This is a genomic window from Chryseobacterium sp. BLS98, assembly GCF_001045445.1.
Taxonomy (GTDB): Bacteria; Bacteroidota; Bacteroidia; order Flavobacteriales; family Weeksellaceae; genus Chryseobacterium.
This window is the reverse complement of sequence record NZ_LFNF01000001.1, coordinates 115343-173013: the sequence shown is the minus strand read 5'-3', so window position 1 is coordinate 173013 and position 57671 is coordinate 115343. Positions and strand designations below refer to the sequence as shown.

53 protein-coding genes (2 of these 53 running past the window's edge) are annotated in these 57671 nt (G+C 38.3%); 23 read left to right on the top strand and 30 right to left on the bottom strand.

Features of this window, described 5'->3' with window-relative positions; all coding sequences use genetic code 11:
* Positions 1-467, top strand: the 3' portion of a protein-coding gene (locus tag ACM40_RS00755) for a prolyl oligopeptidase family serine peptidase (RefSeq protein ID WP_048500967.1). The gene continues 1642 nt to the left of window position 1, outside the view; only the last 467 of its 2109 coding nucleotides appear in the window; its start codon lies off the left edge, out of view; its stop codon occupies positions 465-467.
* A 60-nt stretch (positions 468-527) separates the two neighbouring features.
* Here the strand turns inward: ACM40_RS00755 and ACM40_RS00750 are convergent, their stop codons facing one another.
* The 5 genes from ACM40_RS00750 to ACM40_RS00730 form a co-directional block, all read right to left on the bottom strand.
* Positions 528-1439: a hypothetical protein gene (locus tag ACM40_RS00750; protein WP_131705316.1), complete on the bottom strand. Its 912-nt coding sequence runs from the start codon at positions 1437-1439 to the stop codon at positions 528-530.
* 188 nt (positions 1440-1627) lie between these two features.
* Positions 1628-1963 (bottom strand): hypothetical protein, encoded by a 336-nt coding sequence (locus ACM40_RS00745; protein ID WP_048501675.1) that lies wholly within the window; start codon positions 1961-1963, stop codon positions 1628-1630.
* Positions 1939-2364 (bottom strand): helix-turn-helix domain-containing protein, encoded by a 426-nt coding sequence (locus tag ACM40_RS00740; RefSeq protein ID WP_048500965.1) that lies wholly within the window; start codon positions 2362-2364, stop codon positions 1939-1941. Before ACM40_RS00740 ends, ACM40_RS00745 begins: the two co-directional genes overlap by 25 nt.
* A gap of 102 nt (positions 2365-2466) precedes the next feature.
* Positions 2467-3966, bottom strand: a complete 1500-nt coding sequence (locus ACM40_RS00735; RefSeq protein WP_048500964.1) for a hypothetical protein — start codon at positions 3964-3966, stop codon at positions 2467-2469.
* Between the two features lie 143 nt (positions 3967-4109).
* A complete protein-coding gene (locus ACM40_RS00730; RefSeq protein ID WP_048500963.1) occupies positions 4110-5702 on the bottom strand; it encodes an AraC family transcriptional regulator in 1593 nt (530 codons plus the stop codon).
* A 420-nt stretch (positions 5703-6122) separates the two neighbouring features.
* On the opposite strand from ACM40_RS00730, the gene ACM40_RS00725 reads away from it, so the two are divergent.
* From ACM40_RS00725 to ACM40_RS00675, 11 genes are all read left to right on the top strand, one after another.
* A complete protein-coding gene (locus ACM40_RS00725; protein WP_048500962.1) occupies positions 6123-9197 on the top strand; it encodes a reprolysin-like metallopeptidase in 3075 nt (1024 codons plus the stop codon).
* 201 nt (positions 9198-9398) lie between these two features.
* On the top strand, positions 9399-12356 hold the full coding sequence (locus ACM40_RS00720) for a reprolysin-like metallopeptidase (protein ID WP_048500961.1): 2958 nt from the start codon (positions 9399-9401) through the stop codon (positions 12354-12356).
* A 138-nt stretch (positions 12357-12494) separates the two neighbouring features.
* Positions 12495-14612 (top strand): methylmalonyl-CoA mutase, encoded by a 2118-nt coding sequence (gene scpA / locus ACM40_RS00715; RefSeq protein WP_048500960.1) that lies wholly within the window; start codon positions 12495-12497, stop codon positions 14610-14612.
* Positions 14613-14669: 57 nt separating this feature from the next.
* Complete coding sequence (locus tag ACM40_RS00710) at positions 14670-15170, top strand: hypothetical protein (protein ID WP_131705315.1); 501 nt, start codon at positions 14670-14672, stop codon at positions 15168-15170.
* A 457-nt stretch (positions 15171-15627) separates the two neighbouring features.
* Positions 15628-17019, top strand: a complete 1392-nt coding sequence (locus ACM40_RS00705; RefSeq protein ID WP_048500958.1) for an RtcB family protein — start codon at positions 15628-15630, stop codon at positions 17017-17019.
* Positions 17020-17102: 83 nt separating this feature from the next.
* Entirely contained in the window at positions 17103-17654 is a 552-nt protein-coding gene (locus tag ACM40_RS00700; protein WP_048500957.1) for a nucleotidyltransferase domain-containing protein, read from the top strand.
* A gap of 3 nt (positions 17655-17657) precedes the next feature.
* Entirely contained in the window at positions 17658-18356 is a 699-nt protein-coding gene (gene prfH, locus ACM40_RS00695; RefSeq protein ID WP_048500956.1) for a peptide chain release factor H, read from the top strand.
* Positions 18343-18852, top strand: a complete 510-nt coding sequence (locus ACM40_RS00690) for a tetratricopeptide repeat protein (RefSeq protein ID WP_048500955.1) — start codon at positions 18343-18345, stop codon at positions 18850-18852. Before prfH ends, ACM40_RS00690 begins: the two co-directional genes overlap by 14 nt.
* Before the next feature lie 81 nt (positions 18853-18933).
* Positions 18934-21525 carry a T9SS-dependent M36 family metallopeptidase gene (locus ACM40_RS00685; RefSeq protein WP_048500954.1) on the top strand — a complete coding sequence of 864 codons (2592 nt, stop codon included), beginning with the start codon at positions 18934-18936 and terminating at the stop codon, positions 21523-21525.
* Between the two features lie 63 nt (positions 21526-21588).
* Positions 21589-22194 carry a hypothetical protein gene (locus ACM40_RS00680; protein WP_048500953.1) on the top strand — a complete coding sequence of 202 codons (606 nt, stop codon included), beginning with the start codon at positions 21589-21591 and terminating at the stop codon, positions 22192-22194.
* Between the two features lies 1 nt (position 22195).
* Complete coding sequence (locus ACM40_RS00675) at positions 22196-23188, top strand: enolase C-terminal domain-like protein (RefSeq protein ID WP_048500952.1); 993 nt, start codon at positions 22196-22198, stop codon at positions 23186-23188.
* A gap of 76 nt (positions 23189-23264) precedes the next feature.
* On the opposite strand, the gene ACM40_RS00670 is transcribed toward ACM40_RS00675, so the two are convergent.
* On the bottom strand, positions 23265-23552 hold the full coding sequence (locus tag ACM40_RS00670; RefSeq protein ID WP_048501674.1) for a c-type cytochrome: 288 nt from the start codon (positions 23550-23552) through the stop codon (positions 23265-23267).
* 21 nt (positions 23553-23573) lie between these two features.
* The gene (locus tag ACM40_RS00665) at positions 23574-23864 is read right to left on the bottom strand and encodes a c-type cytochrome (RefSeq protein ID WP_053077080.1); all 291 of its coding nucleotides are present in this window, start codon (positions 23862-23864) and stop codon (positions 23574-23576) included.
* Between the two features lie 141 nt (positions 23865-24005).
* Between ACM40_RS00665 and meaB the strand changes: the two genes are divergently transcribed.
* Entirely contained in the window at positions 24006-24989 is a 984-nt protein-coding gene (meaB, locus tag ACM40_RS00660; RefSeq protein WP_048500951.1) for a methylmalonyl Co-A mutase-associated GTPase MeaB, read from the top strand.
* Here meaB and ACM40_RS00655 read toward each other — a convergent pair.
* Positions 24986-25534 carry a DUF4251 domain-containing protein gene (locus tag ACM40_RS00655; RefSeq protein WP_048500950.1) on the bottom strand — a complete coding sequence of 183 codons (549 nt, stop codon included), beginning with the start codon at positions 25532-25534 and terminating at the stop codon, positions 24986-24988. The genes meaB and ACM40_RS00655 overlap by 4 nt on opposite strands.
* 109 nt (positions 25535-25643) lie before the next feature.
* On the opposite strand from ACM40_RS00655, the gene ACM40_RS00650 reads away from it, so the two are divergent.
* Together ACM40_RS00650 and ACM40_RS00645 are read left to right on the top strand one after the other, a co-directional pair.
* On the top strand, positions 25644-26450 hold the full coding sequence (locus ACM40_RS00650; protein ID WP_048500949.1) for a M48 family metallopeptidase: 807 nt from the start codon (positions 25644-25646) through the stop codon (positions 26448-26450).
* Positions 26451-26544: 94 nt separating this feature from the next.
* Complete coding sequence (locus ACM40_RS00645) at positions 26545-26853, top strand: hypothetical protein (RefSeq protein WP_048500948.1); 309 nt, start codon at positions 26545-26547, stop codon at positions 26851-26853.
* Between the two features lie 35 nt (positions 26854-26888).
* Here ACM40_RS00645 and ACM40_RS00640 read toward each other — a convergent pair whose 3' ends face one another.
* From ACM40_RS00640 to ACM40_RS00600, 9 genes are all read right to left on the bottom strand, one after another.
* Positions 26889-27503, bottom strand: a complete 615-nt coding sequence (locus ACM40_RS00640; protein ID WP_048500947.1) for an outer membrane beta-barrel protein — start codon at positions 27501-27503, stop codon at positions 26889-26891.
* Positions 27487-28302 carry an ABC transporter ATP-binding protein gene (locus ACM40_RS00635; RefSeq protein WP_040999527.1) on the bottom strand — a complete coding sequence of 272 codons (816 nt, stop codon included), beginning with the start codon at positions 28300-28302 and terminating at the stop codon, positions 27487-27489. The genes ACM40_RS00640 and ACM40_RS00635 overlap by 17 nt, the downstream gene beginning before the upstream one ends.
* Complete coding sequence (locus ACM40_RS00630) at positions 28302-29054, bottom strand: MlaE family ABC transporter permease (RefSeq protein WP_048500946.1); 753 nt, start codon at positions 29052-29054, stop codon at positions 28302-28304. Before ACM40_RS00630 ends, ACM40_RS00635 begins: the two co-directional genes overlap by 1 nt.
* 119 nt (positions 29055-29173) lie before the next feature.
* Positions 29174-30544, bottom strand: coding sequence for an exopolysaccharide biosynthesis polyprenyl glycosylphosphotransferase (locus ACM40_RS00625; RefSeq protein WP_048500945.1), 1371 nt, complete (start codon positions 30542-30544; stop codon positions 29174-29176).
* 173 nt (positions 30545-30717) lie between these two features.
* Positions 30718-31347: a 7-carboxy-7-deazaguanine synthase QueE gene (locus ACM40_RS00620; protein WP_048500944.1), complete on the bottom strand. Its 630-nt coding sequence runs from the start codon at positions 31345-31347 to the stop codon at positions 30718-30720.
* Between the two features lie 7 nt (positions 31348-31354).
* Complete coding sequence (locus tag ACM40_RS00615; RefSeq protein WP_048500943.1) at positions 31355-32239, bottom strand: bifunctional 5,10-methylenetetrahydrofolate dehydrogenase/5,10-methenyltetrahydrofolate cyclohydrolase; 885 nt, start codon at positions 32237-32239, stop codon at positions 31355-31357.
* A gap of 20 nt (positions 32240-32259) precedes the next feature.
* Complete coding sequence (locus ACM40_RS20125; protein ID WP_053077079.1) at positions 32260-33084, bottom strand: class I SAM-dependent methyltransferase; 825 nt, start codon at positions 33082-33084, stop codon at positions 32260-32262.
* 3 nt (positions 33085-33087) lie between these two features.
* On the bottom strand, positions 33088-34728 hold the full coding sequence (gene pgi, locus ACM40_RS00605) for a glucose-6-phosphate isomerase (protein WP_048500942.1): 1641 nt from the start codon (positions 34726-34728) through the stop codon (positions 33088-33090).
* Between the two features lie 337 nt (positions 34729-35065).
* Positions 35066-35977 carry a DUF4349 domain-containing protein gene (locus ACM40_RS00600; RefSeq protein WP_048500941.1) on the bottom strand — a complete coding sequence of 304 codons (912 nt, stop codon included), beginning with the start codon at positions 35975-35977 and terminating at the stop codon, positions 35066-35068.
* Positions 35978-36185: 208 nt separating this feature from the next.
* Here ACM40_RS00600 and ACM40_RS00590 point away from each other — a divergent pair, with 208 nt between their 5' ends.
* Positions 36186-37544, top strand: a complete 1359-nt coding sequence (locus ACM40_RS00590; protein ID WP_048500939.1) for an acyl-CoA dehydrogenase family protein — start codon at positions 36186-36188, stop codon at positions 37542-37544.
* 92 nt (positions 37545-37636) lie between these two features.
* Here ACM40_RS00590 and ACM40_RS00585 read toward each other — a convergent pair whose 3' ends face one another.
* The 3 genes from ACM40_RS00585 to lon all read right to left on the bottom strand — a co-directional run bounded on the left by ACM40_RS00585 (position 37637) and on the right by lon (position 41999).
* Positions 37637-38014 (bottom strand): DoxX family protein, encoded by a 378-nt coding sequence (locus ACM40_RS00585; protein WP_048500938.1) that lies wholly within the window; start codon positions 38012-38014, stop codon positions 37637-37639.
* 241 nt (positions 38015-38255) lie between these two features.
* Positions 38256-39368 carry an AI-2E family transporter gene (locus ACM40_RS00580; protein ID WP_048500937.1) on the bottom strand — a complete coding sequence of 371 codons (1113 nt, stop codon included), beginning with the start codon at positions 39366-39368 and terminating at the stop codon, positions 38256-38258.
* A gap of 225 nt (positions 39369-39593) precedes the next feature.
* A complete protein-coding gene (gene lon, locus ACM40_RS00575) occupies positions 39594-41999 on the bottom strand; it encodes an endopeptidase La (RefSeq protein WP_048500936.1) in 2406 nt (801 codons plus the stop codon).
* A 261-nt stretch (positions 42000-42260) separates the two neighbouring features.
* Between lon and ACM40_RS00570 the strand changes: the two genes are divergently transcribed.
* From ACM40_RS00570 to ACM40_RS00550, 5 genes are all read left to right on the top strand, one after another.
* A complete protein-coding gene (locus ACM40_RS00570) occupies positions 42261-44414 on the top strand; it encodes a SurA N-terminal domain-containing protein (protein ID WP_048500935.1) in 2154 nt (717 codons plus the stop codon).
* 126 nt (positions 44415-44540) lie between these two features.
* Entirely contained in the window at positions 44541-45491 is a 951-nt protein-coding gene (locus tag ACM40_RS00565) for an MlaD family protein (protein WP_048500934.1), read from the top strand.
* Between the two features lie 7 nt (positions 45492-45498).
* Positions 45499-46842, top strand: a complete 1344-nt coding sequence (locus tag ACM40_RS00560) for a (Fe-S)-binding protein (protein WP_048500933.1) — start codon at positions 45499-45501, stop codon at positions 46840-46842.
* A gap of 86 nt (positions 46843-46928) precedes the next feature.
* Positions 46929-47714, top strand: coding sequence for a (Fe-S)-binding protein (locus ACM40_RS00555; protein WP_048500932.1), 786 nt, complete (start codon positions 46929-46931; stop codon positions 47712-47714).
* Between the two features lie 103 nt (positions 47715-47817).
* Positions 47818-48306: a hypothetical protein gene (locus ACM40_RS00550; RefSeq protein ID WP_048500931.1), complete on the top strand. Its 489-nt coding sequence runs from the start codon at positions 47818-47820 to the stop codon at positions 48304-48306.
* A gap of 21 nt (positions 48307-48327) precedes the next feature.
* Here the strand turns inward: ACM40_RS00550 and ACM40_RS20120 are convergent, their stop codons facing one another.
* Entirely contained in the window at positions 48328-48936 is a 609-nt protein-coding gene (locus tag ACM40_RS20120) for an acyltransferase (protein WP_053077078.1), read from the bottom strand.
* Positions 48923-50155 (bottom strand): oligosaccharide flippase family protein, encoded by a 1233-nt coding sequence (locus ACM40_RS00540; RefSeq protein WP_048500930.1) that lies wholly within the window; start codon positions 50153-50155, stop codon positions 48923-48925. Before ACM40_RS00540 ends, ACM40_RS20120 begins: the two co-directional genes overlap by 14 nt.
* Positions 50156-50226: 71 nt before the next feature.
* Between ACM40_RS00540 and ACM40_RS00535 the strand changes: the two genes are divergently transcribed.
* A complete protein-coding gene (locus tag ACM40_RS00535) occupies positions 50227-50751 on the top strand; it encodes a hypothetical protein (protein WP_048500929.1) in 525 nt (174 codons plus the stop codon).
* A gap of 66 nt (positions 50752-50817) precedes the next feature.
* On the top strand, positions 50818-52086 hold the full coding sequence (gene serS / locus ACM40_RS00530; RefSeq protein WP_048500928.1) for a serine--tRNA ligase: 1269 nt from the start codon (positions 50818-50820) through the stop codon (positions 52084-52086).
* Positions 52087-52157: 71 nt separating this feature from the next.
* Here serS and ACM40_RS00525 read toward each other — a convergent pair whose 3' ends face one another.
* The 8 genes from ACM40_RS00525 to ccoN form a co-directional block, all read right to left on the bottom strand.
* Entirely contained in the window at positions 52158-52934 is a 777-nt protein-coding gene (locus tag ACM40_RS00525; RefSeq protein WP_048500927.1) for a hypothetical protein, read from the bottom strand.
* Positions 52935-53012: 78 nt separating this feature from the next.
* Positions 53013-53753, bottom strand: coding sequence for a hypothetical protein (locus tag ACM40_RS00520; RefSeq protein WP_048500926.1), 741 nt, complete (start codon positions 53751-53753; stop codon positions 53013-53015).
* 12 nt (positions 53754-53765) lie between these two features.
* The gene (locus tag ACM40_RS00515) at positions 53766-54521 is read right to left on the bottom strand and encodes a sulfite exporter TauE/SafE family protein (RefSeq protein ID WP_048500925.1); all 756 of its coding nucleotides are present in this window, start codon (positions 54519-54521) and stop codon (positions 53766-53768) included.
* Entirely contained in the window at positions 54512-54964 is a 453-nt protein-coding gene (locus tag ACM40_RS00510) for a FixH family protein (protein WP_048500924.1), read from the bottom strand. Before ACM40_RS00510 ends, ACM40_RS00515 begins: the two co-directional genes overlap by 10 nt.
* A 12-nt stretch (positions 54965-54976) precedes the next feature.
* The gene (ccoG, locus tag ACM40_RS00505) at positions 54977-56431 is read right to left on the bottom strand and encodes a cytochrome c oxidase accessory protein CcoG (protein ID WP_048500923.1); all 1455 of its coding nucleotides are present in this window, start codon (positions 56429-56431) and stop codon (positions 54977-54979) included.
* A gap of 96 nt (positions 56432-56527) precedes the next feature.
* Positions 56528-57409, bottom strand: coding sequence for a cbb3-type cytochrome c oxidase N-terminal domain-containing protein (locus ACM40_RS00500; protein ID WP_048500922.1), 882 nt, complete (start codon positions 57407-57409; stop codon positions 56528-56530).
* A gap of 10 nt (positions 57410-57419) precedes the next feature.
* Positions 57420-57620: a cbb3-type cytochrome c oxidase subunit 3 gene (locus ACM40_RS00495; protein ID WP_048500921.1), complete on the bottom strand. Its 201-nt coding sequence runs from the start codon at positions 57618-57620 to the stop codon at positions 57420-57422.
* Positions 57621-57636: 16 nt separating this feature from the next.
* Positions 57637-57671, bottom strand: partial view of a cytochrome-c oxidase, cbb3-type subunit I gene (ccoN, locus tag ACM40_RS00490; RefSeq protein ID WP_048500920.1) — the final stretch only. It continues 2227 nt past the right edge of the window; the window shows 35 of its 2262 coding nt (coding positions 2228-2262); the start codon falls outside the window, past its right edge; its stop codon occupies positions 57637-57639.

Here is a 57671-nt window from a genome sequence, read left to right as displayed (position 1 = left end):
CATTATCCGGAAGATCGAACGGCGGACTTCTTGTAGGAGCCACCATGACCATGCGTCCTGACCTTGCAAGAGTAGCTTTCCCGGGTGTAGGAGTTCTGGATATGCTGAGATACAATAAATTTACAGCGGGAGCAGGATGGTCATATGACTACGGAACAGCAGAAGACAGTAAAGAAATGTTTGAATACCTTAAATCCTATTCCCCGGTCCACAATGTGAAAAAAGGAACATGTTACCCTTCCACAATGATCATTACAAGTGATCATGATGACAGAGTGGTTCCTGCACATTCTTTCAAATTCGGGGCAGAGCTTCAGGATAAGCAAAGCTGTAAAAACCCGATTTTACTGAGAATTGAGAAAAATGCCGGCCATGGAGCAGGAAGAGCAACCGATCAGGTGATCAGTGAAAATGCAGATCTTATTTCTTTTGCCCTTTATGAAATGGGAATAACAAAACTGAAATAATTGAATGTTAAATAAAAGTTCCGGCCGCTCGAAGAGCGGCCGGAACTTTTATAATATATTTTACTTTGTGTTTTTAGTGTTCTTTTGGATCAGTTTACTTTTGATCTCTTTCATTTGTTTTTGCATTTCTTCAATCTGCTTTTTCTGTTCTTCAATCATTTTGTTGGGATCTGCTGATGTATTTGTATTTCCGGCAGCCATTCTTGAAGTAGTAGAATAAGTTGTAGGATTATATGGGTCTACCATGCAGTCAGAATCAGGGGTTGTTCCCAGAACTCCGGCATCGGTTACGGTTATCTTATAACAATTTCCTCCGGGAGATTTCAGAACAATAAGATCTGCAACATCCCTCCATACGAGATCATTGACCAGTCCGCCATTTCCGGCAGCACTTGGCTTTCCATGAGTTACTAGCACCTGCCCTCTTAATCCGTAATTTCTTGGAAGAAAATAATTACCGGTAATTGTTCCTGTAGTATCACTGTATATAAAATAAGGCCCCATAGAGGTAGTATTGGGAACAGTAAAAGAGGTAGACGTTCCTGTTGAGGTATCCTGTGAGCTCATGCTAAAGCCACTCGGATCTGCTAATATACTTGAATTCGCATTTCCACTTGAACTTGTAAGCATGGCTATGTTAAATCCTGGCATACTCATTGAGCCAAAACCTGATGAACCGTCTGAGGTAGCCGTACTAAAAGAGGAAATATTTTTAGTCTGTATAAATAAGCTCCCTGTTCCATCTGTAGGATTGAGATTTCCCGCAAGATTGTATCCCGGATATAATGTACTGTTGGTCTCCAGTAAATATTGAGTGTTGGTGGAAGAATCCGTTTTTGAAGATCTGAAATCTCCGTTTACGTCCAATGTTTTTTCAGGAGTTGCAGTATTGATTCCTACATTTCCAGTGCCTACTTGTGCAGACATATCAGCCATAAATAGAATAAGGCAAGGTAAAAAATATTTTCTCATCTGTCTCTGTTTTTTTGGCAAAAATAGTTGGTTATTAAGCTGAAAAAAAGATTACTATCTGTAAAATTCGGAATTTCACATGATGGAAATGTGAGTTAATTTACTGATAATAAGCTTGTTGTTATTTTGTTTTTGAGTTGATGATCTGTTTCCATTATTTTGCAAAACAATTAAAAATAGCTCTGCCTCTATTTGATATTATATGTTTCTTTCCATTTTTTTATAGTATTTCTGCTTACATTATAATGGCGGGATAACTCTGTATTATTGATCCCATTTCTTTTCTGGTGCTCAAGGATAGATGTTATGGTGGAAAGATCATAAGAACGATATTTTTGATTAGCGGGAGCTTTACCAAAAATAATTTCATTCAGTTTAATAACATCTATAGAGGTCAGATTTTTTTTGGAAAGAAAATACTGACAATCCTTCATCTTGTTAGGATGCTTCATCATGATAAGATCAGCATATATTTTGATGTAATTTGGAAGCTCCGTCCTTATGGTTGATATTTTTTTATCCATTTATATAATGTGGTTTTAGGAATTTTGTATTCTTCGATAATTTGTTTTTTGCTTTTTTCTCCTGAAGCAACAAGTTCCAGGATGAAATCTATAAGTTCCTTAGTATAAAGGCTTTTTCTGAATTGCATCGAATGGGGTTTTATATTATTCTTCGGATAAACTTTTTGACTCTTTAAAGAAGAATATAAAAGCAAATGTTGGGAATATATTCTGAAAAAATCATATTTCAATAATTTACTCCATTTCAATAAAAATTCAGTATTAATGCTTCCGGAAAGGTAGATTGCTTCTATTTCTTTTTCGGACAGCTTGAAAAAGTTACAGATCCGAGACATTTCTAATCCGCAATCTGCAACTTGTTTATGAATCAGGGATCCAATATGTATATTTTTAAAATTCATTGTCGATTTAATTTTGAAGAATTGAAATTTACTTTAAGGAAAAAGTGCCACATAAAATCTTATGTGGCAATAGTACTTATCATGTGTTTTTATAATCATTGTTTATGGGGCACATGGGGTAGTGCTTCTGAATAGATTTCCTTCAGAATCCAGGCATGCATAGGCATTTCCTGTACCTTTCAATTGATTTATCTGTACTTTTCCGTCTTTATATATCGTTAATGCATTTTTCTTGGAGGTAACGCCGTTCCCAATACCCACTTGCAGAATAGGATCTGTTCCTATCCAGCTTATGGGGTTAGAGGTAGAGGTAATTTCGTTCCATCGTCCAAAAACAATTTCCGAAAAAGAATTAGCCGTTAAATCTGCACCTATTGTTGTGGAAACATGCCCTTTAGAAGTATTTCTAGTCCCGATAGAAGTAGCATAATTGCTGGTACCACTTCCGCCAATAGTATTATTAAGCCCAAAAACGGTAGCGTATGATGCGTCGGCGCTTACTATATTATCCGCTCCGGAAACAAAAGAGGTAGGAGAACTCACCTGATTTCTTGCACCGCTAATGAATGTATAATTTGCATTAGCTACAGTGTTATTATTCCCAAATAAGCCTATGTACGAAGAGTTGGTTGCTACATTCTGATATCCGAGAGCGAAAACGTTTGAGGAAGTTTGATCTGTTGAATTTGTACCTCCGTTAACGATGCTATAATCTCCGTACACTTTATTTTGAGATCCGTTTACTATTGAATAATCATTCTGAATCTCGTTTGCATTTCCTCCTACTATATTTCCGACAGAATTTGTTATTCCGGCAATCGGTGATATGATATTTTTAAGTCCTGAAATAAAGTTAAATGAAGTAGCACTTCCGGATATGATATTTTGATACCCACCTATCAAATTGCGGCTTCCGGCAATATCATTTTGCATACCAAAAACAGCATTATAATCGGATGTAACTATATTTGAATTACCTGTTGCAATAGAATTGATCCCGGTTATACTATTATTATCACCGAAAGCAGCACTTCTTCCTCCTGATACCTTATTATTATTCCCTACGATAATAGAATTACTTCCAATAGGAGAAGTCCCGCTTATTTCTTCTGCATTGGGTATTCCTCCGCGAATAGAACCGCGTACATCTAACTTGGTAATGGGTAGGCTTGTTCCTATTCCTATTTTACCCATCTGGTAAATATCCTGTGTGTTTTTGGTAGCAGGTTTATTAGTAGCTACATCATACCATGGTTCTATATAATTTCCACTCTCATTGGACGTTTCTGCCAATCCTATCCATACAGTGCCTGTAAAATAATAATATCCTGCTGTTATTACGTTAACCGTTTTGGGCGTACTGGGACTGGCCGGAGCTGTGGCATAAATAATAGCTCCTGTTTGTCCAGCAGTATATAGGGCATCTTTTGCTTTGAGCTCATTACCGGTAAGGCGTGGAGCAATTAGACCATCAGTTTTGGTATTATCCGAAGGTACCCCTGTAATGTCAAAAGTCGCTTTGGGGGCACTTGTATTTATTCCAACTTGGGCATTGAAAAAAGTGAAATTTAAAATTCCGATTAGAAATAATGTTTTTTTCATAAATGTTTTTTTAAGATAATTTTCGAGACAAAAATATCCTTATTACTTATGAAAGCACACCAATACTTCTAACATATTCGGAATTTTACAGATTGAATTTTATACTTAAGTTATTTATTTTCAGTCTGTTATTTTAGGTTTTGTTATGCTGTGTTTTTATTTTCATTGTTAGCATTTTCAATGAAAACAGAAGGAGAAATCCCGGTTGTTTTTTTAAAAATCTTAGAAAAGTTTTCAGCAGATGAAAATCCTGAAATTGACGCCAATGCACTTATTTTATACTTCCGAAATTTAGGATCTTCCAGAATGCTTTTGCAGATATATTCTATTCTCAAATCATTAACATAAGTATTGAAATTCTTACCTTTATGACGACTGATAATTTCTGATAGATAGCGTGTGTTTGTTTTAAGATCAGACGCTAATGAAGACAAGCTGAGATTTGGGTTAAGATATCTGGCAGAATTTTCAAACTTATCAAGTTTTATAACAATTTGTTTTTCAGTTTCTTCAGTAATTTCCATGGAAGAGTTGGTCTTTTTAATAACTTTTTCTTCCTCCATTTTCACTTGTAGGTTTTTTTCTTCAAGGGTTTTAATATAATTCTGGTAAAATAACTTCTCTTTCTTTCTCTTTTTCTGAAAATAAAAAACAAACGAAACGAAAGCAACAAGGCAAGCTAAAAGAATGAAAAGAAGTATTTTGAGGCTGGATTCATTTTCTTTGGATTCATTACGGCTATCGTTTTCCAGAATCTGTAGAGTTTTATTAAGTACTTTTTTTTCTTCTCCTGAAAGAGAATCTTTAACGGCAAGGTAAAGATCATTGTACTTTTGATAGTTTTTTAAATTATCTGTAGCCTTGTAATTTTGTGCGAGGTAGCTATATAGCTGAGCTTTTAATGGAGCTTCATTGCCTTTTATAACTCTTTCGGCACTTTTCAAGGTATCAATGGCTCTTTGATATTGTTTTCTTTGATGATAAACCAACGCAAGGTTCAGTTTGGCGTTTTTTAAAATTTCATCCTTATTTAAAGGGGTGGTTTTGGCAATTTCTATTGCTTTGAGTGAATAATATTCTGAAGAATCTGGATTTTTCTTTTGAAAATAGCTGGTAGCCAGGTCAGTGTAAGCTATATTATAATACATTCTTACCCATTCGTCACTTTTACTCGCTTTTGAAAGAGGTAGCAAAGCCTTATGAAAATAAAAAACAGATGAGTCAAGTTTACTCTCCTGTCTCATGAATACCCCGTATTGCCATAGAAATGCCGATTGTATGGTGCTTTTAGTACTTAGTTTTGTATCCTCAGGCATGCTTTTAAGATAAATCAATCCTTCCTTGATTTCCTTTTTAGCCTTTGTAAGAATATTATTTTCACCATACTGATATGCTAATAAAAGAGTGGATCTGGCTTTAAGTTCTTCATTATTAGTTAGCAATGCAGCTTCTTTTGCTTTTAATGTATTGGAAAAAGCCTGCTCTTTTTTACCCAGCAAAGTATAGCATTGGGCCATTTCGATATAAAGATTCGATCTTGTTCTTGGATCATTTTTTAAGGAAGGAAGTAGTTTTTGAGCCAAAACCAGGGCAGAATCCGGATTGATAGCTTCAGCATTTTGTATGGGACGGATTTTTAAATGATTTTTTATACGGTCCTTCTCCGAAACTTGCGAATAGAGATGAATGCTAATAAAAAATAAGGTTGGGATTAATATTTTATAAATATTATTCATTAAAGGTGTTTTTATACAAAAGTATTAAAAAAAGAACCACTGAAAGATATTAAAATAACCCGTTTATCATTGAATTAAAAAATGATCAGTTTAAAAAATAAAGTGCTGGTTGTCAGAGCTTTTTTTCCTGATTATCACTGCGGTTTATTCATTTTTTAAGAGAAATTTCTTCGGGAATTGCCCAATTTTATTAAAATTGGAAAAAATGAAGTCAATTAAACAAATAGCCTAAAAAATATGAATCTTCTACTGTTTTCTTTATATGAAATGAGAATAAATAAAAAGTGAATTAATAATAAAAAATAAAAAAAAGAGTTGATATCATTGAAATTAGTTATTTTTTTTAATGGCGTTATGTGTTAAATTGTTATTTTTGCTATGGATATTTAAAATTTATTAATTCTATTCTTGTAGATCATTATGAAAAAAAGAATTTTACTAGTTTGTGCATTAGCTGCTGGTGTTGCCAGTTTTAATGCACAGAGATGGGAGCCTGCATCGCAGAGAACATCCCAAATCAGAAAAGAAGTGGATGTAAAATACTCTTACCGGGTAGATCTGGCATCACTTAGAAGCATTTTAAAAGATGCAGTAGAAACCGGGAAAGATGCCAAACCTGTTATTATTTCTCTTCCTACAGTAGAAGGGAAAATTGAAAAATTTGCGGTATACAGCAATCCGGTGATGGAAAAGTCTATGGCAGACAGATATCAGCTAGGATCATATGTAGGAGTAGGTGTGGACGACCCTTCTAAATATTTAAGATTCAGTACATCTCCTACAGAAATGCAGTCTATGATCATCAAGGACGGAGTATTCCAGTTCATCGAGCCGATCACTACAGATAAGCAGACTTACGGAGTGTTCTATAAGACAAAAAGAACAAGCAGCGAGCAGGGATTCGAGTGCGGAACCAACGAAAAGAATAGCAAAGATATCCAGTTCCTTAAAGAGAACGGTAAAAAAAAGCTTTCTAATGTAGGAATTACAAGCAGACCTGCAAGTACAAAATACAGAACCTATAAATTGGCGATGTCTGTTACAGCAGAATACACACAATATTTCATGGCTCAAGCCGGAGTACCTGCTACAGCAACGGATGCTCAGAAAAAAGCTCCTGCAATAATAGCAATGAATAATACAATGACTCGTGTAAATGGAGTCTTCGAAAAAGATTTCGGGATTAAACTTCTTGTTCAGGATTATCAGAATGTTATTTATATCGATGCTGCTACGGATCCTTATTCAGACTCAGATGTGGGTGTAGGTGACGGAGCATGGAATGCAGAATTGATGAATACTCTTCATAATAACGTAGGAGAAGCCAATTTTGATATCGGACATTTATTTGGTGCCGATGGAGGAGGTGGTAACGCCGGATGTATCGGATGTATCTGTAGTGATGATATGACATTGAATCAGGGATCTCCGGTAGCTTACAAAGGTTCTGGATTTACTTCTCCTGCCAATGGAATTCCATCAGGAGACTCTTTTGATATCGATTATGTGGCCCACGAATTAGGACACCAGTTAGGAGGGAACCATACATTCTCTAACAACACAGAAGGTTCAGGTGTAAACATAGAGCCGGGAGGAGGTACTACAATTATGGGGTATGCCGGAATTACAGGAGATAATGTACAGATGAGCTCTGATGCTTATTTTCATTATGCTTCTGTTAACCAGATTCTTAATAACCTTGATGCGAAGACAACTTGTGGTGTTTCGCAAAACATTACAACCAATACAGCACCTGTTATTTCTCCGCTTACAGCATACAGCATTCCTAAAGGAACAGCCTATTATTTAGAGGCTACAGCAACAGATACCGATCCTGTAAAATATACATGGGAACAGTATGACAGTGTAGACGATGATGCTACCATTTCCGGAGATGCGGGATGGGGCTACAATACACAGGGAGCATTAACAAGATCTTATTTCGGAACCACAAGCGGAAGAAGATACTTCCCAAGTTTACCTTTGGTTATGGACGGAATTCTGACCAATAAAGCAAGCCTTCCAAATAACACAAAACCTAGCTGGGAAACTGTTTCTTATGTTCCAAGATTATTGCATTATGCAGTAACCGTAAGAGATGAAAACGCACAGAGACCAATGCTTTCATCTTTGGAAACAACAGTAAATGTAGGAAATGACGGACCATTTAAATTTAACGGTCTTACGGCTTCTACAACTTTATATAACAATGCATCCAACACAATTAAGTGGGCCGTAGCCAATACAAATACAGCTCCTTATAATGTTGCGAACGTAAAAATAGACTATACAGCTGACAACGGGACGACCTGGACAGAATTGGTAGCTTCTACGCCAAACACAGGTACCTATACTGCACAGATGCCGGGAAGCTTAACGGGGACTGTTAAATTAAGAATATCTGCTATCAACAATATATTCTATGCAGTATCTCCTGCAGTAACAATAGGAGCTGCACCTACTTCTACTACAGCAGCACCAACAGGAGTATCTACTACAGCAGCAGATGTACTTAAAAATTCTGCAATTGTATCGTGGAACAGTGTGCCGGGAGCAGCTTCTTATTCTGTAAATTACAGAAAAACAGGAACTTCTACATGGACTAATGCGACAAGTACAACCAATTCAATCTTATTAAGCAGTCTTGAAGACGAAATGCCTTACGATGTACAGGTAGCAGCTGTTGTAAACAGCGTACCGGGAGCTTTCTCTTCCAACTATGTTTTCAAAACAAAACCACTGGCAACAGGAGTTAATTACTGTATCTTAAATACAGGTTACAATGGAGTAGGAAACATTGCAAGAGTACAGCTTTCCAATGTGAATCATATCGATACAAATATCAGATCATACAAAGATGTAAGTGAAGACCCGGCAAAAGTGATTAACCTTATCAGAGGAAACTCTTATCCTATCACTATTTTCGGACTTTATACCCAGGGAGCTCCTATGACTTATAATGTGTGGATTGATTATAACAGAAACGGAGTATATGAATCAACAGAAAAAGTATACACAAGCCCTGCAACCAACTACAGCCAGGTTTCAGGTGGTGTAGGAGTAGGAAATGTGGCAGGTAACTTTACGGTTCCGGCTTCAGCTGTCGTTGGAAACAGAGTGGTTGGTATGAGAGTGGCATCTAACTATTCTACAGCATTAAATAATGCTTGCGGTACTAATGGAACTATCCCGAGTGGCGCAGGAAGCGTAATGGATTTCTCTGTGAAAATTTTCGGAAGCGCGCTTGCGGTAGAAGAAACTAAAGCGACAAAATCTGAAGTTGAGATTTATCCAAATCCTGCCGATACTTTTGTAGGCGTTAGAAACCTTAAAGGAAAAGCAGATTACAAAATCTACAGCGCAGACGGAAGATTGGTTCAAAGTGGAGATCTTAATGATCAGATCATTAACGTAGCTAGCTTGAATAAAGGAGTCTATGTGATCACTATTAAAGATGATAATAATACATACAATACTAAGCTTATCAAAAAATAATAAGTAAGTATTGCCATAAATGAGACCGGGTATTTGCCCGGTCTTTTTTATTTAATATCCTCCTGTGTACCGTCCATATTTTATATATTCCAATTTTAATTTGATATTTTAACATCAAATAAACTTTTTTAATGTTAATATTTGTGTTTTAATTTCTATTTTTGTAAAAATGCTTAATAATCTTTCGAAATCACTGTAATTATGAAAAAGAAAATTTTACTGGTTTGTGCACTTTCTGCCGGTCTGGCGTCTGTTTATGCACAAAGGTGGGAACCTGCATCCCAGAAAACTTCCCAAATCAGGAAAGAAGTTGAAGTTCAGTACTCTTATAGAGTAGATTTGGCATCACTTAGAAATATTCTAAAAGATGCGGTAGAAACAGGTAAAGATGCAAAACCTGTAATTATTTCTCTTCCTACAGCAGAAGGAAAAATTGAAAAATTTGCTGTATACAGCGATCCTGTTGTAGAAAAATCTATGGCAGACCGTTATCAGCTAGGATCATATGTAGGGGTGGGGATTGATGACCCTTCCAAATATGTAAGATTCAGTACTGCTCCTACCGAAATACAGTCCATGATCATCAAAAACGGAGTATTTCAGTTCATAGAGCCGATCACTACAGACAAACAGACCTATGGAGTTTTCTATAAAACCAAAAGAACAGCAAGCGATAATGGCTTTGAGTGTACTACGGAAGAGAAGAATGCTAAAGATATTAAATCACTGGAAATCCATGGGAGAAATAATCTTTCTAACGTAGGAATTACCAGCAGGCCTTCCATTACAAAATACAGAACATACAGGCTTGCCCTTTCCACCACAGGAGAATACACCAAAAAATTCGATCCGGCCGGAGGAACTACCAATACAGTAATCCAGATGAATGCCACCATGACCCGTGTGAACGGTGTATTTGAAAAGGAGTTCGGGATTAAAGCCATTATTCAGGATATCCCGGCGATCATATATACAGATCCTACCTCAGATCCTTACACTGGAAACCTGAACCTTAATCTGCAGCAGACCCTGACCTCTGTGGTTGGGAATGCCAATTACGATATGGGACACGTATTTAATGCAGCTGGAGGAAACGGAAATGCCGGTTCTATCGGATCTACATGTAAGGATCCTACAAGTTCTACCAACCTGGCAAAAGGATCAGCATTCACCCAAAATACCAATCCGGTAGGAGACTTGTTTGATATTGATTATGTAGCCCACGAAATGGGACACCAGCTTGGTGGAAACCATACATTCTCCCATTCATCAGAAAATTCCGGAGTAAATATAGAACCCGGAGGAGGAACTACCATCATGGCATATGCAGGAATTACGGGAGATAATGTACAGATGAATTCTGATGCCTACTTCCACTATTCCTCAATCAATCAGATATTAACAAGTCTTGATTCAAAAACAACCTGCGGAACATCTGCAGATATTACAACCAATACAGCCCCGGTAATTTCACCGCTTACCTCAAGAAATATCCCGAAAGGAACAGCTTATTATCTGGATGCTTCTGCAACAGATGCACAGGGAGATCCGTTTACCTATACTTGGGAGCAGTATGACAGTGTTGGAGCCAACAATACCATTTCAGGAGACAGCGGCTGGGGATACAATACCGAAGGAAGCATAGCAAGATCATATTTTGGAACAGTGGGTGGAAGAAGATATTTCCCAAGCTTTGCTGCAGTAATGGACGGAAAACTTACCGATAAAACAAACTGGGAAACTGTAAGTTATATCCCAAGAACTTTAAAATATGCAGTAACATTAAGAGATGCAAACCCTTTAAGACCAATGGTTTCCTCCCTGGAAACTACAGTAGTGGTAGGAAATGACGGTCCGTTTAAATTTAACGGTCTTACCACTTCCTCGGTTTTATATAACAATGCCTCAAACACAATACAGTGGGATGTAGCCAATACTACAGCCGCTCCTTACAATGTGGCTAATGTTAAAATAGATTATACCACAGATAACGGAGTTACCTGGACAGATCTGGCTGCTTCAGTACCAAATACGGGGAGCTACACAGGTCAGCTGCCGGCAAGTTTAACAGGAGCTGTTAAATTAAGAATATCAGCAATCGGGAATATATTCTACGCTGTTTCTCCGGCACTTAATGTAGGGGCTGCGCCAACATCTACATCAGCAGCACCAACAGGAGTTTCCGCGATAGATACGGAAGTCTTCAAAACCACTGCAAGAGTTTCCTGGAACAGTGTTCCGGGAGCTGCTACCTATTCTGTAAATTATAGAAAAGTAGGCGATACCAACTGGTCCAATACAACAAGTATGGTGAATTCTGTAGTTCTGACTGGTTTGGAAGACGAAACCAATTTTGAAGTACAGGTTGCAGCGGTTGTAAACAGTGTACCGGGAGCTTTCTCCACCAATTATACCTTTAAAACAAAAGGATTAAAAACCGGGATAGATTATTGCTTGCTGACTACAGGAATCAATCAGTTAGGAACTATTGCACGTGTTCAGCTTTCCAATGTTAACTATACCGACGGAACTTTCAGATCATACAAGGATGTGAGTGAGAACCCGGCACAGGTTGTGAACCTTACAAAAGGAACTCAATATACCATTTCTGTATTGGCAGGAAGCTCTTCCAGCTATGCTCAGTATCCGTTTACCGTAAATGCCTGGATCGATTATAACAGAAACGGGATTTTTGAAGCAACAGAAAAAGTAATGACTTCTGCCTCTGCAACAGGAACTAGAACGGAGACAGCAACATTTACCGTTCCCACAACAGCATACAGCGGAGATAAACTTCTGAGAATGAGAGTGGCCGGAAACTTCAATGGCGCATTAAATAATGCTTGCGGAAATACCAACCAGGCAGGAAGCGTCATGGACCTTTCTGTGAAAATCACAAGCGGATTGGCGGTAAATGATGTAAACACGGTAAAAACATCAGAAATATCTATTTATCCAAATCCTGCAGATACTTTCGTAGAAATTAAAAACCTGAAAGGAAAAGCAGATTACAGCATTTACAGTGCAGACGGTAGAATCGTTCAGCAAGGTCAGATTGATGGTCAGAGAATTAATGTGGCACAGCTGGTAAAAGGAGTGTACGTCATCACAATTAAAGATGACAAAAACACTTACAATACTAAACTTATCAAAAAATAAGAAATAAGTATATCAATAAAAAAGACCGGGCAATTGTCCGGTCTTTTTTATACGTTAAAATTCAGTAAAACTGTGAATTAACATAAGTTTCATGTTTCGTTCAAAAAAATTAACTTTACGCAGACAAAAAATATTGGAATGCGAAAGACAATTTCTGTGAAAAAACCGGATTTTAATGTAGAGCCTCAGGAAAGAGAAGTCTATAATTTTGAAAAAGACGGTCTGGAGTTAAAATCATCTTATACCCCAAAAGATGTTAAGAATGAATCCTTAACACAGACTTCTCCGGGAATTGCTCCTTACCTCAGAGGGCCGTATTCCACCATGTATGTACAAAAACCGTGGACGATTAGGCAATATGCCGGATTCTCCACAGCAGAAGAATCCAATGCATTTTACAGGAGAAACCTTGCCGCAGGACAGAAAGGACTTTCCGTAGCTTTCGATCTTGCTACCCACAGAGGATATGATTCCGATCATTCGAGAGTAGTTGGAGACGTTGGTAAAGCAGGGGTAGCTATTGATTCTGTGGAAGACATGAAAATCCTCTTCAATGAGATTCCATTGGACCAGATCTCGGTATCCATGACCATGAATGGTGCCGTACTTCCTATTTTGTCTTTTTATATCGTTGCCGCAGAAGAGCAGGGCGTAAAGCAGGAGCTTCTTTCCGGAACCATTCAGAATGATATTTTGAAGGAATTTATGGTAAGGAATACCTACATTTATCCGCCGGCTCCTTCCATGAAAATCATTGCAGACATCTTTGAATATACAGCCCAGAACATCCCGAAATTCAACTCAATTTCTATTTCAGGATACCACATGCAGGAAGCCGGAGCCACTCCGGTGCTGGAAATGGCTTATACCCTTGCAGACGGTCTGGAATATGTAAGAACAGGAATTAAAGCAGGAATGAATGTTGATGATTTTGCCCCGAGGCTATCATTTTTCTGGGCCATCGGAATGAATCACTTTATGGAAATTGCAAAAATGCGTGCCGCGAGATACATTTGGGCAACCCTTTTACAGCAGTTCAATCCGCAAAACCAGAAATCTTTAGCCTTAAGAACCCATTCACAGACCTCAGGATGGTCCCTTACAGAACAGGAGCCTTTTAACAATATTACAAGAACGGCCATCGAAGCCCTTTCTTCTGCTTTAGGTGGAACCCAGTCGATGCATACCAATGCCCTTGATGAGGCCATTGCCCTTCCGACTGATTATTCAGCAAAAATTGCAAGAAATACCCAAATTATTCTTCAGCAGGAAAGTGGGATTTGCGATGTAGTAGATGCTATGGGCGGAAGTAACCTTGTAGAAAGCCTTACCCAGCAGATGATCGAAGAAGCCATGAAATACATCGATGAGGTTGAACAGGAAGGAGGAATGACCAAAGCCATCGAAGCCGGAATTCCAAAAATGAGGATCGAAGAAGCGGCTGCTAAAAAGCAGGCTAAAATTGATAGTGGGGAAGAGTTTATCATCGGAGTCAACTCATTCAGAACAGCATTGAAACAGGATGGTATTGAAATCCTGGATATTGATAACACAGAAGTTCGCAGAAAGCAGATTGAAAGACTGGAAAAAATAAAAGCAGAAAGAAATCCTGAAGCTGTTACACAAATTCTGAATGATATCCGCGAAAGTGCAAAAACCGGAAAAGGAAACCTTCTTGCATTATGCATAGAAGCAGCCAGAAGAAGAGTTACTCTTGGTGAAATGAGCGATGCCATGGAAGAAACCTTCGGAAGATATAAAGCCAATATTAAAACCATCTCTGGAGTATATGCCATGAACGCAGGGAAAAACGAATATTTTGAAAAAGCCCTTCACCTTACTCAGAAATTTGAAGAAGAAGAAGGCCGCCGCCCAAGACTTATGGTTGCTAAAATGGGCCAGGACGGGCATGACAGAGGAGCAAAAGTGGTAGCTACTGCATTTGCGGATATGGGATTTGATGTTGATGTGGCCCCATTATTCCAAACACCGGAAGAAGTAGCCAAACAGGCTGTAGAAAACGATATCCACATCCTTGGAGTATCTTCTCTTGCAGCAGGACATAAAACACTTGTTCCACAGGTCGTGGAAGAACTGAAGAAGCTCGGAGCAGATGATGTAACGATCGTGGTAGGAGGTGTTATTCCTCAGCAGGATTATGAATTCCTTTATGCCAATGGTGCAGATTTTATCTTCGGCCCGGGAACCAATCTTCCTAAATGTGCCGTGGAAATTCTGGAAAAATTTCTAAATTAACATTTTTATAAAGGATAAATTGCATGGCTTTTGTATAGTCTAATGAAAAATTTCATTATGGCTTATACAGTAGTTTCAGTATTTCCGGTGACTGTAGATACAGAGGAAATTAAAAAAGATTTAAAAGAAAAAGGCTTTAACGAGGCAGATATTATTATCTCAAAGTCAAAAGTAGAAAGCGGAATGTCGACTGATCACTATCAGGAAGACGAGCAGACAAAAGGATTTTTCGACTATGTGTTTGCTCACGATGCAGAAATGTTGGAGGCCTATCGCAAACACAGTATAGGAAGAAGCAACGTTATTGTGTACACAGATGACCTCGAGCGGGCAAAAGTGGCCAAAGCTGTTTTAAATGAAAACGGTGCGTTGGAAGTCTATCGCAGACCATCAAAACCTCGCGATACAATTCCTGAAGGGATGACAGAACAGGAATATAACGGAATCATCGCCAAAGCAAGACATAACATTTACTTTCTCGGATCAGAAAGAGTATATCACTCTAATGAAGTTAAGGGAATGGATGATGAAATGGACAGCTTAGGATCAAAAGATTAATCTCTCAAAAATATAAAGCCTGGATAAAATAATCCGGGCTTTTTTGTTAAAAAATTTGGATATTCAGAAAAATTAATATATTTGCACCTGAAAATCAAGTTTAACTCATTAAAAAACAACGAAGCAATGTTCAAAACGAATCAGAATTCTACAGCTGGAGTACCGCTTATAGTGGTAAGGCTTCGTGGTTTGGTATACTCTTAGAATAATAGTACAACGAAATATCAAAACCCGGAGTCGTAAAGATTTCGGGTTTTTATTGCGCAATATTTAAACTTCAGTTTCCCCGAAATTTTTTTCAATATCAGGAAGAACAGGATCATTGAATCTTTTTAAGATTCCAATGTGTTGTTCCTCATTACAAATAGCTCAACTAATATTTTAGTTGATAAAATAACATGCACAGATCAAAATCTTGGATCTTGTGTCTGGCATCTTATGTCTTAAAAATAAAACAATGGGAAATTTAAAACTAAAAGGAAAAGATATATTAAAACTCGGTTATCCGAATAATCAAAGTGTCAATGTGGCTTTGGAGGTGATGAAAAGAAATTTTGCAACGAAGAATATTCATCATGTAAAATCTATTTTAAAAGAAATCCTCCTGAACCCTGAAAACTTTGAAAAGGATCTGACTTTCGGACAGATTGCAGAATCACTGCTATCATCCAGAAAAACAGAAAAAAGAATGCTCAATACCCAGCGTGCTGATTTCCGGATCTTTGGAAACAATATCTCTGAAGAAGCAAAAAACCAGCTGTACACGGCTTTAAAACTGCCGATTTCAATGCAAGGGGCTTTAATGCCGGATGCCCACAGCGGTTACGGACTTCCGATAGGAGGGGTTCTCGCAGTAGAAAATGCAGTGATCCCTTATGGAGTGGGAATGGATATCGGCTGCAGGATGAGCCTCAGTATTCTGGATATACCGGTTTCATATCTTGACGGCGCAAGGGACAAATACGAAAAAGCCCTTGCAGAACATACCAAATTCGGGATGTACGAAACTCATAAATCTCATATAGATCACGAGATCTTTGAGAGGGATACCTTCGATATGATTCCGGTTTTGAGAAGATTAAAAGGAAAAGCCATTAAACAGATGGGGTCTTCCGGAGGCGGAAATCATTTCGTAGAATTTGGCGAGGTGGAAATCACAGAAGAAGAAGATCAGATTGGGTTACCGAAAGGAAAATATCTGGGAATCCTTTCACACAGCGGTTCCAGAGGATTAGGGGCAGAAATTGCTCAATATTACTCAAGAGTAGCTGCAGACCAGTGTCCGCTGCCAAAAGAAGCCCAGCAGTTTGCCTGGCTGGATCTCAGTACCCATCTCGGGCTGGAATACTGGACCGCCATGAATCTTGCCGGAGACTACGCTTCTGCCTGTCACGATGACATTCACAGAAGACTAGTAAAAGCTGTTGGCGGAAGGGTAAAAGCAAGGATTGAAAACCATCACAATTTTGCATGGAAGGAGACTCATCACGGAAAGGAAGTAATCGTCCACAGGAAAGGAGCTACACCGGCTAATGTAAACGAGCTGGGAATGATTCCTGGTTCCATGACGGCCAAAGGCTTTATTGTTCGTGGAAAAGGAAATCCGGATTCACTGAATTCAGCATCACACGGAGCGGGAAGAGCCCATTCAAGAGGAGAATGCAGAAGCCTTTTTACTCAGAATGACATCAAAAAAGAGCTGAAGCTGAAGAAAGTTACTCTGATGGGAGGAAATACGGAAGAAGCGCCAATGGCTTACAAAGATATTCATGAAGTAATGAATGCCCAAAGCGAATTGGTGGATATTCTTGGAACATTTCAGCCCAGAATTGTGAGAATGGACAAATAAATAAGAGTTGCCGGTGCCTGGTTATGAGTTGAAAATTTAACTGATAACCAGCAACAGGCAACGAAAGAACAAAAAACAAAAAAATGGGAGCACCTCATAACATAAAAAGATACGGAGAAGTCTGGCCAGAATTCAGAATCCTGCACGGACTTGACATTTTAAATAAATTGAAAAAGAAAGTCATTATATCAGGTGGCTGGGCCTGGCATTTTATGTCAGAAGATGGGCATACAGAATATAAGCATGCCCATGATCACAAGGATATTGATGTCTTTGTAAAAAAAGAAAATGCAGCAGAAGCTGTGATGATCCTTCAGCAGGAGGGGTTTCAGAAGGTATGGACCCGGTATGATCATCTGCAGAGTGACGAAAACTTCCGCAGATACGAAAAAACAATAGAACCGGAAAACGGAAGATCTTACAGGATTACCATAGACTTTTTTGAAAGAAATGATCTGGAAACTATTGAGATCAATGGCTTTACTGTAGTTAAGCCGGAACTTTTGCTGACATTTTACAGAAACATCCATTCCAGTGATAAATGCTGGGCTGTCATGGCTGCCAAAGAATTATTACAAAAAGGGATTGATCCCGTAGGACATCCTGCATTAAGTGCAATGCCAAAATTAAATTAAAAAATGGAAAAACTCATACAAATAACTTCAGGAAGAGGACCTTTGGAATGCCAGTGGGTGACTGCAAAAGTTCTTAAGGTCTTCCTTGAAGAGATAAAAAATAATAAAATAGATTACGAAATCATCCACAGGGAAAATGGTGATGAAAACCTGACCCTGAAATCCGTAACCATTCTTTTAAAAGCAAAAGATTTGACGGAGTTTTTAAAAACTTGGTTGGGAAGCATCTGCTGGACCGGCAAAAGTACATTCAGGAAGCTGTACAAAAGAAGCAACTGGTTTATCGGTGTTTTTGAACTGGAAGAGCTTGACCAGATCCATTTCAACGAGAAGGATATTCAGTTTCAGACTACAAGAAGCCAGGGAAGCGGAGGCCAGAATGTGAATAAAGTAAATACAGCTGTTCGCGCGGTTCACGTACCCACCGGGGAAAGCGTATTTGCACAGGATTCACGTTCGCAGCTGGAGAATAAGAAGCTGGCTGTTATGAGACTGAAAGAAAAAGTGACCGGACTTTATATCAAACAGCTTGAAAAAAGAATGCAGGATACCTGGAATAACCACCTGCAGGTACAGAGGGGAAACCCGGTCCGTACATTTTTCGGGACAGATTTTAAAAAAAACCATCAGGATAAATCATTCAAAAAGCAAAGAAATGTCCTGAAAAAAGAACTCAAAAACAATAGACATGACCTTAACTAAAAGTAAATATTATTTTGAAGCACTGGACAATTATCCATACAATCTTCCAGACTGCCTGGAAGAATTGAACTATGCCCTTTCCTATGACCCTGAAGATGCAGACAGCCTTTGCCTGATGGGTAGAATTTACAGCGAAATGCTCGCCGATTACGAAAAAGCAAAAATCTATTTCGAAGAAGCAATGCAGTGCAATGTTACCAATCTCAATACACCACAGCATTATATAAAATGTCTTTTGGATAATGAAGATCTGAACGAAGCTGAAAAACTGATCGGTTATGCATTAAAAATAAAAGGAATAGACAAAGCAAGAATATTGATACAAAAATCGCTTTTGTATGAAATCAGGTTAGACTATAAAAAAGCGCTGGAACCATTAAAAGATGCAAAAAAGTATAGTTATAACCAGGCAATGTTAGATTTTTTGAAAAACAGAGCCAAGTTTATAAAGAATAAAATGGAAAAAAAGACTGGAAAAAAGATAAAAAATAATTAAATGCTATTTTTATTAAAAACGGGAAGGAATATATATATTATCATAAAAAAATCATAACTTTAGTATGGAAAAAACAGCGTTATGGATAAAAAATTATTTTTATGGCCGGTGTCGATGGCCGTATTCTTTGCTTTTGGCAAAATGAATGCACAAAATTCGGACCGGCTTATTCAGGATTATTATCAGAAAAGCGGGCAGTTAACCCAGAAAAATGGGACCAGCAGTAAGGCGGGTGTTATTATTCTGAATGAAGACCCTTCTAAAAGCCTGGGCGTAAATATCGTAAATGTTCAGCAGACCTTTGACGGGCTCAGAGTGTATAATGCTTTGGGAAAAGTGATGATCAAAGAAAATAAGGTGATCTCGGAAAAAAATGATTTTAAAAAGAACATTTCTGTTGCCAGTCAGGGAAAAGCTAAAGAACGCTTCACAGAAGATCTTCTTAAGCAAAAACTGAATCTGGATGAAATTTCCAAGGTAGATTATCTTCCCAATGTCTATTTTGAAAAAAACGGAGTATATATTTTAGCTAAAGAATTGTTTGTTTCAGATAAGAAATCATCCGATGTTTGGCATGTCATTGCTGATGCAGTGACAGGTGAAATTCTTACAAAAGACAATTTAACCCTGGACTGTAATTTTACTCATACAGACAGTCTTGATCATGGATCAGAAGTAAATGCAGAGCAATATTTGGTATCAGAAGAATCGGTTACAGGGGCAATGAATCAGCCTTTGGCAAGTAATCTTTTGGTACCCAGCAATGCTTCTTATAATGTTTTTCCACTGCCTGTAGAAGCACCTACATTTGGGCCACGTGCAATTATTAATAATCCATGGGATATAACGGTATCTCCGCAGGGGTGGCATTCTGACGGAACCAATAATTACACCAATACCAGAGGAAATAATGTTTATGCCTATTCGGATCAGACAAATTCCAACACTGCAGGCTATTCACCAAGTGGCGGAGCTACTTTAAATTTCGATTTCCCATATGCAGAAGGAAGATATATTAATCCTTTTACTCATAGAGATGCTGCCATCACCAATTTGTTCTATATGAATAATAAGATGCATGATGTCTTTTATAAATTCGGGTTTACAGAGTCGGCAAGAAATTATCAGACCAACAATTTCGGAAACGGAGGGATGGGTAATGATGCTGTAAATGCTGAAGCTTTTGACGGAAGCGGCTTGAATAACGCCAATTTCAGTTCAGGATATGAAACGATAATATCGGGTGTAATTTATCTACAGGCTCCAAGGATGCAAATGTATCTTTGGGACAGGGCACAAACTGCAGCAGATCCAATCTCCAGATATCAGTACAATTCCCCTTCAACAGCAGTAAGCAGGCCAAAGGTAATGACCGGAAGCGCATCTTTTGGAACTCTTTTGTTTGATGGGCAGACTGTAACAGGGGACCTTGCTGTTTCGGTACCGGCTGATGCCTGTACACCGCCTGCAGCCGGAAGCCTTACCGGTAAAATTGCAGTGATAACAAGTGTAACCTGTGAATACGGACTTAAAGTATTAAATGCACAGAATGCAGGGGCAATAGGCGCCATCGTTTACAGACCTTCTACGGATACCCCTGTCAGCATGGGAGGCGGAACCTCAGGAAGCCAGGTAAACATCCCTGCTATCAACATCGGAAAAACAGAAGGATTGTATATGGTAACGGAGCTGGGAAATGGAAACACAATCAATTTGACATTAGGAAATGATTTCAATGGATTCAAACATTCCAGCCTTGATAATGGTATCATAGCCCATGAATATGGGCACGGTATCTCAAACCGCTTAACAGGGCAGGGATACAGCTGTCTTTCCGCAACCAACAGCGCAGAACAGATGGGTGAGGGATGGTCCGATTTCTTTGCATTAATGCTTACGACAAGACCTGGTGATACTTCAGCTTTGGCCAGAGGAATGTCAACATATTCGGCAGACCAGCCAACAACGGGAGTAGGAATCAGGCTTGCCAAATATTCTCCTGATTTTGGTATAAATAATTATACCTATGCAAGGACAAACACCGTTTCCGGATCTCATGCCATAGGATTTATCTGGGCAACCATGCTTTGGGATCTAACGTGGAAATACATAGAGAAATACGGATATAACAGTGATGTACTGGCAAGTACCACTTCCGGAAATGCAAAAGTTCTGCAGCTGGTTGTAGACGGGCTTAAACTTCAGGCCTGCAGCCCTACATTCATTGATGGAAGAGATGCCATACTTCAAGCAGATGCTGTAGGAAACGGCGGACTTGACAAATGTATGATCTGGAAAGCATTTGCGAAAAGAGGATTGGGCGTTAATGCTTCAGCCGGAGTAAAGACAGTAGCTAATGATCAGGTAGAAGACTTTACTGTTCCTGCAGAATGTAATGCAGCGTTATCTACTCAGGATCTGAAAGCAGCAGATAATAAATTTATTGTATTCCCCAACCCTACTTATGATGAATTCTTTGTTGGTAATTTAGATGGCTCTTCCCAGGATGTACAGATAAAAATGTTTGATATGTCCGGAAAATTAGTCTTTTCAGATGCCAGAGACCCTCAATCCAAAAAAGCGGTTTCTACCAAAGGATTCCAGAAAGGGGTGTATATGGTTCACATTAAACAGGGTGAAAAAATTCAGACTGAAAAACTGATTGTAAGATAAATTGATGAAACATAAAATCATGGAAGAGGCCATTTTTGGTCTCTTTTTTTGTAGCTTTAACTCATGAAGCCTTATATTATCTTCTTTCTGCTGATCATTATTTCATGCAAAAAAAATGATTCAAAACTGACGGTTATTCCAAAAGATCAAGACCTGAATTTAAGATATGAAGTTTTAAATCAATTAATTGATAACGATAGTATATCATTTGAAAAGAACTCTTACCTCCTTATTAGTACATTAAGAACAGTTTATCTTAATAAGGATGAAAATAATGATGAGCCCAGACCATTGGGATTTGTTCTGGAATATGACTCGGTTTTTTCGAAAAATGATTCTGCCTACTATAAAAATCAGGAAAAAATAGTATCTGATTTTAGACTTGATAAAACTAAAATTCACGAAAAACAGCGGTATGTAACTAATGAAGAACTTCATAAACTAGATGAAAATAGAAAAAGTGATTTTTGGACTGAGTTTAATAAAAAATTTGGAAGTACCTGCATTCGAAGTTTCTCAGTGCCTTTCTTTAATAAAGATAAAACAATGTGTATTGTACAAAGCTCAATTTCCTGTGGCTATTTAAATGGAAGCGGATATACGGCAGTTTATAAAAAGATCAATGGGAAATGGGTTGAAGTTAAAGCACTTCAGAATTGGATTAGCTGATATGAAAATAAATTATACTATAAAAACACTTCGGTTAAAAGAAACTTTCTCGATTGCTTATGGAAATTATGACACGAGAGAAGTTTTGATGATAGAATTATCTTATTTAAACTGCAAAGGATATGGCGAATGCATAGCTATAGATTATTATCAGATTGATCTGAAGAGTTTTATCGTCAGATTAAAAGAAATACAGCCTTTACTTGAAAAACAGTCTGTCGTTCATCCGGAAGATTTTTTCCGTTTTCTCTCTGGTCTGGATCTGCATCCGTTCCTAGTTTCTGCCTTAGATTGTGCCTATTGGGACTTATTTGGAAAGCTTGAGAACAAGAGCTTTACTGAACTGAATAACATTCCTGTGGAAAACCTTGCTCAAAGCTCCATTACCATATCAGTTGGAAATGTAGACGAACAGATCAAAAAAATTGAAAAAAGCAAATGGAATAAGTTTAAGGTAAAATGCAAAGGATTAAACAAACAGGATATCAGCAGGCTTTTGCAGTTGAATAGAAATTTAGCGTTGGATTCCAACGCCAGTTTTACAGACGAAGATTGTATCTGGCTTCAGGAAAACAGTGAAGTTCAAAAATTTTCATACCTGGAACAGCCGCGGCCAGTGGACCGATATAAAATTTTAAAAAAAGAGCGTTTTGCCAACTGGATGGCAGATGAAGACTGCCAGAATATAGATTCCCTGGAAGAATTAATCCCTTATTATAAAAGTGTCAATATAAAGCTCATGAAATGTGGTGGGTTAACTCCTGCATTGGCAATGATCAAAAAAGCAAAAGAATGGAAATATAAAATCATGATTGGCTGTATGACCGAATCTACGGTCGGAATCTCCGCTGCCTGCCTGCTCGCAGGATTTACTGACTTCGCCGATCTGGACGGAGCCAACCTGATCTCCAATGATTATGCCTCAGGAAATTTTGTAGAGAACGGAAAAATAATCCTGTCCGGGAAACCAGGATTGGGGATTGTTTTAAAATAAACTAGAGAAATTCAAGAGTATAAGCTTTTTATGCACTTATACCCTAAAACTCTTCTAGTTTGCAATGCTGAAACTCCTACTTTTTATTTACAGAAATAAGGTAATCATACACCATCTGATGCTGATCAGTGCTTAATTTAGCTTTAGGGGCCATTCTGCTTAAAGTTTTAATCCATCCCTGGTCGTCATGCTTGGCAGGATCCGGAAGTTTGTGGCATTTGGCACACGAATTTTCAAAAATAGTTTTACCCTGAACCAGCTTTTCAGATGCAGTGTACTTTGGTCCTGTTACAGCGGTACTTTTAGGTCCGCAGGATACCATGAATGCGGCACCTGCGATGATGCTTACAATTACTTTTTTCATATCCATATCTTGATTGTTTGGTTATTTTTTAGCAGAAACAATATAGTCATATACCCATTGATGCTGCTCGTCCGTAAGTTTTGCCTTAGGTGCCATTGAATTCATAATTCCTACCCACTGTACGGATGTGTGTGATGCAGGATCAGGAAGTTTATGGCATCTTCCGCAGGAATTTTCAAAAATTGTTTTTCCCTGCGCTATCTGCTCGGCAGTAGATACGGCTGGTCCTGCAGGTCCTGCTGTAGAGGCTTTTGGGGTACAGGAAGCCAGTAAAATGCAGGTAAACAAGGCAGCAGCGGATATTTTTTTCATGTTTCTTCAATTTTGATTTATAACAAATGTAGGAATTTCCCCCTCCTGTTGATAAAACAGGCTTTAGTTTTAATTTAGAAGAAATAAAATTAATACCCGTTTGTAGAGGAGTTTGAAGGTTATTTTTATATTTTTGAATCAATGAAATTTTCTACAGAAGAACTCATCGATGGAATACAGTCAGGCAATAAGCGTCTGATAGGAAAAGCTATTACCTTAGTTGAAAGCAAAAAAGCCGAGCACAGAACCCAGGCAGAAGAGCTTCTGAAGAAAATAATGCCCCTTACGGGAAATTCGGTAAGGATAGGAATCACCGGGGTTCCCGGTGCTGGAAAGTCCACTTTCATTGAAAATTTCGGAAGACTTGCTATTGCTAACGGTAAAAAGGTAGCCGTTCTTGCTATTGATCCAAGTTCCTCGATCAACAAAGGAAGCATTTTGGGTGATAAAACCAGGATGGAGGAACTTGCCAGAGAAGAAAACGCCTTTATCCGTCCTTCCCCCAGCTCAGGTTTTCTGGGGGGGGTGGCCAATACTACTTTTGAAACCATGATGATCTGCGAAGCTGCAGGCTACGATTATATCCTGATCGAAACAGTGGGAGTAGGGCAATCCGAAGTTCTGGTGGCCGATATTACCGATGTGTTTTTATTTCTGAAAATTATTGGCGGTGGAGACGAGCTGCAGGGTATTAAACGCGGAATTATGGAGATGGTGGACCTTATCTTCATCAATAAAGTGGATCAGGACAACTTGCAGAAAGCAAAAAATACAAGACTGGAGCTGAAACGGGCGCTGGATTTCATCCCTCCCAAAGAAAAAGGTTGGAAAATTCCGGTATTATTAGGTTCTGCGCTTCATAATGAAGGATTGAGAGAAATTTACAGCACCATTGACGAGTTTATAGACCTTAAAAAGGAGACAGGCCGTTTTAACGAGGTGCGTATCCGGCAGGCTGAAAAGCGGTTTGAATATTGGGTTCAGGAGTATATTCTCGCCATGATGAAAAGAAGTGATTCCGTGGAAGCAGCTTTTATACAGCACAAAAAAAATGCTTCAGAAATGGTTTCTAATCCCAGCACTGAAGCAAAACTGTTCGTTGAAAAATTTTTGTCTAAAGACTAAAGTTTTTCCTTATCTTGGGATTCTTCATTCTTTGAGATATATCCGTCATAGGTAATAGGCTGCCTGTCGTTGCTTCTCATAGAAACAAATGCTTTCCCACTTTTAAAAACTTCTACAATAATTTCATCAACGTTTCGCTTATCATTAGGTTTGATCCTTAAAACCCAGTTTCCTTTTTTGTTCTGGGATTTGCTGACTGTGAAATCTTTCGAGGTAAAACGGTAGCTGTTATCAGCGGTATTGTATGAAGGATTGAACTGTCTTCCAAAATAGGGAAGAACCACTTCCATCATATTTTTTTTAAGCTCTATAGTATAGTTTTCGCCATCAAGCTGAAGCATTCTTGTAGACGGTGCATTCTGGATAGATCCCATCACATTAATTACTTCATAGTTCATAGGATTTGCATGTTGTGCATGAAAAGTAAATTCTTCAGAACCAACAAGGGTATCAACTGTTTTGGAATCTAATGAAGCCTGTGAGGAACAGCTTTGAAATAAAAAAAGAAATCCAAAAATAAATATAAGTGAAATATACTTTTTCATAACCGTAATAATTGTTAAATTTAAATAGCAAATTGTATGCAAATATATTCCTTCTGAACCATTTTGGAATAAAAATTGTAAATGTTGAATTATTAACACTCAAACAACTATGAAATTTACACATCTATTAGGAATAGGAGCAGTTGCCCTGTCAACTGTAGCTTGTACTACCAATCCGATTACGGGCAGATCTTCATTACAGATTGCCAATAATTCGGAAATTTTAACGATGTCTGCTCAGGAATATAAAACGACATTGTCTAAATCTAAGATCATCACAGGAACTGCAGATGCAAAAAGAGTAACGAGTGTAGGAAGCAGAATAAAAAGTGCAGCAGAAAGATATTACCAGAGCATAGGAAGATCCGCAGATCTTGCCAATTATAACTGGGAGTTTAATCTTATACAAAGCAGTGAGCTGAATGCCTGGTGTATGCCTGGTGGGAAAGTGGCTGTTTATACAGGAATTCTTCCGGTTACAAAAAATGATAACGGTCTTGCGGTAGTAATGGGGCATGAGGTGTCTCATGCTTTGGCCGGACACGGGAATGAAAGAATTTCACAGGCTATGGTAGCACAATATGGTGGCTCTATTTTGGGCGGAACTATTTCCAATTCACAGTGGGCCGGTATTTTCGAACAGGTATACCCAATCGGATCACAGGTTGCCCTGTTGAAGTATGGAAGAAATCAGGAGTCGGAAGCAGATCAGATGGGGCTTTATCTTATGTCTATGGCAGGATACGATCCTAGAGAAGCAATCCCTTTCTGGAACAGAATGGAAGCGGCATCATCTGGAGCAAGACAGCCTGAATTCCTTTCTACCCACCCGAATCCGGAAACAAGGATATCAGATATCAATAAAAACCTTCCGAAAGCTTTGGAATATTATAAAGCTGCAGGAGGGAAGATATAATTATTCAGAAATTTAATCTTGTATAAAGCCTTATTTAATTTTTCACTAAATTGGGTAAGGCTTTTTTCAATATAACCACTTAAACACAATATTTATGAAAAGTTTATCAATTACCGGACTTATACTGCTTGCTGTTTCGGCATTGCTTTTTTATCTGACCACTGATTTTACGGTAGGAGGAATTACCATCTCACATATGATGGGAGTAATGGCCGGAGTGGGAATTGGTCTTATTATTGGCGGAATGGTAGGGTATGTAAGTAAGGGGAGTGCCATCAAGGCTGAAGAGAAAAAAAGAGAATTTAAAAGGCTGCAGCAAGAAAAAGAAGAGCTTGAAAAACAGGCGGCGGAAATTGCCAGACGCGAAGCAGAACTTCAAAAAAATCAAAACCCTCAAATTTAGAATTTTGAGGGTTTTTTTATAGTGTTATTTTCAAATTATTTAAACTTATAGCCTACTCCTACTAAAAATAGGTTAGGTCTGTTGTCATATCTGATTTCTGAACCGGAAACCTTATTGATGAAATTTCTTTCGTCTTTACTGAACGCACCTTCATATCGGGCATTGATGATCAGTTTTTTAATTTCAAGCTGAGCACCAAACTGGTATCCTACTGTGAAATCATTTTTAACATTTTCCTTGAAGTCGTTGTAAGTATTGTCCTTGCTCAGATTATAGCTGGCAACAGGTCCTACAAAAACACCAAGCATGTCTCCTAAAAGATTATAGCCTAACAAAACAGGCATATCAAGACGGTTGCTTTTTACATCAAAGGTAGTATTTTCCGTAGTGAATTCATTTTTGAAATGCGTGTAGTACAATTCAGGCATTACGTATAATGAACCTGGAAGACCCACTTTTAGTGAAAGCCCTACATTAAAACCTGCATTGTTCTTTCCTGTTCCTTCAATCGCTTCATTTACCGTTCCTTTAATGTTTTTCCAGGAAGGAGAGCCTGTCGGGAATATTAGGTTAGCTTTTCCTGCCAGAGAAATCTGTGCGGAAGCGAACATTGAAAACCCGATTAATGCTATACTAAGTACCTTTTTCATTATCATCTATTTTAGTGATTGTATTTTCAATCGTTTTATTATTTTCAAGTAAATATTCTCTCAGTTCTTTAAACAATTCTGAAGAATAAACGAAGTCAATAAGATTTTTATTGCCTGCAGTGATCAGAATATCCTTATTTCCTTCCCATTCTTTAATTCCTAACCTCAGGTATACAATTTTCTCACCAATGGTCATCACGGAATTCATATCGTGGGTGTTGATGATGGTTGTTGTGTTGTATTCTTTGGTGATTTCAAGAAGAAGATCATCAATTACATTGGAAGTATAAGGATCCAGACCGGAATTCGGTTCATCACAGAAAAGATACTTCGGATTATTCACGATAGCTCTTGCAATGGCAACACGTTTCTGCATTCCCCCAGAAATCTCGGAAGGAAATTTTCTGCCTGCTTTATCAAGATGTACCCTGCCTATTACCTCAAATACCCTTTTCTTTTTCTCTCTGAAAGTAAGGTTGGTAAACATATCCAGCGGGAACATAATATTTTCTTCCACCGTAAGGGAATCAAAAAGCGCGCTTCCCTGGAATACCGTCCCGATCTCAGAACGGAGGTGCTGTTTTTCGTCCCTGGTCATTGTATTAATATCCCTTCCGTCAAAAAGGATCTCTCCTGATGAAGGCTGATACACATTCAGTAAACTTTTCAGGAAAACCGTTTTTCCGGATCCACTCTGCCCAATGATCAGGTTTACCTTTCCCTTATCAAATGAGGTTGAAATTCCCTTAAGTACTTCAACTTCATCAAAACTCTTCTTAAGATCTTTTACCTCAATCATCAGCTTAATATTAATTGGGTTAAAATTAATTCCGAAATGATAATAAATACCATAGTCCACACTACGGCCTGTGTACTGGCTCTACCCACTTCCAGCGATCCTCCTTTTACGTTATATCCGAAATAAGAAGGAACTGTGGCAATAATGAAAGCAAATACTGTAGTTTTTATAAATGCGTAATACACAAATAAATTCGGCATATACATCTGAATACCTACAATATAATCATTTTCTGTCCAGTTGCCCGTGAGGATACCCGCCAGGTATCCGCCGCCAATACCGAATACGATACTGATGGCAATAAGCAGGGGATTGAAAATGACACAGGCAAAAATTTTTGGCAATATCAGGAAATTCGGAGAGTTTACCCCCATAATGTCTAATGCGTCGATTTGTTCGGAAACCCTCATAGTTCCTATACTTGATGCAATATATGATCCTACTTTACCTGCCAGGATAAGGCTGATGATGGTTGGCGAGAATTCCAGAACCAAAACCGCTTTTGTAGCATATCCCACAAAAGAAGGCGGAATAGGAAAAGAGGAAGAATCAAAGTTATTGAACATCTGGATCGCCACTACAGCTCCCACAAATATGGAAGTAAAGATCACCAACCCAAAAGAATTGACACCAAGATCATTGATTTCTCTCATGAACAGCTTCCAAAAAACCCTCATTTTCTGGGGCTTCTGCAAGGATTTACCTAGAAGGATAATGTATTCTCCTACTGCTGTGAAAAACTTTTTTAACATGCTGCTAAATTAGACTTTTTTTATTTAATTAAGGTTAAGGCTCAGTGGAATGCCCGATGTTTCTTTAACCTTAGAAGCAAATATGATTCCTCAATCATCTTCTTTACCTTTTGTTTGCTTTATTTTGCATTTTTATCGCCGCCGACAACAAGGAAAAAGGTTTTTAAAATAATAACCAGATCCAGAACAAAGCTCCAGTTTCTTACATAGAATGTGTCTGCCAGGATACGTTTTTTCATTTCTACCTCTACATCTCCATAATCCCCGCGAAGTCCGCTTACCTGAGCAAGTCCAGTGATTCCGGGTGATACCATGCTTCTTAAACTGTATCTTCCTATTTTAGGCTTATAAAAATTGTCGACGGCCAGCATATGCGGCCGGGGACCTACGATAGACATTTCGCCTTTCAGAACATTAATGAATTGGGGAAGCTCATCGAGGCTGGTTTTTCTTAGGAATTTTCCAACTTTTGTGATCCGGGCATCATTTTCCGCTGTAGTTTTTGTTGCCGATTCATTATTAACGATCATCGTTCTGAATTTCAGGCATGAAAATACTTCTTCATGGAAGCCGTATCTCTTTTGAACAAAGAAAACGGGTCCTTTCGAAGTTGTTTTTATTAACAAGGCAATAAGGGGAAACAGCCACGAGCATACTAAAACCAATATGGTGATAGAAAAAACGATATCAAAGCTTCTCTTTACCAGAAAATTGGAGTAATAATCCAGAGGATATTTTGCCTGGCTGAGAACCGGCTGTGTCTGAATGTACCCCAGATCATACAGAAAAAAGTCGCTTTGTGTAATGCTGGGAATCAATGAGACATGAACTTTATTGTCTTCGGCAAGACGGAAGATCTCAGTTTCTATACTTTCAGTAAAATGGTTTTCTGTGGATAAAAACAGGGTGTGAATCCCGTTTTTCTTCCAAAAGCCAACCAGCTCATTCGGGTTGATCTCGGATTTATCATACTCAAATATTTTGTATCCGTAATCCTTCCTGTCTTTGAATATAGTCTTTAGAATCTCTGTAGATCCCGTTTCTCCCAGAAACATTACATTTCTATAATTGATCCCCAGTGAACGGAAATATTTTATGGTAAAATAAATAACTGATTTGGAAAGGAAAATAAAGAAAAAAAGGTAAAACGAAAGCCAATAAATATCTGAATTGAAAAATACATTTTTACTCACTTTCCCAATAAGCAGAACGCCAAATATAAAAGTGAGGAAATGAATGAGGAGGCGTTCCAGAAACAGGGTATAGGTAAGATTCCTCTGAACATTATAAATTTTTGTCCTGCCACTCAGCAGCATCCAGAACAAAAACAGCAATATCAGGGAAAAAATATTCTGATACCAGGTTTCTTCATGGTATTTTAAATGTTCGTTCCGGCTTATAAAAAAGAATATAAAAATAGATGCAATAACCAAAAGGTCAAGCAAAATAATAATCGATTTCAGGTATCTAGAGTATCGAATTCTCTGCATCTATCAGTGTTATAACGGATACGAAGAGCTAATGTACATAATTTTTGCGGTATATTCCGGGATTCTATGAATATTATAAACTTTTGCCCTGCTACCTAAATATTTGGAGCAAAAAAATGATCATATGAATAAAAAATATACTGATCCGGCATTTCTGTGAACTTAAAAATGATCTATGGGATATTCAGGTATTTATGGGTCTGAACTGAAGCCTGCCATTCCGGATGGGCCAAAATAAAATCAGTGATTTTTGGATACATTTCATCACGCTTGCTCCATTCGCTCTGCATATACAGTTTACAGCTTGCAGAAACTTTTGCCGCCTGCTCCTGTGCAAAGGTAAAATCATGCTGATTGAATATGATCACTTTAAGCTCGCTTGCTTTCTGATAGATTTCTTCTTTCGGAAGTCCTGTTTTTTTAGGTGATAGGGTAATCCAGTCGATCTGTCCGCTCATCGGATAGGCTCCTGAGGTTTCAATATGGATCGTGCATCCCAGTTCTTTTAATTTTCCTGTCAGGATATCAAGATTCCACATCAATGGTTCTCCTCCTGTTAAAACAATCGTCTTACAGTGTTTTGCTGCAGTTTCGGCAATTTCCTCTGCATTCATCAGCGGATGTAGGTTGGGATCCCAGCTTTCTTTTACATCGCACCAGTGGCAGCCCACATCGCAGCCTCCCAATCTGATGAAATAGGATGCTTTTCCGGTGTGTGCGCCTTCTCCCTGTAAAGTGTAAAAATGCTCCATCACAGGGAGCATTTTACCTTCTTTTAATAAAATATCTTCTTCTTTGTTCATTTTAAAATTAGTCGTTATAGACCGAAGTTTTGTATGCGATGATGGTGTTTTTCATCAGCATGGCTCTGGTCATTGGGCCTACTCCTCCGGGTACCGGTGTAATCCAGCTTGCTTTGGCTGCACAGCTGTCAAAATCCACATCGCCGGCAAGGTAATAGCCTTTTGGTGAGTCATCATCTACTCTTGTAATTCCTACATCTACGATTACTGCTCCGTCTTTGATCATATCTCCTTTTAAGAAGTGTGGATCACCTAAAGCTGTAATAACGATATCTGCTTTTTTAGTATATTCTTCGATATCTTTGGTGTAAGAGTGTGTCAAAGTTACGGTAGAGTTCCCCGGGAAGTCTTTTCTTCCCATCAGGATGCTCATAGGTCTTCCTACGATCTTGCTTCTTCCGATAATCACACAGTCTTTTCCTTTGGTTTCAATATTGTATCTTTCCAGCAGGGTCAAAATTCCGAAAGGAGTAGCTGGAAGGAAAGTATCCATTTCCAAAGCCATTTTTCCGAAATTTTCGGGATGGAAACCATCTACATCTTTTCTTGGATCAATAGCCATAATGATTTTTTCCTGATCGATCTGATCCGGTAAAGGAAGCTGAACGATGAAACCGTCTACTTCTTTGGATTTGTTCAGTTCGTCAATTTTTTCCAGCAGTTCAGATTCGGAAACAGTGCTTGGGAATTTTAAAAGGGAAGAACGGAATCCTACTTCTTCACAGTCTTTTACTTTGCTGTTCACATAGGCTTTGCTTGCTCCGTTGTTTCCTACAAGAATAGCTACCAGATGCGGTGCTCTTTTCTTGCCTTCAAGGATTTTTTCCACTTCAGCCTTGATCTCTGCTTTTATTTCTTTGGACACTTTAAGCCCGTCAAGAATTTCTGCCATTTTTACTTTTTTACTTTTATTTAGATTTTATTGAATACAACAATATCCTGAAATTCATCTGCGCCCTCCTTTTCTACATCGGTTCTCCAGAATCCTCCTTTTATGGTGGTTACTTTTAATCCGGCTTCGGCTGCCATCTGATTCAGCAAAGGAATACTTACGGCAATATTGGCTGCGGTCACCTTATCGTCCATCAGCCTGTAGCCTTCGTACTGATGGGGAAACGGCATGGTGCCGAATTCCCTCCTGGTTTCATCATACAGAAAAAATGTTGCCAGGCACTGGCCGTCACTTTTTAAAACCCTGCTGATTTCGCCAAGGTATCTTTTGATCTCAGGTATCTGCATATGAGTAAACACCGAGAACAGAAATACTTTATCAAATTTTGCATCCTCATACGGAAATGTAAAATCCTCTGCTTTCTGGCTGAACGTATTGTACAGGTCATTGTAAATCGGGGTGAATTTGAATTTAAAATTCGGGTATTTTTTGCCGATGTGTTTATTGCACCAGTTAATCCCTTTTTCCACCGCATCAAAACCGTCATAGGTCCCTTTGTCCAGAACTTCTGTAAGAGCTATTGCCGTTCTTCCAATCCCGCATCCCACATCCAGAACATGATCTGTATTTTGTAGTCCGATATATTTTTTTAGGGCATTTACCTGCTGGATACCATGAGGAATAAAATCGCTGCCGCCTACATAAATATCTCCTTTTTTAGGCTCGTTTTTGGATCTTTTTCCGGTAAGCCCGTCGTAGAGGTCTATCGGGAAATAATAGATCTTTCTCCCTAAAAGCCTCAGGCTGGGAGGAAGTTTATAATAATATGACCTTAATGCGGACATCTGCTATTTATTTCCTTTATAATAATTGATCAATCCGTTCGTAGAGCTGTCGTGAGAACTGATGGTCTCACCGTTTTCAAGTTCCGGAAGGATTTTATTGGCTAAAACTTTTCCCAATTCCACTCCGAACTGGTCGAAGCTGAAAATATTCCAGATCACTCCCTGAACGAAGATTTTGTGTTCGTATAATGCAATTAACTGTCCTAATGAAAAAGGAGTTAATTCATTGAATAATATAGAGTTGGTAGGCGTGTTCCCGTGAAAGACTTTATAATTTAACAGTCTGTCGATCTCTTCATCGCTTTTTCCTTCATTTCTTAATTCCTGCTCTACTTCTTCTTCAGATTTTCCGAAGGCAAGTGCTTCAGTCTGGGCAAAAAAGTTAGCTAAAAGTTTCGGTTGGTGATCAGAAACTGCATTGCTGCTTTTTACATAAGCGATAAAATCTGCAGGAATAAGTTCTGTACCCTGGTGGATAAGCTGGTAGAATGCATGCTGCCCGTTTGTTCCCGGCTCACCCCAGATGATAGGCCCTGTTTCATATTCTACGAATTCACCGTTTCTGTCAACGCATTTTCCGTTACTTTCCATGTCTCCCTGCTGAAGATAGGCTGCAAACCTGTCCAGGTATTGTGAATAAGGAAGGATTGCATAGGTGGTTGCAGCATAGAAATTCCGGTACCAGATTCCTAAAAGTCCCATTAAAACCGGAACGTTTTCAGAAAAGTCTGCCGTCTGGAAATGCTGGTCGGTATCATGGGCACCTTTTAAAAGCTGTTCGAAATTCTCATAGCCTACTGCCAGAACAATGCTCAGGCCGATAGCGCTCCAGAGTGAGTATCTTCCTCCAACCCAGTCCCAGAATTCAAAGATATTTTCTTCTGCAATACCGAATTGTTTAACTGCTGCAACGTTAGTGGATAAAGCTACGAAATGTTTGGCAACATCTTCTTCTTTTCCTGCTTTCAGGAACCAGTCTTTTGCCGAATTGGCATTGGTCATGGTTTCCTGGGTGGTAAAGGTTTTGGAAGCAATGATGAATAATGTGGTTTCAGGATTAAGGGTTTTAACCGTTTCAGCAATGTGATTACCATCAACATTTGAAACGAAATGAACGTTTAATCTTGTTTTAAAATGCTTTAAAGCTGAGCAAACCATCACCGGTCCAAGATCTGATCCTCCGATCCCGATGTTGACCACATCGGTAATTTCTTTTCCGCTGAAGCCTTTGTGTTCTCCTGAAATAATTTTTTCAGAGAAAGCTTTCATATGGTCAAGAACTCTTTTGATCTGGGGCTTTATATTTTCACCGTCCACGATGATCTCTTTATCCGAAAAATCCCTTAAAGCTGTATGTAAAACTGCTCTTCCTTCTGTTTCATTGATTTTATCACCGGAAAACATTTTAGAGATAGCCTCTTTCAGCTGGCACTCATTGGCCAGATTAAGCAACAGCTCTTTTGTTCTGGAATCGATCAGATTTTTAGAATAATCAAAAAGGAAGTTGTCTTTCTGTAGAGAAAATTCATTAAAACGATTCGGATTGTACTGGAAAAGACTTCTCATATCAAAGTCGTTGCCTGCAAAATGTTCGTCAAGAGCTTTCCAGCTGCTGGTATGTATAGGATTTATTTTTGATAGCATATTTTTAGAATTATATTGATTCAGAAGATGACAGCGGATCAGAAAAATTCAAAATCCATATCATTTTATTTCTGATCTGCAAATTTAAGGAAAAATAAAACCTCAGATAAATTTGAACGCGATAAATAACAATTTTTTAAAAAAGAAACCTCAGATCAGGTCTGAGGTTTAATGGGTTTTATTTTGGGAAAACGGTTGAGAACATTATTCATCTGTTTCATTCAGGATATTTTCAAGGTGTTTTGCGTTTCTTCCGTACATATATAAAACCTCCTAAAAAAGGAGGTCTGTAAAATCTAAAATTATGATGATAACCAATTGGTTAGGAATTTTTTTGTTATTCTGAAATTTTTGTATGTTCCGGTTTTGCCGGTTTTCTTTTTCTTAAAAAATATATGATGACCATTAAAATTAGTAGAAGTGGCCATATGGTAATCAGTCCTATACCCATCTTCTGGATCAGGTAAAATCCTTCTACAAAAGCATTTTTGGCATCATAGATAAAATTGAATTTATATTTATGATCAATATTCCGGGTATTGGTTACTGCAATTTCTGCAATACGAAGCTTAGGCTCCTTGATGTAAATATCTACGGTACTGTATTTTATATTGTCAGTAGTATCTATGTTGGCAAGTTGCTGCAAATTGCCTTCTGCCATATTATCATTGTCAAGCTTTACTTTGTCCTTATTGGTTTTCAGCTGGCTGATATTTTCACTGGTCTTTTGTATTCTTTTTCCTTCCATTTCTGCATACTTGATGTTTGAGGTTACATCTTCAGCATTGATATTCCTGAAATTCAGAAAAAGCTTTTTATCATTGATCAGGGTAAGGAGTTCCCCTAATTTTTCTGTTGGAACCCGTACCTGCATTGCGTTTTCAGTCTGGTATTTTTTAATCAGCATCGCGTCATCACCGGAAGTATTGTAAGTGTCCTCCGAAATTACATTGCTATGGAGATTGCTGTGCGTTACAAATCCTCCCAGATCCTGAACCGTTTTTTCAATAGAAACCGTTGCTTCGTAAACATCTTTTACCTCCATGTTCACATCAGCCGTTTTTATGAACTGTTTGTCTTTTACGGTCATACTGGCTGCGGATGATACACTGTCTGAGATAGCAACAGCTGCAGAATCCGTACTACCGTAATCTGCCCTTTCGGTAGTAGCTATCTCACCTTTTTTACATGAATAGATTCCTAATAAAAGAACTGCTGACAGGGATAGTTTAATGTAAGTCGTTTTCATAGTGTAGATTTTTTGTGGGTTTCTTTAAGCCAAAGTTCCGGCAGGATCTTTTGTAACATTTGAAAATCAGGGGTAAAAAGTTTGTAAAGAAATATTTCAGTTTTAATAATCTGTAAATGTGTGTTTTGTAAAATAGATAGGGATGGGATGACTTGTTTTCGGAGCAATTTTTGCTTAACTTTTACAAACCAATCCCACAAACATTACTATGTCAAATACCTTTTCCAAAATCAGAAACGCAATAGAATTATTCAGATCCATAGATTTTGATCAGCTGAGTGCTATTTCTCAAAAAGTTGATCTGCCGAAACTGATGCAGAATTTTTCCAAGCTTGATGACAGGCAGCTGAACGGAATGATGAAAATGCTTGACCCCAATAAGAAAAAGCGGGAACTTCCTCCTATTGATGGTGATTTTTATGATATCTACCATACTTTGACTCCGGAACAGCGTGAAATACAGCTGAAGGTGAGAGCTTTTATGGAAAAAGAAGTAAAACCTTTGGTGAATCATTACTGGCTCAGAGATGAATTTCCTTTTGAACTGATTCCGAAATTCCAGAAACTGGATATCTGTGGAGTAACTTATGAAGGATATGGCTGTCCCGGTATGCCTTTTCTGATGGAAGGAGTCATTGCTATGGAAATGGCACGAATTGATGCATCTATAGCTACATTTTTCGGAGTACAATCCGGTCTTGCCATGGGATCTATCCATATCTGCGGGTCAGAAGAGCAGAAGCAAAAATGGCTTCCCCAGATGCAGAAATTTGAAAAGATCGGAGCTTTCGGGCTTACAGAGCCTGAAGTTGGATCCGGAGCGGCAGGCGGCTTAACCGTAACCTGTAAGAAAACACCGGAAGGCTGGATCCTGAACGGACAGAAAAAATGGATCGGGAACGCAACATTTGCCGACCTGGTTATTATCTGGGCCAGAGACCTGGATAGCGGAGAAGTAAAAGGATTTATTGTAGAAAAAGATAATCCCGGTTATTCCGTTGAAAAAATCAAAGGAAAAATGGCATTGAGAATCGTTCAGAACGGACTGATCACGCTAAAAGACTGTCTGGTGACCGAAGAAAACCGTTTGCAGAATGCCAATTCCTTTAAAGATACCGGAAAAGTTTTGCGTATGACCAGGGCAGGAGTGGCCTGGATGGCTACAGGCTGTGCAAGAGGAGCTTATGAGAGTGCTTTACAATATACAAGAACCAGAGAACAGTTTGGAAAACCTATTGCCTCTTTCCAGATGATTCAGGGGCATCTGGTGGAAATGCTTTCCAACCTTACTGCTATGCAGACGATGGTCTTCCGGCTTTCGGAGATGCAGGATGAAGGAATTTTGAAAGATGAGCATGCTTCGCTGGCCAAGGTTTTCTGTACCTTGAGAACCCGTGATATTGTATCCAGAGCCAGAGAGGTAATGGGTGGCAATGGTATTCTGCTTGAATATGATGTGGCAAGATTTGTAGCTGATGCCGAAGCCATTTACTCATACGAAGGCACAAAAGAGATCAATTCCCTGATTGTGGGAAGATCCATAACGGGATTCAGTGCATTTGTATAACGTTTAATGAATGGTGAATGGTCAATAGTCAATCTTAAAATCATATAAAAATTGACGGCGAAGCTAATTGACCATTCACTATTCACTATAATTTAACTGATTAAAGCTTTGTACTTTTCCCGATTGTCAATAATCATCCAAAGATTAATCAGAAACAGAGCTCCTGCGATGGACATTCCCATGGTGGATTTATCTATTGTGAACACATGAAGTACAATTCCCACCATTACAGGTAAAATAACAATGGCTCCTAATGCTCTTGTTTTTGGGAAAATAAATAATAACCCGCCAACAACCTCTACGATTCCAACCAGGGGCATCAGCCAGTGAATTTCTCCAAACGCTGCAAAAAGTTTCATTTGCTCAGGCGTTGGCTTTTCCATTGGCATATAATTAAAAAATTTATTTAATCCGGCATTGATAAACATAAGACCGAAAAGCAGGGCAAAGATAAATTTAACGATTTTCATAATTGTTGATTTTACATCAAATGTACTATAAAAATAGTAATGATTGAATTATTTGTAAATAATTTTGTTGATGTTTTTGGTTATTATATGATTCATAGGTTATTCTGTTATGAATTACATAATGTATTTTGCTGAAAATCTTCAAAAATTGAATCGTGAAAGTTTAAGGTGATAATGGTAACTGATAAAAATTATTCAAATGTATTTCATTACTAATTGCTTATTACCTATTACTGACTGATCAGTCCATTTCCTTAATGGTAATATTCTTAGAAATTTTATAGCTTTTCTTCTTTTTATCAGGCTTTTCCTCTTCACCGAGCAGTTTACCCCATGGTTTTAAACCATCTACTCTTTCAAAAATAATTTTAATGATGGCAATAGCCGGAATACAGAGAAACATACCTGCAATTCCCCAAAGATGTTCCCCTAAAATAATACCGATAAAAGAAAATAAAGCATTGATCTTTACTTTTGAGCCTACAACAAACGGCAGCACAATATTTCCGTCAATAATATGTACACCAATATACCCGATAGCTACATAGATGCAGGTGGAAGGCGTACCGGTTGCAAAAGCAATGAAACATGATATCAGAAGGGAAATACAGATTCCCAGGTAAGGAATTACATTCAGTAAACCTGTAAGAACAGCCAGAAGTATGGCGTATTTTACCCCAAGAACGGTAAGGAGTATGGAGCAAAGAACGGATACAATCAGAACCTGCAGGCAAAGTCCGAAAATATATTTCTTCGTCATCACCCGGATTTCGGTAACCACTTCCTGTACACTTGCTTTATGTTTTTCATTAAAAACAGTTACAATGAAGTTATTGAGAACTCTTCTGTAGTTCAGGATAAAAATAAAAAACAGCGTAAAAAATACAATGAAGCCAAAACCGCTCGAAAATATTCCGAAAGTAAAGCCAAGGATTACTCCTGAAGAGGATAGTAATTTATTGAGCCCCTGATTGATATAATCAAGCTGCTCATCTATTTTCACATTGAAAGTTTTCGAGATCCAATGCTGCAGATTGCTGAAAACAGTGGTCATCTGTTCCCTGAGATGGGGAAGATCTTTACTGAAATCGGAAAGCTGTGACCCGAAAAAATAGATAAGCCCCGATAAAATGGCCAGCATGATGAATACTGAAGTCATTGTAGATATAGACCTTGGAAATCTCAGCCTTCTTTCCATAAAAGTGGCAGCAGGCAGAAACAGCATTGCCATTAAAAAGGCCAGAAAAAAAGGGGCTAAGATACTCTGTCCAAGCGCCAGAAGATATCCCAAGCCAATGATGGAAATTACTACAAGCGTTAGATTAACAAGAAAAGGGAGCCTAAGAAAATTCATATTTTTTTCAAATCTGTTGTATAAAAATAAGAAAACCCTTCCATTTGAAAGGCCTTTTTGGTTTAATTAACATAATTCTTTTAACAAAACAAATGCCGTAACCCAGCGGTGTGGTATATGTTTCTTAATAATTGCAATTATTGAAACCTATAGATTGAAATTGAATATAAAAAACGCGTCCCAAAAAATCTGAGACGCGTTTCCTTATTGAGAGTTGATATGTTATTATTTTTCAATGGCAAAGTTGATGACCTCTTCCATTCTGTTTACATAATGTACCGTCAGGTTTTTCAGATAATCCTTTTTAATCTCCTCCACATCTTTTCTGTTAGCTTCGCATAGAATTACTTCTTTGATTCCTGCTCTGGTAGCAGCTAGAAGCTTTTCTTTGATCCCGCCTACAGGAAGTACTTTTCCTCTTAAAGTTATTTCTCCCGTCATCGCAAGATGAGGTTTTACTTTTTTATTCTTAAATGATGAAACCATTGAGGTCAGCATGGCAATACCGGCCGACGGTCCATCTTTTGGTGTTGCCCCTTCCGGAACGTGGACGTGGATGTTTTTCTTTTCAATATCTTCCTGGCTGATCCCCAGTTCATCATGTTTTGCTTTAATATATTCTAATGCAATGGTGGCAGATTCTTTCATTACAGTCCCCAGGTTTCCGGTCATCGTAAGGCTTCCTTTTCCGTTGCTTAAGATGCTTTCAATGTATAAAATATCTCCACCCACGCTGGTCCAGGCCAACCCTGTTACAACACCGGGAACTCCGGTAATTTCAGATAGGCTTTTCGGTCTTGGAACGCCAAGAATCTCATCTATTTTTTCAACGGTGATTTTTGGATCGTATTCTTTCATTAAAGCAGTCTGAAGAGCAACCCATCTTGCAATGGAAGCAATCCTTTTTTCCAACGTTCTTACTCCGCTTTCTGAAGTGTGTGCTTCAATAATATGTTTAAGCTCAGGATTTCCAAGTTTGAATGATTTTGCATCCAGACCGTTTTCTTCCTGCTGTTTTTTAATAAGGTGCCTTTTTGCGATTTCCGTTTTTTCCTCCATGGTATATCCGGCAATCTGAATGATCTCCGTTCTGTCCAGAAGAGGAGTCTGGATCGTGGAAAGTGAATTGGCGGTTGCAATAAACATCACTTTAGACAAGTCATAACCCATTTCCAGGAAATTGTCATAAAAAGCTTTATTCTGTTCAGGATCAAGAACTTCCAAAAGAGCGGAGCTTGGATCACCATGAAGTCCTTGCCCGATCTTGTCGATTTCATCAAGAACGATCACAGGATTGGAAGTGCCGGACTTCTTAATAGACTGCAGGATTCTCCCGGCCATTGCGCCAATATACGTTTTTCTGTGCCCGCGGATTTCACTTTCGTCATGAAGTCCGCCAAGGGATAATCTTACATATTTTCTTCCCAGTGCATCAGCTACAGATTTTCCTAAAGAAGTTTTTCCTACTCCCGGAGGCCCTACAAGCAATAGAATAGGGGATTTCATGTTGTTTTTTAATTTTAAAACAGCCATGTGTTCCAGAATTCTTTTTTTGATGTCTTCAAGTCCGAAATGCGCCTTATCTAATATTTTTTCAGCTTTGGCAATATCAAAGACATCTTTTGTATAGGTTTCCCATGGAAGATCTGTAAAGAAATCGAGATAATTTCTCTGAACATTGTAATCCGGAGCATTGGGATTCTGGCGCTGCAGTCTGTTGATCTCTTTCTGGAAATGGTCTTCCACTTCCTGGCTCCATTTTTTCGTTTTTGCTTTATTGATAAGATCTTCCACATCACTTTCCGGACCGCCTCCAAGCTCATCCTGGATGGTTCTGATCTGCTGGTTCAGGAAGTATTCTCTCTGCTGCTTATCAAGGTCTTTTGAAGTTTTCTGATGAATCTGGTTTCTTAATTCCAGTTTTCTGAAATCTTCATGCATCATTTCATAGCACTTGTTGGCCCGTTCCATAAGGCTCTTCTCTTCAAGCAGCTTTTGCTTTGCCGGCGAAGGGAAGCTGGCATTGGTACAGATGAAATTCAAAAGATCATCATTATTGTTGATATTCTTGATCGCAAAATTTGCTGCATTGGGAATATTAGGGTCAAGCTCAATGATTTTCAAAGCTAATTCTTTGATATTTTCAAGCAAAGCTTCATATTCTTCCTTATTTTTTGGCTGCGAATCTTTTAGTTTGCTGATCTCCGCTTTAAAATAAGGCTGGTTTTCTACGATCTTTTTTATTTTGAATCTGTGGAAACCTTTGGTAATAGCAGTAATATTGCCTTCAGGAAGCTTAATGATCTTGATGATCTTGGCAAGCGTACCAGTCTGGTACATATCTTTCTCGCCCGGCTGTTCCAGATCTGAATTTTTCTGGCTTACGATTCCTATGAAATCGCCATTTTTCTGTGCCTCTTCAAGAAGCTGTATCGATGTTTTTCTTCCGGCAGTAATAGGAATTACCACGTTGGGAAACATGACCATATTTCTTACAGGAAGTATAGGGAATATTCTCTGTTCGGAATTCTTATCAGTTTCCGAAAAGTCTGAAAGATTGATCTCTTCCGCTACAATGTCAAATCCATCGCCGATCATTTCCTCTAAACTCATATCTTCAAATTCTGTCATACTTATATAAAATGACAAATTGTCATTTTCGTTTTAAATCGTTAAAATGAAATCTTACAATATGCGCTGAAAACGTGTGGCATATTATAGTTCTCTAAATGGCACAATACCTATGCCATTTGTTTTTTGCTAAAAAATATGGCCAAAATTTCCTTTTTTTAATAATCTTTCATTTTAAAAATTAAAATAAAGAACTTCCGCTTCTCTAATTTCTTAAAAATGTGTATTTTCGCAAACTGATAAAAAACTATAATATATAAAATGGCAATTTTAGGACAGATTAGGAGTAAGCCTTGGCTTTTGATGGGAGTGATTGCATTGGCGCTTTTAGCGTTTTTGGTAAACCCCGATAGTATCGACAAGGTTTTTGGAAAAAATCCTGATGTTTTAGGAAAAGTAAATGGTGAGAAAATCACCCGCGAAGAGTACAATGATCAGCTTTTCGTACTGCAACAGCAGGCTGAACAGCAAGGCCGTCCAAAAACGGGACTTGAAGAGCAGGCTTGGCAGTTACTTGTACAATCTAAACTTATCAAGCAGCAGTTTGAAAAATTAGGCTTTGAAATGACAGATGATTATTTCTGGAGTCAAATCCAGTATGATCAGATGTTTGCCCAGAACAAACAGTTCTTTGATGAGAAAGGAAATTTTAAAACTCAAGAGCTTAAAAAAGAAATTGAAACATTAAAGAGCACCAACCCTGAAGGGTACAACCAGTGGTTGAAAACCAGAAAAACTGTAGAGTACAGATTGATGGCAAGACAGGTGTTCACTAATATTTCTGCAGGAATCACTACCGGTAAGAAAGAAGCTGAAGAGCTGATGAAGCAGAGAGACCAGTTAGCCGATATCGATTTTGTAAAGATCGATTATGCAGCTTACCTTCAGAAAACGAAGATTAATGTGACAACGGCAGACCTTGAAAATTATATCAAGCAACATCCTGTGATGTTTAAAGCTGAACCTAGCAGAAACATCGGAATTGTATATTTCCCTTCTACACCTAGCCCTGCAGATGATGCAGCAACTCAGAAGGAGATCAATAAACTTTTCTCAGCAGGTACGGATGCAAGCGGAGGTACAGAAAACTTCCAGAACACAAAGAACGACTCCATGTTCGTAATGGCCAATTCTGATATGCCGTTTAACAATCAGTATTTATCACCTGCCCAATTGCCTCAGACTATTAAAGGACAGATTACTACTGCAGCTATAGGACAGACTTTCGGACCTTACAAAGAGCAGAATTTCTATGTGGTTTCAAAACTTTTAGATAAAAAGACTTCAGATTCTACATTATCAAGACATATCCTGATTGCTTTCAAAGGAAGCCCTGCAGGAGAAGGAGTGAGAAGATCCAAGGAACAGGCTAAAAAACTGGCAGATTCTATCGGTGCTATTGTAAAAGCTACCCCTGCAAGGTTTACAGAGTTCCTGAAACTTTCTAATGACCCTAATTCTGCAGCACAAGGTGGAAGCTTAGGATGGACTACTCCGGAAACACCTTTCGTTCCTGAGTTCCTTACCTATCTTGCAAATAATCCTAAGGGAGCTACAGGAGTGGTAGAGACACAGTTCGGATACCATATCATCAATATTGAAGATAAAAAAGCCGGAGCTATGAGCTATAAGGTAGCTAACCTTGTAAAAGAAGTGAAACCTTCAGATGCTACAGAAGCTGAATCTGATAAAAAAGCAAGAAGATTCATCCAGCAGGTTCAGGGGAAATCTTTCAACGATTTCGTGAACATTGCTAAAAAAGGAAACTATCAATTCTCCAATCCTAAAACAGCCAAAAGATTCGACGGTCAGCTTCAGGGACTTGGTACAGATAAAGACGCAGAAATCCTGGCTTGGGCTTTCGATAAGAAAAGATCAAAAGGAGATACTGAATTCTTTACCGTAGAAGGGACAGGAGATAAAATTGTAGCTTATCTTAACGGAAAACAGGAAGCAGGACTTGCAGATCCTGAATCTGTAAGAGATCAGATTGAAGTGATTGTTAAAAATAAACTGGCAGCAAAACAGATCTCTGATAAAATTGCCGGTGCTAAAGCTTCAAGTTTAGACCAGATTGCTAAAATGTTTGCTTCAACAAAACAGGCTGCTCAGGTTAATATGCTTAATCCTTCAGTAGCAGGGGCTATGGAACCTAAAGTTGCAGGAGCTGCTTTTGGTGTTGCCAAAGGAAAGCTTTCCAACCCTATCGAAGGAGGTACAGGAGTTTATGTTTTAATCAAAAAATCAGAAACTGTCAACAAGCAGCCGGGTGACCTTAAGCAGTTTACAGAATCTATTACCCAGAGAAATGCAGGAATGTTCGGGCAGGCTTGGATGAAGAGTCTTCAGGACAATGCAGATATCAAAGATTACAGAATCGAGATCTGGAACAAGCTGGGAAATCAGCAACAATAAGAAATTAATTTTTACAGATATAAAAGCGGCAGAATTTTCTGCCGCTTTTTGTATTTAACGCAGAACAATAAAGAAAAAGATTAATTTAAAATGTGTTATATTTGCTCATTAGAAAAAATTTAGCAAGTGAAGTTGAGTAAAGAATTAAAAGCTGGTGTGATTGCACTTTTAGCTATTGTAGGCTTTGTCCTGTTGTTTCAATTCATGAAAGGCAGAAGTCTTTTTACTACTGATAATATATTTTATGCAAAATACGATAATGTGGAGGGGCTCGCGCAGTCATCCGCAGTTTCCATCAATGGTCTGAAAGTAGGGCAGGTTGATAAGATCATTCCCAAAACAGCCAAAGACGGAAAGATCAGTTTTGTGGTAAAAATTACAGTGGACGACAAATTTGAGTTTTCCAAAAATTCAACCCTTGAAATCTTTGAACCTGGCCTGATGTCAGGAAAAGAAATGAGAGTAAACCTTATGTATGGAGGTCCTACTGCAAAAGATGGAGATACATTACAGGGCGCTTTCAAACTGGGGACTTTGGGAAGCCTTTCTTCTCAGGTAGGTCCGGTTAAAGATCAGCTGCAAACTGTTTTACACCGTGTAGACTCACTGATGGCCAATGCCAATCAATTGGTGGATGGGCAAAACAGAGCAGAAATCAAAGCATTATTAGCCAATCTTAACAAAACAGTAGGTGCTTTACAAACGACAGCAGGAAGCGTAAATACCCTTGTAGGACATAACGATCCTAAATTACAAAAAGTACTTGATGATGCCAGTCTTACCATGCAGAGCGGAAAAGTAACATTAGATAAATACGGTAACCTTGCTGAAAGCATTGATACTAAAAAACTTAATGCAACCATCGCAAGTTTAGACGCTACGGTAGGAAAACTTAACCAGGTAATAGCAGGAGTAGACAACGGACAGGGAAGTTTAGGAAAACTAATGAAGGACGAGCAGCTTTACAACAACCTGAATTCTGCTTCCACTAATCTGAATTCATTGATTGAAGACATGAAAGCAAACCCAAAGAGATACATCAATTTCTCTGTTTTCGGTAAGAACAATAAAGACTAATCACCTTATGCAATACATCGATAACATTATTTTTCTGATCTTATTAATTGCAGGATTCGGGCTGTTTGCAAAAAGCCTGCAAAAGATCTACAGAAATATCAGGTTAGGAAGAGAAATCAACAGAAGCGACAGGAAAGCCGAGCGCTGGGAAACCATGGCCACAGTGGCAATGGGTCAGAGCAAAATGGGAAAACGTCCTGTAGCAGGTATTCTTCACCTTTTTGTATACGTAGGTTTTGTTATTATCAATATTGAACTGATAGAAATTATTGTTGACGGAATTTTTGGAACCCACAGATTCCTGGCTTCCATTTTCGGAGATACTTTCTACAGTTTCTTTACGGCAACATTGGAAGTACTGGCTCTTTTAGTAATTATTGGAGTGGTTATTTTCTTTATCAGAAGAAATTTCTATGGCGTAAAAAGACTTAATATGAAAGAACTTTTTGGCTGGCCTAAAAACGATGCCAACTGGATTCTGATCATAGAATTTGCCCTGATGGTAGCGTTCTTTAGCATGAATGCTTCAGAATCTGTTTTACAGGCAAGAAATGCAGAAGGTTTTCATCATATAGGTTCTTTTCCAATTAGCCAGATGCTTTTTGTTCCATTCCTGGAAGTATTCAGTTTTGACAATGGCTTTCTGATTTTTGTTGAAAGAAGTGCATGGTGGTTCCACTTTGTAGGAATTCTTTTCTTCATGAATTATCTTTATTACTCAAAACATTTGCACATCATCCTTGCATTTCCAAGTACCTGGTATGCAAACCTGGATAAAAAAGGAAAATTCAATAACCTTGAATCTGTAACTAAAGAGATCAAACTGATGATGGATCCCAATGCTGACCCTTATGCGGCGCCGGCTGAAGGAGCTGAAGCAGATGTTCCTTCTAAATTTGGTGCAGAAGATATATTCGATCTTAATCAGGTACAGTTACTTAATGCTTATTCCTGTACAGAGTGTGGAAGATGTACTTCGGTATGCCCTGCCAATATCACAGGCAAAAAACTCTCTCCGAGACTCATCCTGATGAAAACAAGAGACAGGCTGGAAGAAGTAGGAAGAAATATCGACAAAAACGGAAAATTCGTAGATGACGGTAAAAAACTTCTGAACGATTATATTACCAAAGAAGAACTTTGGGCGTGTACTACATGTAATGCATGTACAGAAGCATGTCCGGTATTGCTTGATCCCCTCTCTATTATTTTCGAAATGAGAAGATTCCTCGTAATGGAACAGTCTGCTGCGCCTCAGGAACTGAATCTTATGATGACGAATGTGGAAAACAATGCTGCTCCGTGGCAGTATAACCAGGCAGACCGTCTGAATTGGGCCAATGAAAATTAGATAATTAATCAATTTGAGAATTTGAAAATTTATACTTTTAATTCATTTTCAAATTTCCAAATTCTCACATTTTCAAATTGAAAAGAATGGATTTCAATATAAAAACAATGGCAGAATATGCTGCCGAAGGAAAAGCCCCGGAAGTTTTATTTTGGGTTGGATGTGCCGGAAGTTTTGACGACCGCGCCAAAAAAATTACAAAAGCATTTTGCAAGATATTAAATAAGATAGGAGTTGAATTTGCCGTTCTGGGACAGGAAGAAAGCTGTACCGGGGACCCTGCAAAAAGAGCCGGGAACGAATTTGTTTTTCAGATGATGGCTCTTACCAATATTGAGGTCCTGAATGCTTACGAAGTGAAAAAGATCGTTACTGCATGTCCTCACTGTTTTAATACCCTTAAAAATGAATATCCTAGTTTAGGAGGACATTTTGATGTGGTACATCATACCCAGTTCCTTAAATCCTTAATGGAAGAAGGAAGATTGAAGATAGAGGGTGGTGCTTTCAGAGGAAAAAAGATCACTTTCCATGATCCTTGCTACCTAGGAAGAGCCAACGACGAATATGAAGCTCCAAGAATGCTTCTTGAAAAACTGGATGCAGAACTTGTGGAAATGAAACGCTGCAAAACCAATGGTTTATGCTGTGGAGCAGGAGGTGCACAGATGTTTAAAGAACCGGAGAAAGGAAATAAAGACATCAATATCGAAAGAACAGAAGAAGCATTATCTTTTGAGCCTAAAGTGATCGCTACAGGATGTCCTTTCTGTAATACGATGATGACGGATGGTGTAAAACACTTTAATAAGAACACAGAAGTAGCCGTAAAAGATATTGTAGAACTTCTTGCCGAAGCAGAAGATTTGTAAAATCTACATTAAAAATAAAGAAAAACTCAGGCTTTGGTCTGGGTTTTTCTTTATCATAAACTCAGGAATATTTCTTAATTTTATACTTTAAAACCGACAGGATATGAAAATTGAAGAATCCAATATAGTAGAAACCAGCGACTACAGAGTCATTATATACCCGGCATCCAGACCTTTTGAAACCAAAGAGGCCAAACTGATCACCGAAAAACTGTTTGATTTCCTTGCAACCTGGGCTGCCCATGGCAAGCCACTCGATTCATCCTTTAAAATTGAAAAAAATCAGTTTATCATAGTATGTGTGGATGAAGAAAAAGAAATGGCATCAGGATGCAGCATAGATGCTTTAGGAAAAGTAATGCGTGAGATTGACGAAGAATATCAGCTTGGACTTTTCGACAGGATGAAAGCCAGCTTTGTGCAGGACGGACAGGTAAAAACACTGAAACTTCAGGAATTTAAATCTCAACTGAGAAACGGTGAGCTTCCAAAAGATATTCAGGTCTTTGACTTTTCTAAAAATACTTACCTGGACTTTTTAAGTCACTTTTTACTTCCTTTAGAAAAAAGCTGGGCTGCAGGAATAGCTTAAACTGGTATAAAAAACAACCAATCAGAACTTTAGATTGAAGCCTTCAGGCAGTTTTCTGTTGAAAACAGTCTTTGTAAAGTCTTCAATGTAAGGTTCTTTTTGTTTGATAACTTTACAAGGATTTCCCACGGCAATTGAGTTGGACGGGATATCTTTAGCCACAATAGAACCTGCCCCGATGACCACATTGTCTCCTATTTTTACTCCGGGAAGGATTACCGAATTAGTTCCTACAAAAACATTGTTTCCAATAACGATCGGGCCGCATTCATCATGGATACTGTGATCGTTGTGATTATGGTTGGCAGAAATCAGCGAAGTTCCTGCCCCGAAACCTACATTATTTCCGATAATGATGCCATTATTAGCCTGGATATAAATATTGGGATTATCCCCGGGATCACAAAGAATCCCCTTTTGAATTTTCGGGTGATTTCTGATCACTGAGGTAAAGTGAACAGGCCACGGAACTTTCCCGTTGATCCTTAAAATTTTTTGAGGAACCAGATAATGGAAAAAGAGGACATGAGGAAGCATATAGTCATATTTCTGACGGTAATATTCGGGATAGAAAAAATTATTAATTCTATGGAAAATCTGGTATTCAATAAATTTTTTAATAGGATTCATTTTTCTTCAGAATAAACATGATGTAAAAATACAAAAATCCATAACCGATAAACAAGAAACCCGAAAAAATCCCCACCAGATAGCTGATTCCCATTTCTTTTCCAATGAAAATCGCGGCAATATTAGCCAGGAAAAGATAAATATTGAAAACCAGGGCTACATTATTACGTTTCAGGATCGTAAGAATATCTGAAATAGGATTAATCAGGCTTCGGGTAAGATATCCGAAGGACATCAGGAAAATAAAAAGCCCAAGATGCTCCCAGTTTTTATTGAAGAACATTTTCAGAACAGGAATCCCGACTATATTAATGAGTACATAAAGTGCAAAAATGATATAGAAATTCATCAGGCTCATTTTCTTAGTGTAGGCAAACAGTTCATTTCTGCTTCTACCGCTGTTATTGATTTCTGCCGCTTTCGGATAGTAAACCGTTGCAATGGAAGAAGAGATCAGAAGAAGCGGAACAGACATTATTTTTACCGCTAAAGAATATTCTCCCAACAACGAGTCTGCAAAATATAACGATATCAGAATCGGCATAATATTATTGCCTAAAGCATTGATCAGCGTTGATGGATAAGAATATTTAAAAAGCTCCGGTCTTTTTTTCGCATTGGCAATATATCTTTTGAAATCAGGTCTTACAAAATATTTCCTTGAATAGTATAAAGCGGCAAGAAAAGCAGCAATATATCCTATCAGACTACCGATAACAAGCCCGTTTTCTATCTTGATAAACACAAATAAAACCTGAAACAGAAAACTTACCACAGAATCTATAATAGTTAGTACCGATACCAGCTTGAATAATTTTTTTTTGGCTAAAAGAAACTTTGCATTGTTCGTGAATAAATAGATAAAGCCTGTAAATATCCCCAGAAATAAAATATGCTTCGGAATGTCAAAAGGAATAAATACGAGCAGAAACGCCAGAAGCATAATGGTTACTGAAATAATTCCGGCGGAACTAAAATTATTATTCACATCCTGTTCATTACCTTCCAGCATGATCATGTGCTCCTGTGCAAGACTAAGTATCACACTAAAAATAGTCATGATGCTCAGGTAAATGCTGAAAATACCGTATTCTGAGGATCCGTAATATTTTGCCAGCAAGAGCCCTCCGATCACCAAAACGAATTTAGAAATAAAGTTTCCCTTAAAGATGGTGGTGATGTGGCTGCTGTTTAATCTTTTGAGTTTGTTTAAAAACATGGTAAAATATTACGAGAACAAATATATAATTATACATTTGCATAAAAAAGATTATTGAAAATTAACGGAAGATGAAATTCAAGCTCAATCATATTTTACTATTTCAACTTATAGCCCTCCTGTTTTTAACAGTTTCATGCGGAAGCGATGAAGATTCTTTACAGAGAATCGACCAGATCCTGAACATTTATATAAAAAACAGTGCGGGCCAGGATCTTCTGAATGCCAAAAAGAACGGCTCCTATTCTTCCTATGCAGTGAATGATGCTTTTGGTGCTACAGATGTGTCTCCGGTATCTGTACCCCTTAAAGTGACCACAGATTCCCTATATTACTTTGAGTATATAAGAGGGGCTAAAAGAATGACTATGGATTCGCTGGGGCCTGATAACAGAACTTACCACTCCAAGATGGCATTTGCATTAAGAAGGACAGTCAATAATGTTGTTGAAACCACTATTGATTCTATGGAGATCAGATACCGCTGGACACCTTCGGTATTTCAGGTTTCTGAAGTTCTTTATAATAATCAGGTTGTATTTACCAAAGCTGCCGATGCACCCAATGCTATAAATACCGTTACTATCATAAAATAATTTAAATTTGCAAAACTGTTAGCTTAGTATTTAAGTTTAACATCTAATATTTAACATCTCAATACAATGTTACAAGTCAATTTTTTGCGCGACAATAAAGAGCGCGTTTTAGAAGGTCTTCAAAAAAGACAATTCAAGAATCTTGGGTTGGTAGACGATGCTATTGCTACCGACGACGAAAGAAAAAGAATCCAGTTTGAATTAGATTCCCAGCTTTCCGAGATCAACAAAATTTCCAAAGAAATTGGGCTTTTGATGAAAGAAGGAAAAAAAGAAGAAGCGGAGTCTGCAAAATCTAAAACAGCACAATTTAAAGAATCGAGTAAAGAATTGCAGTCCCAACTGGATGTAGCGGAGAAAGCTTTACTGGATATATTATACCAGATTCCGAATATTCCGTATGAAGCGGTAAAAAGCGGGGCTTCTGCAGAAGATAATGAAAATATTTACCAGTCTCACGATGTGGAAGGCCTTGGAGAAGGAGCTATTCCTCACTGGGAGCTGGCCAAAAAATATAACCTGATCGATTTTGAACTTGGGGTAAAGATTGCGGGTGCAGGTTTCCCTGTTTATTTAGGAAAAGGAGCAAGACTTCAGAGAGCTTTGGTTCAGTATTTCTTAGATAAGAATGTTGAAAAAGGCTATATGGAGGTGAATCCGCCCCACGTTGTGAATGAAGCTTCAGGATACGGCACAGGTCAGCTTCCTGACAAAGAAGGACAAATGTACCACATTGGTTTAGATGATCTTTATCTGATCCCAACGGCTGAAGTTCCGGTAACGAATCTTTACCGCGATGTATTGCTTGAGGAAAAGGATCTTCCTATTAAAAATACAGCTTTCTCTCAGTGCTACAGAAGAGAGGCGGGAAGCTACGGAGCTCACGTAAGAGGTCTGAACCGTCTTCACCAGTTCGAAAAAGTAGAGATCGTAAGAATCGAAAAACCGGAAAATTCATATGCGGTTTTAGAGGAAATGGTAGAACATATCAAAGAAATCCTTACAGATCTTGAACTTCCATTCAGAGTATTAAGACTTTGCGGTGGGGATACAGGTTTTGCAGCTGCAATGACCTACGATTTTGAAGTATGGAGTGCTGCTCAGGAAATGTGGCTGGAAGTAAGCTCTGTATCTAATTTTGAAACTTTTCAGGCGAACCGTCTGAAATGCCGTTTCAAAACAGAAGGGAAATCTCAGTTGGTTCATACGTTGAACGGTTCTGCAATGGCCCTTCCAAGGATTATGGCTGCATTGCTTGAAAACAACCAGACCGCTGAAGGAATCAGGATTCCTAAGAAGATTGCAGAATATGCAAGATTCGATCTGATTAACTAGGATTATATTTCTATATAAATAATCCCCTTTCAAACCGAAAGGGGATTTTCTTTTGTATTGTTAAACCGGAACTATTCCGTTGTAATAACTACTTTTTTATCTTTATTAACAAGGTTTTTACCATCTACAAGATCATTGGATCTTACGACAATCTCAACCGTTTTGTTGTCGATCTGTTTTACGAAATCATGTTTGCCTTCAATACTTTTGATGGGTTTCTGGAATTTAAGCCTATTGGAAAATGTAAGATTGAACATTCTCAGCATTCCTGCCATTCCGGAAGCCATCTGCTTGCCATAGGCCTCAATAGAATCGCTTTTGGTTTTAGGAACTGTTTTTTCTTCCGTTTCCTTTTCTTCCAGCATTTTAAGGATACCATCGGAATTGAATTTATCAGTATTAATCGTCAGTGATTTGCCGTCCCAAACGGCAATGTCCTGCAAAGGAATTTTTTTCAGACGTTTGTCGCTGGCCAGGAGCTGGGTAATTTCCGTAGGCATAAGTTTATCATATTTGAGGGAAAGACCAACGATCTCGTTTTTATCTTTATCAACTTTCATGTAGACTTTTTTCAGCACCTTCACCGAGTCCTCATTAAGAGTTATTTTTCCGTGCTTCTGAACATTATAAAGACTTGTCCAGTCAGTAGGCAGCTTATCCAGGTCGCTCAGTTTCTTTGGATCAGAACCCATCATGCTCATCATTCCCATTACGCTTTTATCCATCAGGATATTCGACTGCATACTAGTTGCAGCATCTTTGTAATAGGTAGTTTCTGTATTGATAGAGCAGGACTGGAGAACTATGACAAGAATAGCGGCCCATATCAAATTTATCTGTTTAATCATTACTGAATTTTTTAGTGTTATCTTATGTATTACAAAACAGATACCAACCGAAAACGGACTGAAATTTCAGCCTGTTTTTTATTCTGTAACGATAATAATTTGTTTATCGGCATTCCTTAGTTTTGTCTCCTTATCATACATCGCTTTGAGGTCGTAATCAATTTTAACCGTATAATTATCGGTTTGTTTTACCCAATCATGTTTTCCGGTGATGGATTTTATTTTGTTTTCAAATTTCAGGGTTGTTCCTATGCTTTTAAAGAACATGGTAACCATTCCTTCCACTTTTTCAGCCTCGTCTTTAGAAGCTTTGCTTTTAAGGGTTTCTTCAATGTTTTTAAGATTGAAATTTTCCGTATTGATGGTCAGTGTTTTTCCGTCCCAGTTATTGAAAATATTCTGATCCAGCGGAAGTTTTTCCTTTTTGTTATAGCTTTTCAGCATCTGATGGTCCGCCTGGGTAAAGTGGTCCATTTTTAAGGAAAGGCCGGCCGGCTCATTATTTTCCCTATTCATTTTCATGAAGATCTTTTTCATGATCCTGATGGAATCCGGATTGGTTGTCTGGTGTTTTCCTTCTTTTTGCTGCATATCAAGCAGGCTCGTCCACTCTGTAGGCAGTTTATCCATTTCTCCAAATTCATTTTTCTGTTTCATAGAATCCGGGGTCATAGCTTTCATTTCAGCCATAAACTGTTTCATATCAATGTCTGTAACTGAGGTAGAGGCAGCATCTTTATGATACACAATTTCAGAATTAATGGTGCATGACTGCAGTCCAAATACAGCTGCAATGAATAAAAAGAGAATATTTTTCATGGGTTAGTTAAATTAATGACAATTGCTTGAGCTGTGATCATGCCCTTCAATATGGCAGTTCCCATTGTGATCTTTGGAAATCGTCATCGCTTCAGCTCTGGGTGAGATATAAGGAATTCCCAGTTCAAGGCCTCTCAGAATAAATAATCCGCCCAGAATAATCATAATAACAGGAACTGCTTTTAAGATTCTAATTCTGAAAGCCTGATTCATAAGGTTTCCGGCTAAAACTACCGCAAACATGAAAGGAAGGGTGCCAAGACCAAATAAGGCCATATATGAAGCTCCCTGCCATACCCCTCCGGCTGCCAGGCTGGCCGTAAGAGCCATATAAACCATTCCGCATGGAAGGAATCCGTTAAGAAGCCCGGTTGTAAATCTGGAGCGGTAATCTGCTTTCTGAAGTAATCTTCCTAAATTTGATTTTACTGAAAACAGGAATTTAGAAAGAAAAGGGATTCTGGAAGCGAAATCTTTTCCGCCAAACGAAAACAAAGCCATAATAATAAGAAGGATTCCGGCAATGATCGTAAGATACTGCTGAAAGCCTGCCATTTCAAAGCCTTCCCCTACGATTCCCAGAATAGCACCCAACAGTGAATAGGTAACTATCCTGCCGAATTGGTAAGTTAGATTCTGAATATAAAAATTCGTAGCCTGCTTTTTAGTCAATCCCATCGATAAGGCAATTGGCCCGCACATTCCGATACAGTGAAAACCGGAGGCAAAACCCAATGCAATAGCCGATAAAATAAGCCCTATTTCCATATCACATCATAATCCATTCTATAGTCTGTTTTGTCTTTTGTCCACATCAGTCTTAAAGTATAATTTCCTACTTTTAATACCTGTGCAGGTACTATAAAAGATTGTGAAGCATCAAGCTTTACAGATTTTTTGATATCTAAATTCTGGTCGTCGGTTCTGTTTAAAACAAATTTTACCGTAGTATTGGTATTGTTGTATTCTTTTGGAAAGGTGATTTTAATTCCGCTTTTCTCCTGGCTGTATACCGGCTTTTCCTGCAGGTCGTCTGCTCTTTTTTTAGCATCAATCACATCCTGATATTTAAGCTCCTCTTCGTAATAATTATCGGTTACCATTTCAGAATTCTTCTGCCCGTTCGGGAAAAGAAACAGCATGGATAATATGAAAACAATGAATGCAAATAATGCAATTACAACACCGTGTCCCCAACTAAAGTTTTTCATTTCTTCTTAAAATTAAAATTGCAGTTTGAATGGCCCCTCGAAGTAGGTCTGGTAAGAATCTACAAGCTTACCTTTCATATCATATACGCCGATGGTTATATTTTGTTTTGAAAGTTTCATGTCATTCTCAGGGAAGCTGATGTTGATGGTTCCTTTCGAAATTTTGTCCCTGTCTACCTGGATTTTGCTGGATGCACTGTAAGTGATTTCCCCGTGAGCAGGTTCAAGAACTTTTATCGTAACGATTTTCTTGTCATTCGTCTTGTTCAGGAAAGTGTAATTGTAAGTGTTGGTAATTTTTCCGTCTCTTATAAAGAATGTGCTTCCTGCCGGTTTAATGAATTTTGCTTCCATTTCACCACGGTTGTAAAGAAGGAATCCTAAGAATCCTACCAAGAGAACCAGAACTACAGCAAAGCCTTTCATTCTTCCTGTGAACTTAAACTGAGTTTGATTTTCAATTTCGTTTTCGGATGCATATCTGATCAGACCTTTCGGAAGACCTACTTTATCCATTACCTCGTCACACGCATCGATACATGCGGTACAGTTTACGCATTCCAGCTGCTGCCCGTCTCTGATGTCAATTCCTGTAGGACAAACCACCACGCACTGATGGCAGTCGATACAGTCACCTTTTCCGGCTGCTTTACGGTCTTCTCCTTTTCTCCATTTTGATCTGTTTTCGCCTCTTTTAAAATCGTAAAAAACATTGATGGTATCTTTATCAATCAATACTCCCTGTAATCTTCCGTATGGACAAACGAGGGTACAAACCTGCTCTCTGAACCATGCAAATACAAAGTAAAATGCAGCAGTGAAAAGCACCATTACAATAAAATTGGTAGGATGGGCAAACGGCCCTTCTGATATAATTTTGAATATTTCTTTATACCCTACGATATACATCAGCATAAAGTGGGTAATGATTAATGAAATAATGATATAAACCGTCCATTTAAGGCTTCGTTTCCAGATCTTCTCACTGTTCCACTCCTGTCTGTCCAGCTTCATTTGCTTGTTTCGGTCACCTTCAATAAGATATTCAATTTTACGGAAGATAGATTCCATAAAAATTGTCTGAGGACATATCCATCCGCAGAAAATTCTTCCGAACGCAATCGTAAAAATGATGATAAATATTAAAGAGGCGATGGCACCTAAAGTCAGGATAAAAAAGTCTTGCGGATAGAAAGGCTGTCCGAAAATGAAAAACTCCCTATCAATAACATTAAATAAAAAGAATGGATTGCCATTAATTTTCAGGAATGGCACCGTAAAGTAAATAATAAGTAAAATATAGCTTACAATGTTTCTATAGTTGGTGTATTTCCCCTTTGGTTTCCTTGGAAATACCCATTTTCTCTTACCGGATTGCTCCATTGTCCCTATAGAATCTCTGTAAGTTTCAGGGTCCAGAACCTGTCCCTGTCCGCCGCGTACTTCTATTTCTTCTATGTCTGACATATTGTAATATATTTAAAAAAGAAAAAACATAATTCGTTACTATTTTAATCTAATAACAAATTATGTTTTTTTCATATGTTTCTAATTTTTTTAAAATTATTCTTTTTCCCAATGTGCTTCGGTTCCCTGAGGAGCTGCTCCTCCCTGAGCCGGAGTCACTGGCGGTTGTTCCTGGTTGATGTGATATACATAAGCTGCAATCTTTTCAATCTCTGCTCCTGAAACCTCACCGTTTTTACCGAATGGTCTCATGGCAGGGTTAGTAGGAGAACCATTCCAGTCCATATGGAAAACGTTTTTGAATAAAGTCTTCTCAGGCTGGTTGATCCAGTAGTTATCCGTAAGGTTCGGACCGATACCACCGCTTCCGTCTTCTTTGTGACAAGATGCACAGTTGGTTTTGAATAGTTCTTTTCCTTCCGCGATATTGTCAGCAGAATATTTTGCTGTTTCTATAGTTACCGGAGGCTGGCTTGCTTCATATTCTGCAATGCTGGCCATCTGCTCCTTGTACTCCTGCTCGTATTCGCTCAATGGGTGCGCGAAATCTGTGAAAGAGTAAGCTGCAATATATACAATACAAAAAGCAGTCCCAAAATAGAATAATCCTACCCACCATTTAGGTAATTGATTGTCTAATTCCATAATCCCATCAAAACCATGATCGATAAGGATATCTTTTTCTTCTGTAGCAGACTGTTTTTTGAATGCACTGTCATACATTCTTCTTAAGAAAGGCACTTTCTTTTCTGCCAGATAAGCTGCTTTTTCTTCCGGAGATAGTTTTTTGAATTTATTGTTTTCAATCAAATCTCCGATTGCGCTGTGGATGTAGGCCAAAATGGCACTGATCACCACAGTTCCCCAGAAATAAGGTGAAGCTAGGAACGAGTAACTCTGTACAAACAAATAATAAAAAACTATTAAAAGTCCGGTTATTATTAAGATGTTTACAACAACAGGTGTTCTTTGTTTCATAATAAATAGTTTAATTTTTTAAATTAAAATCGTCATCCTCATCATCCCCAAGCGGAGCTTCTTCTTCCTCTTTGTAATATTTTTTAGGTCTGGTAAAAACATACACTACAAGAGCTACGAAGAACAACATAAAGAAAATCAGAGCCAGCGTCTGGTAAAGACCAGCGTTTTCTGTATTGGATAATATATCTTTAAAGTTCTGAGGAATCATGTGAACCTTTTAATGTTTAGTTAGTACTTGCTGTTTTTATTTCTGTCGTCT

Coding starts and splice junctions, on each gene's coding strand:
- ACM40_RS00690 (WP_048500955.1), top strand. CDS start 18,343: ATGACCTTAACTAAAAGTAAATATTATTTTGAAGCACTGGACAATTAT.
- ACM40_RS00515 (WP_048500925.1), bottom strand. CDS start 54,521: ATGGAAATAGGGCTTATTTTATCGGCTATTGCATTGGGTTTTGCCTCC.
- ACM40_RS00700 (WP_048500957.1), top strand. CDS start 17,103: ATGGGAGCACCTCATAACATAAAAAGATACGGAGAAGTCTGGCCAGAA.
- ACM40_RS00510 (WP_048500924.1), bottom strand. CDS start 54,964: ATGAAAAACTTTAGTTGGGGACACGGTGTTGTAATTGCATTATTTGCA.
- ACM40_RS00750 (WP_131705316.1), bottom strand. CDS start 1,439: ATGAGAAAATATTTTTTACCTTGCCTTATTCTATTTATGGCTGATATG.
- ACM40_RS00540 (WP_048500930.1), bottom strand. CDS start 50,155: ATGTTTTTAAACAAACTCAAAAGATTAAACAGCAGCCACATCACCACC.
- ACM40_RS00640 (WP_048500947.1), bottom strand. CDS start 27,503: ATGAAAAAGGTACTTAGTATAGCATTAATCGGGTTTTCAATGTTCGCT.
- ACM40_RS00585 (WP_048500938.1), bottom strand. CDS start 38,014: ATGAAAATCGTTAAATTTATCTTTGCCCTGCTTTTCGGTCTTATGTTT.
- ACM40_RS00560 (WP_048500933.1), top strand. CDS start 45,499: ATGCAATACATCGATAACATTATTTTTCTGATCTTATTAATTGCAGGA.
- ACM40_RS00555 (WP_048500932.1), top strand. CDS start 46,929: ATGGATTTCAATATAAAAACAATGGCAGAATATGCTGCCGAAGGAAAA.
- prfH (WP_048500956.1), top strand. CDS start 17,658: ATGGAAAAACTCATACAAATAACTTCAGGAAGAGGACCTTTGGAATGC.
- ACM40_RS00720 (WP_048500961.1), top strand. CDS start 9,399: ATGAAAAAGAAAATTTTACTGGTTTGTGCACTTTCTGCCGGTCTGGCG.
- ACM40_RS00665 (WP_053077080.1), bottom strand. CDS start 23,864: ATGAAAAAAATATCCGCTGCTGCCTTGTTTACCTGCATTTTACTGGCT.
- ACM40_RS00745 (WP_048501675.1), bottom strand. CDS start 1,963: ATGGATAAAAAAATATCAACCATAAGGACGGAGCTTCCAAATTACATC.
- ACM40_RS20125 (WP_053077079.1), bottom strand. CDS start 33,084: ATGTCCGCATTAAGGTCATATTATTATAAACTTCCTCCCAGCCTGAGG.
- ACM40_RS00670 (WP_048501674.1), bottom strand. CDS start 23,552: ATGAAAAAAGTAATTGTAAGCATCATCGCAGGTGCCGCATTCATGGTA.
- ACM40_RS00705 (WP_048500958.1), top strand. CDS start 15,628: ATGGGAAATTTAAAACTAAAAGGAAAAGATATATTAAAACTCGGTTAT.
- ACM40_RS00535 (WP_048500929.1), top strand. CDS start 50,227: ATGAAATTCAAGCTCAATCATATTTTACTATTTCAACTTATAGCCCTC.
- scpA (WP_048500960.1), top strand. CDS start 12,495: ATGCGAAAGACAATTTCTGTGAAAAAACCGGATTTTAATGTAGAGCCT.
- serS (WP_048500928.1), top strand. CDS start 50,818: ATGTTACAAGTCAATTTTTTGCGCGACAATAAAGAGCGCGTTTTAGAA.
- ACM40_RS00685 (WP_048500954.1), top strand. CDS start 18,934: ATGGATAAAAAATTATTTTTATGGCCGGTGTCGATGGCCGTATTCTTT.
- ACM40_RS00710 (WP_131705315.1), top strand. CDS start 14,670: ATGGCTTATACAGTAGTTTCAGTATTTCCGGTGACTGTAGATACAGAG.
- ACM40_RS00635 (WP_040999527.1), bottom strand. CDS start 28,302: ATGATTGAGGTAAAAGATCTTAAGAAGAGTTTTGATGAAGTTGAAGTA.
- ACM40_RS00525 (WP_048500927.1), bottom strand. CDS start 52,934: ATGATTAAACAGATAAATTTGATATGGGCCGCTATTCTTGTCATAGTT.
- lon (WP_048500936.1), bottom strand. CDS start 41,999: ATGACAGAATTTGAAGATATGAGTTTAGAGGAAATGATCGGCGATGGA.
- pgi (WP_048500942.1), bottom strand. CDS start 34,728: ATGCTATCAAAAATAAATCCTATACATACCAGCAGCTGGAAAGCTCTT.
- ACM40_RS00550 (WP_048500931.1), top strand. CDS start 47,818: ATGAAAATTGAAGAATCCAATATAGTAGAAACCAGCGACTACAGAGTC.
- ACM40_RS00680 (WP_048500953.1), top strand. CDS start 21,589: ATGAAGCCTTATATTATCTTCTTTCTGCTGATCATTATTTCATGCAAA.
- ACM40_RS00735 (WP_048500964.1), bottom strand. CDS start 3,966: ATGAAAAAAACATTATTTCTAATCGGAATTTTAAATTTCACTTTTTTC.
- ACM40_RS00500 (WP_048500922.1), bottom strand. CDS start 57,409: ATGAAACAAAGAACACCTGTTGTTGTAAACATCTTAATAATAACCGGA.
- ACM40_RS00630 (WP_048500946.1), bottom strand. CDS start 29,054: ATGTTAAAAAAGTTTTTCACAGCAGTAGGAGAATACATTATCCTTCTA.
- ACM40_RS00620 (WP_048500944.1), bottom strand. CDS start 31,347: ATGAACAAAGAAGAAGATATTTTATTAAAAGAAGGTAAAATGCTCCCT.
- ACM40_RS00615 (WP_048500943.1), bottom strand. CDS start 32,239: ATGGCAGAAATTCTTGACGGGCTTAAAGTGTCCAAAGAAATAAAAGCA.
- meaB (WP_048500951.1), top strand. CDS start 24,006: ATGAAATTTTCTACAGAAGAACTCATCGATGGAATACAGTCAGGCAAT.
- ACM40_RS00725 (WP_048500962.1), top strand. CDS start 6,123: ATGAAAAAAAGAATTTTACTAGTTTGTGCATTAGCTGCTGGTGTTGCC.
- ACM40_RS00590 (WP_048500939.1), top strand. CDS start 36,186: ATGTCAAATACCTTTTCCAAAATCAGAAACGCAATAGAATTATTCAGA.
- ACM40_RS00625 (WP_048500945.1), bottom strand. CDS start 30,544: ATGCAGAGAATTCGATACTCTAGATACCTGAAATCGATTATTATTTTG.
- ACM40_RS00655 (WP_048500950.1), bottom strand. CDS start 25,534: ATGAAAAAGTATATTTCACTTATATTTATTTTTGGATTTCTTTTTTTA.
- ACM40_RS00650 (WP_048500949.1), top strand. CDS start 25,644: ATGAAATTTACACATCTATTAGGAATAGGAGCAGTTGCCCTGTCAACT.
- ACM40_RS00740 (WP_048500965.1), bottom strand. CDS start 2,364: ATGAATTTTAAAAATATACATATTGGATCCCTGATTCATAAACAAGTT.
- ACM40_RS20120 (WP_053077078.1), bottom strand. CDS start 48,936: ATGAATCCTATTAAAAAATTTATTGAATACCAGATTTTCCATAGAATT.
- ACM40_RS00600 (WP_048500941.1), bottom strand. CDS start 35,977: ATGAAAACGACTTACATTAAACTATCCCTGTCAGCAGTTCTTTTATTA.
- ACM40_RS00570 (WP_048500935.1), top strand. CDS start 42,261: ATGGCAATTTTAGGACAGATTAGGAGTAAGCCTTGGCTTTTGATGGGA.
- ACM40_RS00580 (WP_048500937.1), bottom strand. CDS start 39,368: ATGAATTTTCTTAGGCTCCCTTTTCTTGTTAATCTAACGCTTGTAGTA.
- ccoG (WP_048500923.1), bottom strand. CDS start 56,431: ATGTCAGACATAGAAGAAATAGAAGTACGCGGCGGACAGGGACAGGTT.
- ACM40_RS00675 (WP_048500952.1), top strand. CDS start 22,196: ATGAAAATAAATTATACTATAAAAACACTTCGGTTAAAAGAAACTTTC.
- ACM40_RS00520 (WP_048500926.1), bottom strand. CDS start 53,753: ATGAAAAATATTCTCTTTTTATTCATTGCAGCTGTATTTGGACTGCAG.
- ACM40_RS00495 (WP_048500921.1), bottom strand. CDS start 57,620: ATGATTCCTCAGAACTTTAAAGATATATTATCCAATACAGAAAACGCT.
- ACM40_RS00645 (WP_048500948.1), top strand. CDS start 26,545: ATGAAAAGTTTATCAATTACCGGACTTATACTGCTTGCTGTTTCGGCA.
- ACM40_RS00730 (WP_048500963.1), bottom strand. CDS start 5,702: ATGAATAATATTTATAAAATATTAATCCCAACCTTATTTTTTATTAGC.